The following is a 57,471-nucleotide window of genomic DNA, read 5'->3' as shown; positions in this document are numbered from 1 at the left end:
AAGCTATGGCGCAGTTGATGGCTCAGGCGGTGATGTATGTGGCGCCGGGCGGGGTGGCCCTGGCCTACGGCCTGGTCGCTTACGACACGGTGCGGTCGGGAGCAGGGCGCCGCTTGGCGGCGCGTTGACTGGCGCGTTCATACGGCTGAGGCCTAGCGACACGTAGGCCTATCCTCTTAGCCGCGGCACCGGCCCTCTACCGCGGCGCCAATTGATCGAGGCTTCCGAACGCATCTTGCTTCAGCAGCGCCTTCACCGCGCGGGTGCGGCGGGTCTGCAGCATGTTCGGGGTGCCACGCAGCATTTCCACTGCGCCGGCAATCTGCCTCGTGCGAGATCTCAGCCAGTTGGCGTCGGAGCTGATCGTGGCTCCGGCGTTGCCGGCCATTAGGGCCTGGACCTTGTCGTGTAGCTCATCTGTCATCACCACGCGTCCCAGGATGTGGAAATCGTCGTGCGTGAGCGTGCGACAGTCGGCTGCGGTCATTGCGGCAAGGTTGGACGGGATACCGGCGCAGAAGGCGTTGGTACCCAGAAGGCCGATCGCCTCCTGCAGCAGCTCGCCGGCTGATAGCGAGCCGGCCTGCAGGGGAATGATTACCCTGGCGCCGGCGTCTATCCAGCTCCGTATGTCCTGCGCATACCGGTGCCAAAGGAGCAGAGTCGCCTGCTGATCGCCCACTACGTCTGGCGCGACGATGCTCAGGTTCTCCGGCCGAATAGTCGTGGTGCACAAGGCGCGATAGCGCGTGAGAACCTTCTGCCAGTCCATGGCCAGCTGCCGACGGAAAGCCGTAAACGCACCCGAATCGACGAATACCTTGCCGCCCCTGTCCAGGTGATCAGGCAGGGAGCGCAGCTGCTGCCTGAGCGTCACTCGGTCGGCGACGACTCCAATGGCTATCCCGACATCGAGGGCGGCCTGCAGATCGCTATCGGCGGTGAAGCCGGAATGGAACGCGATGGTCCAGGTGAAAGGAGTGTGCATGGCAGGCGACTCGCTGGGGAAAATGCCTACCCTGTCAGTGTTTTGAAATACGCAAGTCACAAGCGCGCTAATCGACGCTCTAACGCCTCTAGCCCGGTATCTGGAGTGCGGACTTGCATTTTGAAAACTCGTGGGACCGTCGATCTACCCCAACAGAGGTAGTAGATATGACGAACCAGTGGTTTGAAGCGAAACGCCTAGAAAGGCGATGGGCTGTCATCCGCCGTGCCTTGACCCGACGCGGTACCAACTTGACTCAGTTAGCCGAAGCTAATCAGCTATCCAATTTGCGGACCGCCGCGAGAAAGCCTTTCCCAGCCGCGGAAAGCGCTATCGCGCTAGCACTTGAGGTGACCGTCGAGGCGCTCTTCCCGGAGCGCTACGGAGTCGTTTGGTCTGAGCGTGCCCAGAACTCCTTCGATGAGCTCCTCGATCATCTCGGTGGCGCCACTGCCGCACAAGCGGGAATGAAAGGGTTCGGGATACATGTAGCCCAGTGGGAGACGCGGCCGGTTGATTTGGCGGATTACCCAGGGTCCGAGCCGCAGCGCCTGCGCTGGATCAAGTCCAATTTGCGTCGACGTCAATTCGTGCTTGAACACCTCGCCCATCATGCAGGTGCAAGGCGTAGCGCGCTCGACGGCCTCGGGAAAACGTCCCATGCAGAGCTACAGCGAATGATTGCACGATGCCTGGGCGTCGCGCCTGGCGCTCTTTGGCCTGAGCGATACCGCCACGGCGGCGAGGCGATCATCAAAGGCAGGGATGTTGTCGAGCAGCCAGAACGTGCTATCGAAGAATACGACCGGCTTAGTCTTCGGACAGGCCTTTGGCTACCGCTACGCGACCTGGTAGGCCTACCTGGGCTCCAAGGACGCTTTACGGCAATCCGCCGGCACGCAATTGCTCGACGGTGGATCCTCCGCTCCCGATTCGAAGTTACTGAAGTGCTTTTCTCGTCGCTACCCGCTGAAACGAAAGTGCATCTGTTATCCCTCAGCTCCGATCCCGAAATTGAAAAGCGCCTGACCCTCGTGCATCCATCCGAGCAGGTGAGCCTGTCATGCGCTCACATGGCAGAGAGCCTGTTCGCGGAGGTGGAATCCGCCGATGGAGGGGTTCATCTCAACGTCAGCGATGGAGCTGGTGCGACCTACAACATTCGGATCTGCCGTACGGCGATCCCAGCGCTTGCAGTCGCGTTGCTCGGTCAGGCGAGCGATGGGACTGAAGTGCTGGATTCGCAAAGCTAGGTTCATCCCTCAAAGCGGTAGGAATTGAAACCGTCGCGCTCCTTGGCCTTGCCATGCTGTGCAGAGCCAAGGAGCTCAGTCCATGAACACAGATGCTGTATTCGCCGCGCTATCGCGCGCAGGTATCGACCCCTTTCCGTGGTGTCCGATTGAAAGCGAGCTATCCCCAAAGCAGATGCATCGCCGGCTGCTACGGCTCAGTACTGCGCCCTATGCAGATGGCTATCTTGCAATCAGCGAAGTTGCTGATTTGGATAAACTCGCCTGCTCGCTAACTCAGCTTGGGATACCTGACGCTGTGGCTCTGGTCCAGCGCATGGCGAGGGGCTCGCTACGGCTGGATGAAGAGGTGGATTTTCTTGCGGCACACATGGAGCGCGTTCGATCCAAAGCGGAAGGTCTTTATCGCGTTGGCCATCTACGCTACGCCCATGTCAAAGGCCTCATCGCTGGCGAGTCGGACAGTCACGCCTACCAGGTACTCGAGCTCATCAATGAGACGCTGGACAAGTCGAATCTGCGGCAGACCACGCCGAAGTGCGTCCGGACGCTGGCGGCTCTGGAAGTGGCGCACCGCGATAGCTTGGGCTGGAAGCGACATTTGCCCAGCCCGGCAACGCTCGCTCTGCTAGGAGCAATTTTTCTCGTCGATGCCGTTACCTCTTTCTGGACAGGGCGTCTTACCTACGGTCTACCGGTGGGCGCGGTGAGCCTGGTACTCCTCGGGCTCGCCGCTGGCCAGAGAAAAAGTGCTGCGAAGGATAATGCCCTTCGCGCGGCTGCGCGTCAGGATCTAATGCGGACATCACAGCCGGTTGCTGGCGGAGAAGCACGACCAAACCGCGGTGACAAGGCGTCCTGATGCAGATCATCTTCGGTATCGACGCGGCTGAGCAAAAGAAGAATCGCCAGGTCCCGGTCATGTGGGATAGCGAGAAACTGGTGAACGGCCACACCCTCTTGGTGGGGATGTCCGGCTCCGGCAAGACCTACACCTTGCGCAAGATGATCAGCCACATGCTGCAGTCATGCGGCGGGCACATTCCGCGGATCCACATCTTCGACGTGCACGGCGATCTGTTGATTCCTGGGGCATCGGAGGTCCGTTTTTCCGAGCGCACCAACTACGGCCTCAATCCACTTCGCGTGAATCCCGATCCGCACTTCGGCGGCGTGCGAAAGCGCGTACAGTCCTTCCTCACCACCATGAATCGCAGCATGCGCCAAATGGGGCCCAAGCAGGAGGCTTGCCTGCGCAACGTGCTCAACGATGTCTACGCCCAGTACGGGTTCCGGCAGGAGGATCCGAGTACCTGGGTTGTGGAGGAGGGCGCTGCGGTGGTCATGACCGACGGCAATGACGATCGGCTGTTCCTCGACGTGCTGAAGGGCGAGAAAGACGAGGCAAAAGCGTTGGGCGCGCGCTGGTCAGGGGCGCCCCTCTACAGCTGGTGGATACCGCAAAACGAGTACCACGGGGCAATCACTCGCTGGCCACCCAAGCTGATGGCACGCACCCATCCCAGTATCCGCGACGCGCTGCGCATGGCGCAGAACATCCTGCAGCAGTCATTTCTGGGCTCCGGCGCCGAGGCCGTCACGTACCTCGAGGTGGCCAACCGTGCCGCCCAGGGGCACCGCAAGAAGGTGATCCAGGCGCTGCGCAAAGGCCAAAGCCAGTTCGACGAGGAAGCGGAGAAGTCGGAGCTCGACAAGAGCAAGCGCAAGGCCATCGACAGCTATACCGCCTACATCGATGCGATCACCACCGGCAAGGAGCTCGACAGCCTGATGCGCTACGACAGCACTGACGTGCTGAAGTCGGTGGTCGATCGGCTGCAGAACCTCGAGGCGATCGGCATCTTCAAGTCAGGGATTCCGCCGTTCGACCCCACCAACCCGGTTTGGCGCTACAACATCCACGCCCTGTCGATGGAGGAGCGCAAGCTGATCGTGCTCTTCCGGCTGGAGGAACTGTTCCTCGCGGCTGTCGAGCGCGGTGAGCAAGACCACATCGTCGACGTCGTGATCCTTGATGAGGCCCATATCTACGCCGACGACGACCCGGAGAGCCCGATCAACCGCATCGCCAAGGAGGCTCGCAAGTTCGGCCTGATGCTCGTGGCCGCTTCGCAAAGCCCAACTCATTTTCCGGAGGACTTCGTCGCATCTGTTGCGACCAAGATCGTCCTTGGCATCGATGAAATGTACTGGCGCCAGAGCGCCACCAAGCTTCGTTTGCGCGAGGATGCCCTGGCCTGGGTGACCCCGACGAAGACCATGTTGGTTCAACTGAAGATGAAAGGGGAGACCCAGAATGACTGGTTCTGGTGCACGATTGCTTAAGGGGCTGCTGCTTGCTGTTATTGCTGGCTTGCCGCCGGCCTACGCCGCTGCGGCCGAGACGTCCGACGAATTGCCACTGATCGACCGCCTGGAGGCGGTGGCCATCCCGATCGGCCGCGGCGCCGTGCTGCAGGACGCCCGGGGCTGTCTGTGGGGCGTACGGCCAGGCCCAAAGGTCCCGCAGCTCGTTGCCATCTCAGATGAGGCCGGACACCCGTTGTGCCGCAGTGCTGCGCCAGATGCTGCGCCGGGGGCTGAGCCGGAGCCGCAGGTGCGCCGCACGCCGCTGGTGAATTAAGCGCGCGATAAGCGATAAGGCCGTCTACTCCGCACTATTGGCGATGCAGTTTGGATTAGCTATCCCTTCATCGGATTAGCCGAACGAACGCCGCGCTGTCCGCATCTGGTGATGCAAGCGTTCCTTGATCGGTGGCCGCAATGTGCCTGGTAGTGATTGCTGAAGATGAGCCGCTTCTCGTGGAGATGCTGACGGAGATATTCGAATCCGAAGGCCTGGACGTCACTGCCTTCGCGACGGCGGACGATGCCTGGAGGTACCTCCAGACAGCGGGGCAAGCACCGGATCTCCTGTTCACCGATGTGCGAATGCCTGGGGCCATGGATGGGTTGGCCCTGGCCAAGCAGGTGATGGCGCGCTGGCCAACCGCTTCGATCGTTGTATCGTCGGGTCATGTGCCAGTCGCACCGGGGCTTCCGAGCGCCTCGTTTCTTCCTAAGCCCTGGTCGTTTGGTCAGCTGACCACGCTGTGTCGCAACGTCCAGGCTCGCCAGCAGCGCGCGGATTAAGCGGATCGCTAACCGGCGAACTCAGGGCTGTGGATGGTCGACAGCAGCTGCTTCACCGTCTGGCCTGGCTGTCGTGTCGCGCTAATCGCCGCGCGCCAACGCTGAAGAGGGTGACCCAGGCTCTGACAGGCGCTCCACGCCCACGCCTGCTGCTGCAAATCATCAAGCTCAGGCCAGCCGACAACGTGCCCGTCGGCCGATTCGGCAAGCAGCCGCTTCGCCTGAACGGTAACGGCAAGCAGAAATTGGACGTGCTGCTCTGGTGAATACGTCATGCCGGCGTGCCTTCGTTTTGCGGTGATGACGCCTACTACCGGGCTGGCGGCCGAACCTGAACGGTCTACAGTAGTACGATGACCTTAAGGAGGCGTTATGGCAGACCTTGAGTTTCTTCCTCACCAAGCGCGGCTGCGCTGGGTCGCGCTGATCGAGCAGATGGCCGTCATGGGCCTTGGCCACCTAGTTCGCCTCTACGGGCAGCTGGAGGGATACATCTTGGCCCTGCTCGATGTCGGTTCGATTACTGTGTCGCAGCACCGTCACCTCGCACGCGTGGCGGGCGAGTGGTTCGCCGAGTGCCGGGCCGAATTCCTCAAGCGAAAGCAAAAGCCGCGGCGCCGCATAGCGGGAGCGGTACAGGCCAGGATCGTAGAAAGCCGAAGTCGGCCTGAGCACGCCTGAGCTGAGCTACTTGGCGTGGCAGTAAAGGGCCGCCAGGGAGTGATCGAGCCAGTCAGGCGAGGCCGGGCGCTCGGTGCGAAGGTTTATGGGGTGGGAGGCCGAGCTGGTAGCGCCGAGCTCTAGTGAGCTGGCGGCCCGATCCGCTGCCAAGGGGCAGCCGTCGACGGAGTTGCCACCGGACAGCGATCGGCTCAGCGGCCCGGCGGAAAACGCAATGCTGATGGCGCCGCAAAAGCCTACGGCGAGGAGGGTCCCGCTCGTGGTGCCTTGGGTGATTCGCTGAAGAAGGTGCATGCTGCCGAGCTCCGGTCTGATCGACAGCAGCAGGGTAGCCAGGGCCGGTCTTCAAAAAACCTGAGTTCGCCCCGGAGGCGGGCATTCAAAGTCGCGATGTAGGCTGAAGTGCAGGGTTGAGCCAGAGCCCGTCGAACCCGCGAAAGAGCGCCGCTGCGCCCATCACATGCTCAAGGATGTTCTCGACGCAGATCCAGCGTCGCCCGGCTTCTTCCGCCGCGCGCCCCACCATCATGCGGCCGGCGAAGAGATCCACCACCAGGTCGTCCGCCTCGGTCAGCCACCGTATGAGGAAGTCTGCCAAGGCGAAGGGGAAGGGCGCGCTGTGCGCCGGTAGCCCGGCTTCGACCAACGCCTTCCGGTGTTCACGGCTGCGTCTGCAGCTGTGACCAATCTGCAGGACATTTTTCGGAATGGCGCCTTCTGTGGGCGCGGCAAAACTACCCGGGCGCAGGCGGTAGGCACCGTCGCCATAGGAGGTCTGGCGCGTCTCGCCCCCGGCGGCGATGAGCCTGGCTTGCCGATCAGAATGCGGTACCAGCACACGGCGGTTGTTCGCCTTGCATCGAAGCGGATCAGGCGAGAACCAGTAGCAAGGCTCCCAGGCAACATTGAGCTGTTGCCGACTGAGGCTCGCCCACTGGAGGGGACCAGGTGCCTTGCTGCGGTTCTCCCACACCAGGCGATCCATCAGGTGCAGGCCAAGGCGATCTTCTAAGGCAATGACGAGGCGCTCCAGGTACGTCGAACGCGCCGGCGACCGGTGAAGGAAGATGTCATTGGACAGGTTTAGGACCAGGCTTCCGGTGCTGGCAAGGTTGCCCAGCAAGGGCTCGATCGTGCGACAGATGAAGTCGGTAAATTCGCTCGCCTTCGGATTACCGTATCCCCGTGGTTGCTGCAGGGGATAGGGTGGAGAGGTCAGCACCAGGTCGATACGCTCTTCCAGTCCCTGCAGCGCCTGGGGCGAATGGCCGAACAGCGCCAGCCCCAGCGACGTGCTGAACCCCAGCAAGGTGACCTGCGGCGCCGCTCGATGCATCCCGCGCTTTGCCTTTTCGGTCAGCTGCCACACGCCCCGCTCATGCGGAACGCGCTCGAGGATGCCGCAGGCCTTGAGGGTCTGCTGATGCCATCGAATCTCGCGAGTGACGGGGCTGCGGGGCTGACCGGCCGCGCCGATTGGCAGCTTGGCGTGAACCTCGCGGTCCTGGAGCCCTGCGGCGGCGCCGACGAGGCGATAGAGCTCGGCGTTGGCCAGCGGCCGATCCGGGGAGTTTCGGAAGGCCGCTTCGACGAGAGGGAAGAGGTCGAGCTGTGGCGATTGGACCATGGTGAGGACTGCTCAAGGTGGGGATACGCCTCATCTTTCCAGGCGTACCGGAAATGCAAGCGCGTGTCCTAATCCAGGAGTCGCTCAAGGGCCGGCTGGTAGGCGAACGGTGCGAGCGATCCGCAGAGGCGAACCTCCTCACCGGTCAGCGGACGATGGTGCGGCGCCGTCGGGGTCGCAGCGAACGTCAGATCGGCCCTCAGGACCTCCAGCAATCCGTAGTAGAGGTAATGGAGCCGAGAGTGGTCATCGTGGTCGTTGCGGCTGTGCGCGACGGTGATCAGCTGCGACAGTGCCAGTAGCGAGCACAGGTAGCTGGCGGCCTCGAGTGAAATGGATTCTTCGACGTGGCCCAGGGTCGCGTTCACAAGAACGTCCTCGACGGGCAGCACCAGGGCGAAAGCGCCGTTGAAGTAGCGGCGAATCTGATAGGCGCCATTGCGGTACCCGGATCCCAGCACCTGGCGCATGTTGGTCAGCACCAGGTCCTCGAACGGTAGGCAATAGCGACCGAGGAGATTGTAGAGCTCCTGGGTAGTGGGCTCGCTGGTGATGACGAGCTGCAGCGCGCGGTCATTTCTGTGCATAGCAGATTCCTCAAGTTGAACCTGCTCAGCATCCACGACCCGCGGTAAATGCAAACGGCCATTCATGCCGCTTGCGGGACCGGTTCGAGGGGGCCTGTTGACCCTGGGCGCCGGCTTGACTAGGTTGCCTTCCCTTTGGCCAGTTGCGGCGGAGCGCCGAAGGAACCGGAGGCGCGATCGGCGCTCTGACGAGACAGGTTGCAATTGGCTGCGGATCGATAAGCTACCCATGAGCCCGCGCGAGAAGCGCAGCACCTGGGTGGAAGAGAGGATATGGAAGCAGCAACGATGGAAGAGAGCGTGGCGTCCCATACGCCGCGATGGTCGGACTGGCCGCGATGGATCAAGCAGGCTGTCCCGTTATTCATGCAGGTGCTACCCGCCTTCATCGCAATGACGCTGCTGGCAGCGTTCACGACGGTGAGCATTCTGCTCATCTTGGGGAAAGCGGCGTTCCACCTGGCCAGTCTGTGCTCGCCGTTGATTTTCCTGGTGCTGGCGCTCGCGCTCCGGCGCGCAGGGATGCTCGGGGACCGTCCCGTCTTGCGCACGGCCGTGGGCACTGGGTCACCGTGGCGAAACTTCTTCCGGGTCGCGGCGCCGCTCGCCCTGGTCATCGGCATTGCGCTCAACGCGCTGGCGGTCCTGGCGATGCTTGGCTCCGATATCGGCGCCTGGAAGCGCGGCGCGCTGCCCCTCACCACCTTGCCGCTGGACCTTTTCAGCGCAGAGAAGCGCCCGCTGCTCGTGATGCTCTACACCACCGCGGTGGAACAGCAGCTGAGCCTGATGCCGCTCTTCGTCATCATGGGCGGCCGGCTCGAGCCATACCTGGTGGCTGCGGTCATGGCCGGCCGAGAGACATGGTCTTCCGCGCGGGCCGTTCAGGCGCAGCTCCACAAATCGCAGAAGCTGGTGCTCGGCCCAATGCGGCTGCTCACGCTGTGTGGCGTGACCCTGCAGGCAACGGCAAGAGCGCTCGATGCCACCAGCAACTGGGTTGGCGTCGCGCTGCTCCTGGTGAGCATAGGCGGCTGGCTGTTCTACTGCTGCCTGATCGCCGTAGCTGCGCGGGACATCACCGACCCTCAACCGTGATAGCGCCTTTCTGCGCACGAAAAAAAACCCGGCCATGAGCCGGGTTTTTGCTGCTCCGCTTTCGCGAACCAGTGTTGGAGCCTGATGCGCCAGTCGCCTGGGCCCTGCAGTGCAGGGTGGAGGCGGGTTCGCCCGTTCCGACAGGAGATCCTGACCGGATGTAGCGAACCCTCGCACCATCTCTGCAACTGCAGCTGTTTTGTAGGTAAAGATCACCCGGGGCACCGTCTGCTGGCCCCACCGTCGCATAGCGAAAGATTCTTTCGCTATGCGACAGGACCTCTACCGAAGTAGAGCTCCCAGCACTTATGGCAGTGGCCGCCTTCTGGACGTATGAAACCGGGGCGCGTGGCAATTGATGCGCACGCGACAATTCGGCCGAGGATCAGCTGAGTGATCGGCAACCGAGTTGAGTGTAAGAATCTTACAGAGGAGCAGTGGGCCTGAAAGAGCCTGCTGCGGAGAGAGTGCTGCGAAGCAGCTGGTGGAGCATCCAAAGCACAGGCGTTGGATCAAGAGCGCCGATGATGACAGCGCCGGCGGTGCCGCACAAGGCCCGCCGGCGTCGGTCGGCGTGATTATTCGGCCTGGAGCCAGCCTTCGACCGTGTCAGCACCGTGCTCGGACTTCCAGGCCTTCAGCACCTTGTGGTTGCCGCCCTTGGTCTCGATGACTTCACCGGTTTCGGGGTGCTTATAGCGCTTGAGCGTGCGCGGCCGGCGCTGTTGCGGGGCTGCACCTGAGTTGCTCTTGGATTTGCTGCCAGAGGAAGAACCGGCGTTGGGGTCCAAGATCGCGATGACGTCGCGCAGCGACTTATTATGTTCGCCCAGCAGAGCTCGCAGTTTCTTTTCGAAATCGAGTTCTTTCTGCAGACGTTCGTCGGTATTCAGCTGTTCAAGACGCTGCTGCAATTCGGCAATAGCGGCTTCGGTCTGACGGTATTCTTGGATCAGGGACATCGTGATCTCCTCAAGATTAGGCGGTGGCTGCCGTTATAGCCTTTTCACCTATTTATGACTAGAGCAAATCATAATTAATTTTTGTTTTAAGGCGCTGAAGCCAATGTCACTGCCTAAGACGGGCGAAGATTAGGGGTTGCGTTCCTAAAAAAGCGTGGTTTCATGCTTAACACCAACACAGGAGTATCAGTATGAAGACTGTTCGGCTGGCCGCAATTGCGGTCGTAGTAGCCTCTGCAACCGGCTGTGCGACTCAAGGCCAAGATTTGAAGCCTGTAGCGGCCTCGGAGCTTACTGCTCCGGCATTCAGACCTTGGAAAACAGAAAACCCTACGCTCAAAATTGCGAATGAAAAGCCCTTGCAGTTCGCCCCGAACGCGACTGCCGCGGATAAGCTCTTTGCCGTGCTTGGGATGCCGAGCTTTGCTCAAATTGGGCCGGGTGGAGTACGCAATGCTTATCTGCAGCAAGCATCGCCTGATCAGGTCAAGCAAGCCATCAGCGCTACGGCAAGGCCCAGTGCAGGTTACAACAACGATGGTTCCATGATCGCGTTCAATGCCATCGGTGGTGGAGTGGGTGCTGCTGGCCTGGCTCTAACAGTCCTGGGCGATAGCGGCTTCGATCCGCGAACCAAAATGGGCTATATGTTTTGCTTTGAGAAAAAGAGCGAAACGCGCAGCCTCGAGGATGCAGGGGCCCGCTGTGCTTCTAAGTTGAATGACGTGGTCAACGCTACGCTGCAACCTACGGTCCGCTTGCAGAAGCTTGACTTCGGCCAGGTGCGGAATGGTTATGTTGATACTCCGACTGGCAAGAAGCTCGGTGAGATTTTCATTGGAACGAAAGGAGGCTATGCCGTAGATGGCTATGCGCCGGTGGACCGCGGCGGATATCCAGCACGCCTGGTGGCGATCCCCTTTTACTCCGAAGTGGGTAGTGGCGTAAGTAAGATGGTCGGCGCGACGATAGGGGAGGTAAGCGCGGCAGACTTTGCAGCCGCCCTGCGCGTGCATTTGCCCAAGGATATGGCGTTTTATCTGCCTGACGGGACGAACCCTGCCGCCGTTTATTAAGAGAGGCAGGCGGCTTCTTATTTCTAGAAGCCGCTGACCGCATCTCCGATAACAAAAAGTGAACAGGGCTTTTGCTATGCAACGGCAGACAGCTACAAGCAGCGCGTTGGTTCCTCGCCAACATCTCAATACTTTTTTCCTGTTGAAAAAAGAAGTCCGCGCCCTAGTTAGCAGGCGCCAGTCAGTGTGCCAGACCTTGCGCCAGATTGAGCGGGAGCTCAACAGACTTGATGCCCAGGGGCGCGGTAAGGGGCTGCCACAGCTCCAGGTCCTTCGGTACCGGGAGTTACAGGTTTGCCAGTGGCGCGAGGCCGAGCGACTCTCCAATATGACTGCGACGCTGGCCACCTTCGGCCAGCAGATCGTCCGTCTGTTTGCGGTGCTTGATCGCCAGCTGCCGTGCTCTGAGCGGCTAGCCGTACTCGGGGGAAGAGCTCAAGCCTTCGACACCCAGTCATGGTCTGAGGCACCCCTGGAGGCGATGGTGCTTCGATTCCATGCCGAGTCAGCATCGGGGTACGTGGGATGCGGTCCGCTAGCCATTGCCCTGCAAGCTTTCCGCTGCTCGCTAGGCCATCAGGAGCGGCGCACCAGCTTGATCCAACCACGAGCGCTACGCATGTCTCCTCCTGCTCGGTGCAGTGAGTGGGCGCGTCGACGGGACCGTCGTTGAACTGGATTCCAGGGGTTCGCCCCTGTTGATGGGTGGAATGGAGCGCACCGACCGAGGTGCATTTCCTAGGGTAGATGGCAAATCACTCAGCCAGGTTGCCCATGAAACCCACCCTCAGAAATCACCTCGTCACATTTGCGTCAGCTGTCGCTGTTTCCCAGCTCATAACGCTCGGGTTGTTTTGGACCAGCGGGCAAGCCTACCTCGATAGCAAAATCGCGGCCGGCATCGAGACCGGTGTTTTCGCCAAAGAGCGCGCAGAGAAGCAGGCCTGGGTTGACGCCCAGTTCGCTCGCTTCGGACGCGCGGCAGACCAGGTACCGAATGATGCGCGGGTCTATGGCGACTTGAAGGCGCGCTTCACCCTGGCCGAATTTTCCGATCTGGAGTGCCCTTTCTGCAAACGCCTCCACCCAAGCCTCAAAGAGATCGTGGACAAGTCCAACGGTGCTGTTAACTGGCAGTGGCGCCATATGCCGCTGGGCTTCCACAACCCTGCCGCCACCGATGAGGCTATCGCGACTGAGTGCTATGCGGAGCAGAAAGGCAACCGGGGCTTCTGGGTGATCCTCGATCAGATCTTCGAAGAGTCGGCCGGTAACGGTGCCGGCGTGAAAGATCTGCCTGGTTTGGTATCCAGACTCGGCGGCGATCTGAAGGCATTCAACGAATGCATCAGCAGTGGCGAGGTGAAGGACCGGATAGCGGAGCATGTCCGCATGGGCGAGAAGATCGGAGCGACAGGTACGCCGGCGACGGTAGTAATCGACAACCTAACCGGCGAGAAAGAGTTCGTTTCGGGCGCCCAGCCAATCAGCGCGTTTGTCACGATCATGAAGCGGATGATGGCCGCCGAGCAGGCTGCGGCGAAGGCTGAGGCGGACAAGGCGCAAGGGAAGCACCAAGACCAGGGCGATGAGGTTTCGCGAAAGATCCTTGGCTTTGGTTCCAAAGCGGACCAAGCACAGTAGGAAACGGTATCCGGTCTGCTGGCCAGCTGCGGGTGTCGGGGTAATCAACGAGTGTGATTGCCCCCGCTCCCAGCCGCGCACTCACCTTTAGCGCCTGCCGCGCACCAACTCCATCGTCCGCTCACTCACCCGCGGGCAACGCTACTCAGCAATGGCCACCTTCACTGCTTGCACACGCCCCCGCCGAATTGGGCAATGACAAGCATTTTTCCCACCCGCCCCTTTTGATCGTGCTTGGGTAGCAATGCTAGTCAGCTGCCTCTGCGACCTCGATCGATCGCCTCCGTTTTCGCTCGAAATCCCGCATGATTCCTAGGATCACGGAATTGATAGCCAACTGGTGCTTTGCTCGCGTCGCTGCGACGTAGAGCAGGTTGAGCTCATCACGGCGTGCGTCCGGCGCGAGCTCAGGATCCAGGGGATCGGGATAATCCTCGCCCAGGTATACATGCGTCCACTCGAGTCCCTTCGAGCGGTGCGCGGTCGAGAGGATGACGTCGGCGTCCTTTTCATTCTTCTGGGTTAGCGCCCGCAGGCGCGCCAGTCGCTTCTCGATGTCCGGGAAGAGACCCACCACCTTGATGAGCCTCGCCATCTCGCGATCCTTACTCTCTTTGGCCATGGCCAGATAGGAGGTCCAGTCGGCGAAGTCCTTCAGCAGACGCTTGGACCTGACCTTGTCGGTCTTTCCCTGGCTGAACCAGACCAGGTCCTCCAAGTCGCCAATCTGGTACGCCTCGATGCCACCGACCCAGTAGAGGGTCCTGCCCTGCGGGGCGAACTCCAGGGCCGTCATGATGACTCCGGAGACCGTCCGACAGAGATGCGCGGCCCCTCGAACGCCCTCGTCGAGCTGGGTTTTGATCTGCGTCGGCTGGCCAGCACCGACGATCTTCAGCTCCTCGCCCTTGTAGCTCAGGATGATGTTGGCCACGGTGGCCACCGCCGGCCCGAAGCGGAAGGATTTAGTGAGGTAGAGATCGACGGAGTCATCGAGATCCGGATCGGACAAGGCGTTGTCGGCGCCGCGGAACGCATAGAGCGACTGGTGAGGATCCCCGACGAATATCACCCGGCACGACTGATTTTTGATGAGCCCCAGAGTGATGCCGTTCAGATCCTGGGCCTCGTCCGCAAGGATGACATCGAAGCGGTCCCCCAGGTCCGGTTTGCTCAGGTAGTAGAGCTTGAGATACGCGTCGTGAAGGTGGGGTACGGTCGTGTCCTGGGGATCGATCATGCGCCGCCAAACCTCTTTGGCCTGGAGAAAGACTTCCGCAATGAACGCCGGAGGCATTTCGGCCATGGGGCGTCCGTTGTACAGCGGCAGGTGATCCTCGTGGAACTCCTCCAGGTCACTGCAAAGGTACCCGTTGACCGTCGCAATGACCGCGTTGATCAATGCCCAGTCATTCGTTCCCAAGACGGCGCGCATGTCTGCCGGCCGCAACGACGCGCCAAGCTTGTGCTGGAATTGCCGGCCTACTGCTTTGAAGGCCAGCTGGTGGGAAGTCATGCATTTCACGTTGGACGGGAAACGCGCCTTTCCCTCGTCGGCAATGCTTCGGTTGTAGGCGACGTAGAGAAATCTCAACCTCGGGTACCGCTTGGTATAGCCCTCCAGCGAAGTGGTCTTGGAGGCTCCAGCGAAAGCCTTGACGCGGATCCGCGGCGCCTTGCATTCGTGGAACGCTAACTGCTCCGCTGTCCATTGAAATTCCACGCAGCATCCTCCTCTGGCAATGTCCTGATGCTATCGAACGCGGAGGGCGAAAGGCCGGCGGTTCGGGCCGGTAGAGGGCACGAACTCACGGTACCGCTGCGGTGTTGTTGAGTACGCTGGACCCCAATGAGGCCATTCCGAACGTCGCCGTGATGAGAAGCAGATGTGTGATAGCTGAGGTAGCGTTGATGCTTGTCCTTGGCGGCTGGCTGACATCTGCTATAGCTGCGAATGCCCTACCCACCGAGCCTGCGGAGCACACGGATACCACTTCCGGCGAATGGGTTGATCCCATCGCTCTGAACGTCGCGGACCTTCGCACCCGCGCGTGTGCAGGGGACGTTTCCGCCTCTGCCGCCATAGGGCGCCTCTACCTCTTTGGCAACGGCATCTTTGAAAGAGACCTGAGCCGAGCGATGCCTTTCCTGCGGTACTCCGGTGAGAGAGGAAATAATCAGGCCGCCGCCGATTATGCGATCTCTTTGGTCACAACCAGTCGTGAGCCCGAAATCCTGTTGCGAGCGGCCGAGTGGGCTAAATTTTCGGTTTATAGAAATCCTACATATCAATCAATGCAGGCGCTGCAGCTTGTAAAATTAGCGGCGAAAGGCACTGACCTTTCTGCTGGCATACAAGCGGGCGCTCGCAGGGCAATACTTGCTAACTTAGGAACTGTGCCAGATGGTGAAGTTGGTCCTTGCAGAAGCCTATAGCGCTGCGAAACCCTGGGTCTCGTTATTACTTCATGCCGTAGCAGCATTGCTATGGCTCAATGTTGTTCCTTGGGCAGATCCACTATTGTTGTTTTTTGCATTGCCCGGTCTGGCATTCGGCGTTGCGATAGTAGCCTATACTCTTGTCCTTTCGACACTGCGCCATTTGGATACCAAGAAAAACCGGGCTGGCTACATAAGGCTATGTCGACTAGCTTGGGAAACGCCGGTGGTCGTATCCGAAGAGTTTTCAGAGCCAAAATTGACCCCTCTTCGAAAAACGGTGCTTCCACCAATTCATAGGAACCGATGCTGGTGCTTTGAGGTAATCAGTAACAAGTATCCTCGTTATGTCGCTAGGGGGTATTTGCTGCCAGACGAAGATCGGCTGCACCTGGCCCTGGTGATTGGTCTTCCTGGGCGATGGCACGAGGCGTGCTATTGCACCGCGTCGTGTGAGGTAGAGGGATCGGTGTATCGTGTCAACCAGCTTTACGGGCCGTTGAAGGGTTGGATAGGACAGGGTTCCCAAATTGGGCTTGATTTAAACTCGGATAGTCCATCCATCTATGGCCAGTCGTTCGGACACTTGAAGGTATCAGTATCGAATGTGCCTCCGGTATTACGACGATTCGCTAATATGCGATAAATCGACAGGAGAAGCTTCAGGCGTTCGTATAGGCCGGTCTGCGGTACAACCGACCCTATCGGGGTTTCTGCGGCACGCTATCATTCAATCTCTCGAACTCTTCCGTCGTGCCCATGTTGAGTACAGCTCGTAAGTGGAAGCGATCATGTTCTGCGTTACCAAGAGCTGCTTCCTTCTGATTGCGAATAGGATCATCAGCGAGCCTAAGCGCTATCATTACCTCACAGTGCCCTAACTTTGAAAGCTCGGTAGCAGAAACGGAAAGCTTTTCTCGACGCTTACCTTTCATATTTCCCACCTCCAATGGTTTGCCTGTCTTTACCTTAATCGCACCAAGCAAAAACGCAAGACAGCGTAGCGAGAGTGAGCGCTTGCGTTTTCAATAACAGAGGTATGCTGACTTTAATAGCGAACCAAGGACTTAGGATATGCGCCAGAACTGGAGTGAACCGATACCCCCACTTCTTCGAGGAGGACAGGTCGTGCTGTCTGAGCGGGATATCGAAACCGATGTGCCGGTGCCGATGCACGGGCGGGTAGATCAGGTATTTCTCGCCGGCGGCTGGCTGGTCGTCGTTGACACAAAGCGGAGGGCGGCCGCGCGCGTTTACCTCAAGGACGTGATTCAGCTGAGCGTGTACGCAGCGATTCTTTCCCGCCAGAGCAAAACAGTTCTGGGCTCTAACTGGCCCGTGGCGTCGGAGGGCTACGTGCGATTGGTAACCCCGCAGGGCGTCACCTATACGGCTGTGCGGCTTCTGCCCAGCAGCGTGATCATTAGCCTGTGGAACCGCTACTGGATATTGAAAGGGCAAGGTGCGAAGGCCCGTCCCAAGATACCGGCGGCGGGGGTGTGCAAGGCTTGCGTGAAGCGCACGGGCTGCCCGGTAGGACAGCGCCTGTGATTGGATGCAACGCGCCCAGCCGAGCTGCTGGGCGTGTCACTCAATGGCGTGTGGCGGAGGGGGCGGCGGTGCGTACGTCGATCTGATGGCCGGCGCCGATCTCGACCTTCTCTTCGACTTTCGCAATGTGCGCCGCGGCTTCGTCTGACAGTTTGAGAAAGGCCTCGTAATCGGCCTGGGGAATCTCTACTGCAACAGTGCCCTGGGCCACGTTCGGGACAGCTGTAGCTCGTAACCGCTCAGAAAAGCCGGTGATAGTCGAGGCCATCTGAGAAACAAACCGTTTGCCGATGCGACGTGTCGGTCTACCGATGTCACGCTCGGTGAGACGTACTGGCCTGTTCGGAGCCGGCGTTCCGGGTGCCTGCCCGCCGCCTTCAATGCCGCCGTTGGCGACAGCTTCCTTGGCCAGGAGGGCTACCTGGTTGTGGTAGGCCTCGAGGATGAGCCTTTCGGCATCGGACGGGTGTGCGCGGGCAACATCCAGTGCGGTGAAGGCTTTGATGACCCCCTGGTCGATCAGCTGCTGGATCGACTCCGGCAGTCGAAGCAGACGCAGGCTTTCCCTGACATGGGCGCCGCTGAGCTTGATTGCTTTACCGATTGCTTCCGTCGTCCAGCCTTCGTCGACCAGCTTCTGATACCCGTGCGCACGTTCGATTTGCGTCAGGGGAAGTCGCTGGTCAGCCGTGAGCGCCCGGACTATGGGCGACGTGAGACCGCGGGCTTCGTAGACTTCCACACGCTTGATCATCGCGCCGCGCTCACGCGCGATCATCGCAGCGCGGATACGGCATACCCCTTTGCGGATGTAGCAGCGGCCGTCGACGACTTGCACCTCGACCATCGGGATATGGTCGTTGTCCATCCAGGCCTCGACCAGGCTTTCGATATGCGCTTGCACCTTGGGCGAGTCGTAAATGCGCATGGCGCAGCGTGGATCCTCCTCCAGAATCGCAGGGTCGAGCCAGGTTTGTGTAGCGGAGCCGACGACCTCCGGATTGGTCGCCCCGATCGCCTTGCAGAAGGCAGTCAGGCTATTGATCGAGCGTTTTACTGGTTCGATAGGTGCTTGGCTGTCGGTCATCTCGGTTTCGCTCCGCGCTACGTACGTCGTTCTCTGATCTTTCGATGGACGAACTGCGCAATGAAACCCGCCGCGAATTCGGCCGCGACTACCAGCGCGACCTTCGCTCCGTTCTCCCCATAGCTCAAGCTGAGTAGGTACCAGCTACCTGGTACCGCTGCCGCTATGAAGCCGAGGAGGAAGGCGATGCTGTCGGATCGATTGGCTGTCGATTTCATTGGAGAAGTCCTGTTGAGATGCTCAATGTACTCAAGGCCGCAATAACGCAAGCCGCGAGTTCATGCCCTGGCCAGGGGTGAACCTGGGCCAAGCTTCGAGTAAGTCGCGGTACCGTCCCTGCAACGTTAAGGGGGATCCCATGCAAAAATTCTTCGTCGCATTGGTAGCAGGGAGCTTGCTTGTTGCTTGCTCCAGCCACAACGAGGACACCGTACCGCAGCCGCAAACAACCTACGTTCCAACCCGCCTGGCCCACGAGTTTTACAGTAGCTGGGGGCATGACGGCCGCGGCGGCGCAGCTCTACGGAAACCGGCGTATCAGCACGTGATGGGAAGCGAGGACGTTGTAATGACGACCCATGGTAATTACCACGATCTGCAGGTGGCGCCGGACGGCCGAAGCCCGAAGGACAGCGTGGCGGTCACCGCGGTTACCTATGGTATGGGGCGTGCGATCGACCAGGCCCTGGCATTCTCGTCGCCGGCGCCTTCAGCTCCGATCAGCAAGCCGGTGGTTGCCGGCAGCGAGGCCGAATATCTCGTCGCGTACCGAAAGTTTTGCAAGGGTGCCGGTATGGCCCTGACGGAGCGCGAGTGGGAACTGGTGGCAAAGGGCGGTCCTAAAGGTGTGCCGCCTTCCCTCCGCGGGAAGTGCCTGCAAGCGAAGTGATAGGGATGCGCCGGTCGTTCGCCGGCGCGCCATCGCAGCAGTTCTACTGGCCTGCAATGTACCGGTACAGCGCAGAGCCATAACTCACCCAACCTACCAGCACGCCAGCGGCTATTCCGCTCGCAAGCAGCGCGAGAAATAGGATAGGTAGCTTGAGACCAAGCATCCGCTGGTTCGTCCATGGCAAGGACGTAGCGTCGTCGCGGTGCCGCTCTGGATTACGGTCAACAGCGATATCGGGATAGTCGTCCGCCTGACGCGACTTTGCGTCGAAGATCACCATGTCTGCTATGGCACCCAATGTCTGCTCGTTTCGGGCAATGCTCGCCTGCGCTTTCCGTAACGACGCCTGCTCCAGTTCGCCCCTTTTCTGTGTTCTGCCACTTCGTGTCATCAAGGTGCTCCGGTCTTAGGAGCAGCGAGTGTATGGCGCCGTCCACAGCCGTTAGCGGCTAATCCTGGCCAATTTCGGGCTGTAACTCAGCAACCCTTCCCCGCTTGACCTGAAAAAATGACATCAACTTTGGAGGCCTTGATGCGTTTTTTTAAAAGATGGTTCGCGCCGAAAAAAACCGCGGCGAAGCCTCTCGCCAGCGTGCGTGATATTCAACTGCTCGACATGAGCGCGCCTGAGATCCAGCAGTACATCCAGGCTGGCGATGAAGCGCTGCTCCGGTACCCGCCGTTTCAACGAGGATGGCCAGCCCGTGTCCCGGGGACAGTGTTGCTGCAGCCTCACAAAGTGACCCTTCAGAAGCTCTCGAGTGGCGTACGCATGCCCAATCGAGGCTTCGATCGCTTACTGCTTCCGGTTTTCGAGGGAGTAGCTGAGTTCGTGCACCTGCTCCCGGCTTCCCAGTCACATCATCACCGGGGCCCCGGTGGGTTACTTGCGCACTCGCTGGAAGTGGCGATGTTCGCGTTCAACAGCTGCAAATGCACTTCTTTCGACTACGCCTTGTATCCGGCGCAGCGATTGGTGAGGGAAAACCGTTGGTACGTCGCCGCGGTGTTGGCCGCTCTCATGCACGACCTGGGCAAGGTGCTCAGCGACGTCGTCGTAGCGGACGAAATGGGCGATCGCCATTGGGACCCCATGGGCCCATCCATCCCGGTCTGGGCTGCTGAACACGATATCGACCGCTATTACCTGAGCTGGACGCCCAATCGCCACGGCATTCACCGGGACCTCGCGGCCACGCTCATAGCGCGCTTCCTGCCTCAGGAGCTGTTGATATGGCTTCGGGCTGAAGGCGCGGACATCTACACGGAGATGGTGAATGCCATGTCCGGACGCGAGGGCGACAAAGCCCTCGCGTCGATCGTTGCGAAGTGCGACTCGAAGTCTGTCGAGCTCGACATGCAGAAGCACGGCGGGGACGCATCCCGTCAATTTGGCATGGGCAGCGGCGTGCCGATACCGGCGCTGGTGCTCGATACGATGATTCATTTCCTCGCTACGAAAACGTGGCGGATCAATGAGCCTGGCCAGCGGGTATGGATCATCGGCGGGGAAGTCTATGTCGTATGGTCCCAGTCAGCGGCGGAGGTCGCGCAATACCTTCATTCGCAGGGAGTGAAGGCAATTCCCCGGAGTGCGGACGTCCTCGGCGGCATACTGCTAGATCACGGTGTCGTCGCCAAAGCCGACGATGGCTCGATGTATTGGCACACGACCATCGACATGATCAACGTCGGGCGGGAGAAGCCGATCACCCTCAAGTGCCTGAAACTGGTCAATCCGGAGGCACTCTTCAAGTTCGAAACGCCGCCGGCATCGGTGGCCGCTACTGTGGGGTTACCGCCGCACGAATTGCGCTTCGACTTACCCCACGCGCGCGGTACTGCAGCTGCGTCAGTAGAGGTATTGCCGGATGCACCGCATGAGGAAGGTGTTGATGCCACGCTACCAGCCCCTGCCCCTGCCCCAGCACCAGCCCAAGCGCCTACCGCTTCCAAGGATAATGGGAAGGACGCTAAGCACCCTGGTGGATCCAAAGCGCCCAAAGCGCCTGGTAGGCCGCAAACGGTAGAAAAGGTCGGCCTTGTACCCCGTACGGCGACGCATAGCGGCGGTGGGCTACTGATACAAGGTGCGGCGCCTGGCGACGACCTAGCGTCTGGATCTGTTACGAAAGAGCCCCACGTTGTGTCGCTGTCGTCCACGCTCGAAAAGCGGTCGTCATCGAAGGGCGGGTCTACCGGTTCGTCTAAGGAAAACGCAGGGAGCCGCGCCGGTGGCGCTGCGCTCGTCGAGCAGCCTGATGTCCCCCAACCGGCCTCCACAGGGTCGCCGGCGTATCCCCAGCATCCGCAGTCATCCGCAGAACAGGCGACCGAACATTCAGGGGTAGTCATACCAATTTCATCTGGTCCAACCGTTCGGCACGCTGATGCGGTCTACGCCCACGATCACTTCGATATTGATGACGAGGTGCTGGAACTTGTTGGCATGGATCTTCCGGATCGGGCCCTGGTTGCGCTGGCGGCAACACCCTCTGATCCAGCCATGCCGGCCTTGATGCTATCCACGCCGCCGACAGAGAATTTACCGCCGAAACAGGGCAGTGCGGACACCCCTGTATCGTCGATGGTCATACCCGCGGCGCTCATTGGCTCGGGCGAGTTTAGCTTCGGTCAATTGCGTGCTGTCGGCAGCGCGGAGGGCATCTCGCTACCAGGACACTCGCCCCTAGCGGTTGAGCCGCCTGCCGAAATGGAGCGGAAACGCTACCCGGTTCAGGATGGACAATCGCCTGACACACCGAAGGCGTCCAGGCCGACGATGCAAGCGGCGGGCGGCGAAATTGACGTCGTGAAAGATTCTTACACGGCCTCCCCAGCCTCTCGCCCAACGCAGGGAGTACCTGCCCCCAACCGAGCCGTGAACAGCGATCCGGAAGCGAGAACAGCACCAGGAAGGCCGCTGAAAGAATCTTACAGAGGTGAGGACGCTGGACGTAAATCAGCCCCTCCGCCGCCGCCGACGGCTTGTCCAGGTGATTCCCGCAATGGGGCTGATGCCCACGCGGCGGCGCCGGTTACGGACGATCGTGTTGACGACAACGGTGATAACGCGCTCGCCAATCAGCCACCGCCCGCTGGAAAGGTCGGTAGTAAAGCGGAGCGCGCGCCTACTACGCGATCGGCCGGTAACCCAGGGGATGGCAAACGTCCGGCCGCCGGAGGCCAAAATCCAGCCGGTTCAGGACCGGCATCGTCAAAGGCTAAGCAACCGAGTACTCCGCGCGAGCAGCCGCGCCCTGGGCTCATGATCAGTGGCGCGGTTCCTGGACCGGCGCCGATGATCATCGGGCAGCCGCGAAAGCCACGACCTGTTGGCCAGGACGTCCTGAGCCCACCTCCGCCCGAATCACCTTCGAAGCCGCCGGAGCGAAAGGCTGTACCCGAGGTTGTCCCTTCGGAGGTCACTGCTTATCTCGCCCTGTGGCCAGACCTTGCAGCGAAGCTCCTGTGGTACACCGAACCGGAAAACAAAGGCCTGTTGCTGCAGCGAGACGGCAAGCCGTACTGCCTTCATAGCGAGCCGGGGTTTACGCTGGATGACCGCGATACGCTCATGGCGGCGAACTGGCTATTTGACGACTTCACCGGCGCCTATACCGGCCTGCATCGCAAAGGCTTTCTGCTATCGCGGTATCTGGGGACGCTTCTCGAGCAGATTACGAGTGGCGCCTATGACCACTCTTCTACCGTGGCACGTGACGCTCACGAGGCGAATCAGCTGCAGGCGACCGCCGACGCTGTCCTCTCGAGGTGTCCGCCGAAAAAGACCGACGGACGAACCCTGGTCTCCATATCGGAGCGAAGGATGCTCCAGCTCGCGTACGAGCTAAAAACCAGCGAACTTACCCTCAGGAGGGCGCTAATCGCGCACTACCCATACCTCAAGGTCGGAAACAATCATGTCATTGACCTCACTGAGTTTCCCCCATGAGCGAATGGACTTACGAAATGCCCTGGCGGCCGAATTTCGAGGCGATCGAAATTGCGGGCTGGGTCTTGGGTATGGCTGGGACCTGCGCTGTCCATTTCAGCACGAACCTACCTGCTCAGCCGTTCTACCTGTCCCTGGGTGTGATGGGTGGTTTTGCGCTTCGGCGCGTGCCTGCTGCCCTGCACCTGTACCGGGTAAGGCAAGGGCTGCGTGCGAAGAATGCCGCGATGATGGGTCAGGACGAGCTTATCGAGCAGATGCTCGCCGATCGCGACAAGATGTACATCGGCGTGGGCTTCAAATGGACGCAGCGTGAAGGTCAGCAGGTATTCGAGCTGCTCAAGCGGGATATCACGAAGCTCATGCCCCCGGTTCCCGAGGGCTTCATGGGCTCACCCTGGATCCACGGGATCTCACTGCAACCGGACAAGCCGATTGGGTATAAGCACACGCTCGCTTCGCTCCATACGCTGATCGTAGGTACCACGGGTAGCGGGAAGACCCGCCTGTTCGACCTGCTGATCAGCCAGGCCATTTTGCGTGGCGAATCGGTGGTCATACTCGATCCGAAGGGCGATAAGGAAATGTCGGAAAACGCGCGCCGGGCGTGCGAGCTTGCCGGTGATGTCAGCCGCTACAAGCACTTCCATCCTGCATTCCCCGACAGCTGCGTGCGGATTTCTCCAACGCAGAATTTCGGCCGCGCCACAGAGCTGGCCTCACGCATCGCCGCGCTGACTGATGGCGAAGGACCGTTCCAGGCATTCGCCCAGATGGCCGTGAACAACGTCATCCAGGCCATGCTGTTCTGCGACATCTTCCCGACTCTGGTGCAGATTCGCCGCGCGCTCGAGGGTGGCCTCGCTCCTCTGGTCATTGAGGCGATTACGGCATACGGCAAGTCCGTTCACCCAGCCTTCGACGCGCTAGCAGCCGCGGCCGCGAGGCAGGCGAGGACCGAGGAGCTCAAGGCAAAGGCCATGATCTCTGTCTACCGCAGCGAGATCGTGCCGCTGAAGCCAAACTCCGACCTCGAGGGCATCCTGTCCATGTTCGAGCACGATCGCGATCACTTCGGAAAGATGATCGCGACGCTGCTTCCAATATTGAACATGCTGACCGCAGGTCACATGGGGCCCATTCTTTCGCCAATCGAAAACGACAGCGGCGATACCCGCGAAATCACCGATTCGAAAACGATCATCGAGAACAACCAGGTGCTTTACCTTGGCCTCGATTCGCTGTCCGATTCGATGGTGGGCTCCGCGATCGGCTCGATCTTCCTCGCCGACCTGGCGGCGGTCGCGGGCCAGCGCTACAACCTCGAAAGCAGCGAGAACCTCAAGCGTCGGCCGGTGAATGTTTTCTGCGATGAGGCCGCAGAAATCGTCAACGACCAGCTCGTTCAGCTACTCAACAAGGGGCGCGGCGCCGGAATGCGCATTTACGTCGCAACCCAAACCATCGCCGACTTCGAGGCTCGCATGGGATCGCCGGCGAAGGCGCGCCAGGTGCTGGGTAACACCAACCATGTCATCGCGCTCCGGATCACCGATCAGGACACGCAAAAGTACATCGCCGAGAAAATCCCGCCGACGTATTACAAGTACGTCATGCGCACCCAGGGCAACTCGACCAAGGACGATCCGCACATGCACTCCCTGAACGTCGGTGAGCGCCTGATGGACGAGGAGGGAGAGCTGTTCCCCGCCCAACTATTCGGGCAGCTGCCTGACCTTGAGTTTCTGGCCATCCTGGCCGGCGGCCAGGTCGAGAAGGGCCGGATCCCGGTCCTGACCAAACCCAAAAATTTCGACAAGGCTGTGGCTCGGGCCCGCCTGCTGGCTGAAGAGGCGGCTTGATCCATGCGTACCCGTTTTGAATCCTTATCTCGCCTGCTCAACGGCGACGCGAAAGCCAAGACCCTGTTGGGAGTTCTCGAGTGCGATTGGCCTACCGCGCTGCAGGTCGTCCCTGCCGCGTTTCGCGTCGAGCAAGAGATGACCAGTGACCCCGACTGTCGGGACGTTCTGACCCGATCGCTTCGCTCGTATCAGGCTGCGCTCGGCAAACCAGATCGAGACCGACTTGTGGCCTTCATGGGCACCTTCCTGGATGGGCTGGCAGAGCTGCTCGAGCAATCGCCTGCGCCCACGGCGGCACTCCTCGAGATGCATAAGCGCCTGCTAAGCGAAGTCGAGAAAACCAAAGGTGCGGCTGTACGGGATCGCCTGGAAGCGCTGCTGTTGCCGCCCGACACGTCGATCGGCGTCGTCTGGCGTAGCATCCAGGAGCACCGCAATGGCTGATATCGAAGAAAAGATGCCCGCCGGAATCTGGCTAACCCTGGCCTTCGTCTGCGTCGAAATCCTGTTGATCGTGTGCATCGTGCCGAACGCATTCATCGACCGGGCGATCTTGAAAGAGCAGGACTGGGGGGAGGCGATGATGGGCAAGGCCGCCAGTGACCAACTGATCGACGATACGGCCCGGATCTACAGCACCATCCATCTCGAAAGTGGGCTCAACGAGACCGTCCGTGACTTTTTCCTGGGAGGCAAGCAAACCCCGGGGTGGGAGTCACTCGAACGGCAGTGGGGAACGTTCATCGCGGGGCGAGGAGAGGCGGTGCTCAAGGTTTGCTACCACATCTACTACCGAAGCCTGCTCCTGCTGATGTGGATGCCCTACATGCTGGTGATCCTTGCACCGGCGGTGCTAGGCGGCTACATGGCCTGGAACATCAAGCGCTACAACTTCGATCACTCCTCGCCATTCTTGAACACCTACAGCTCAAAAATCATCTCCTGGGTGGTGATGGCACTCGCGCTATCGTTCATCGCGCCGTTGCCCATACCCCCGATGATCGTTCCGCTCGTGGTGATTTTTTTGATCCCCATAGCAGCAAGCCTCCTCATCGGTAACCTGCCGAAACGGCTCTAGCGTATCCGCAGGCGAGTCGGGCGCAACGCCTGGCGAGGTTTCTGCTCCCCCGGCCAGGTTTGAACCCTCGGTCGGGGTGGATTGACCGCAAAACGCGCTTGCGCCTGAGCACCATAGCTTCAACAGCTGAGGTGCATCATGAGCTCTAGAATCCCCATCACACTCGCCGGCGTTGCGATCGTCTTGAGTACCGCGTCAGCGCTCTACAGCGCTCACGCTCTACGCGAGCAGCAGCAGCTCGTCGACCACCTGAATGGCCAGGTCGCGAAGATTCAGCCGTACGCGTTTTCGCGCTCCGATCTCGACGCGCTCCTTTCCAGGCAAAGCCTATCTATGGCGCCCCCTGCGGCTCCGGAGGCACCACCAGCGCCGATGAAGCGTGAGAGCGCGCCGATCGCTGGCGAGCGGCGCTATGGCGATGCTACCGCCCAATTCAGCCTGATCGAGTACTCGGATTTTGAGTGCCCGTACTGCAAGCAGTACTTCGCGGTTCCTAAGGCGGTGGTCGACAGCTCGCGCGGTAACGCGTCGGTGGTGTTCAAGCATGTCCCGATCCACGGCGAGGCGTCCCGCCGGGAGGCCTTCGCCGCGGAGTGCGCAGCGGCCCAGGGCGGAAATGATGCGTTCTACCGTATGGCCGGCGCCATCTTCAGCTCGACCGCAGGTAACGGTACCGGAACCGAAAAGCCGCTCGCAGTGATCGCTTCCAGCATCGGCCTGGACGGCGCCGCTCTCTCGCGCTGCATCGACAGCCAGGAGCCGCTGCAGAAGGTGAAAGCCGACTTCCGTGAGGCGGTCGAGCTGGGCATCAAGGAAACACCGACCACCATCGTTCGCCATAACCCAAGCAATAGACAAGTCGTTCTTTCTGGTGCCAAGGGACCCGAAGACATTCTTCGCGCCATGGCGAAACTCGTTCAAGGCAATGGAGCCGCACAATAATGCAGCCAATCGATATCCCCCAATACGTTGATGATCCGCCTCACTTGTTGTTTTGGCAGGCAGATGAAGTTGCGCCCATTGGGATCGGCCTCGTATTTGGTATGTTCACTGGATATGCCGCGGTCTGCACTATTGCGGGATATTTGTTGACTCGTTGGTATCGCAAATACCGCGATGATCATCCGGATGGCTTCATGGTTCATATGCTGTATTGGGCGACCGGATATGCGGGCGCCAAAGCCAGAACTATCCCGAATCCCTTTATCCGCGAATTTAACTGAGGTCGCCATGCTGTCTGGCAAATTCAAGAACACCTATCGCGGGGCAATGTCCGAAAACGCATTCCTTCGCAAGGTGGTCGTGGCACTGATTCTTGTGGAGGTGTTGACCGTCATCGGCTGGCTGCGCAAAAGCACCGTCGTAGACATGCAACCTCCGACGCTTGCCGAGCGTGCCTGGGTCGATCAAGACCGCGCCTCGGATAGCTATGTCAGCGCTTGGGCGCTCTACATCGCTGATCGACTCGGCAATGTTAATCCGAAGTCTGCGGAGATTATCAAGGCGACGCTTGAGCCATTGCTCGCCAACGATATTTACCAGGACGTGCTCAATAAGATTGATAGCCAGGTTCACCAGATCCGCCAAGATCGGGTAACGCTGGAGTTTGAGCCTCGCCAGGTCCTTCAAGATAAGGAGGATACATCCAAGTACTTTATCGTGGGTAAGTCCAAAATGACCGGCCCGAGTGGCCAGCCGAAACAACTCGATATGACCTATGAAATTGAGTTGAAGATCAAAAACTATAAGCCGGTCATTGCCTTCCTCTCTGTATATGAAGGTGCCCCACGAACCCAAGAAGTTAGAAACCGCGAAGCCAAGTCCGCAGACACTCGCAAGCGTTTGGAGCAGCAGCGCAATGAAAACTAATATCCAAACCCTCACGCTGATCGGCGTCGCGCTGTTTTCGTCAGCATCGATCGCCAACGCTCGTGAGCTCAACATCCCGCAAACGCCGGTGGCCGAGTCACGCACGCAAGAGATTGCGGCAGTGCCCGGCCGTGATGTGGACCCCGCCGAGTACGGCCTGCAGGAAGCTGACGAACAGGTGGCGCGCCAGGCTCTGGCTGAGCAGCAGCAGAAAGCGCTACCGAGCGCTGCGTCCGCCCGGCCTGCCGCTGCGCCAAGTGCACCGGTATCGGCTCCGGCAGTGACTTCCATTACCGAGCAGAAGCAGGACCAGGTCAAGGCAGCGCCCGCGAAGGCGTCTACCGATCTGGTCCATGTGGCCGGTGGCGGCCGTGATCTTCCCGCCGTCCCGGCCTCGGTCGCCAAGACCTCTGGTGCGCCCGAGCCCGCTGCACCGCCGGTGAGCTCGCGCCAGGACGTGGTGGTTCAGCCGGGCGTCAACACGATCATCCCCGCCGCGCTGTATCACCTGAACCGCATCGTCACTCCGTTCGAGAATCCGATCGTCCAGACCACGTCTCAGGCCACCATCAAGCAAAAGGGCAACGTGATCTACGTGTCGACCGGTAGCGAGAGCCCGGTGACGATGTACATCACCCCCAAGGACGATGAGTCGGTGGCCATCAGCCTGACGCTGGCGCCTCGCAAGGTGCCGCCAATCGAGGCCAACCTGATCATCGGCCAGGTGCCTGGGAGCACCAACCCTTCCAGCGCCGGCGGCTTCGGTTACGGCGCGCGTTACAGCGGGCAGGCCAAGAAGTGGGAGGAGGGGCAGCCCTACATGGAAACCATCAAGGGCATCATGCGCGCCCTCGCCCTAGGCGGTATCCCCAAGGGCTATTCGATGGCCAAGCTGCAGAGCGGTGAGAAGCTCCCTGCCTGCTATCAGCAAGGGTTGAACTTCGACTTCAGCCGCGCCCAGGTGATCATGGGCCACAACTTCCGGGTGCTGGTGGGCGTCGCCCAGAACAACGGCCGCGCGCCGATCATGTTCGATGAAACCAGCTGCACACATCCCTCGCTGGCGGCCGCCGCTGCCTGGCCGCGCAACATGCTCGAGGCCGGTGAAAAGACCGAGGTTTACATCGTCACCCGTGTGGGCGAGGCGCCGGCGGAAGATTCGTCCCGCCCGAGCCTGCTGAACTGAGGAAGGCACCATGATCAAGCAAACATGGGCCAACCTGAGCCCGCAGAAGAAGAAGTGGACCGTCATCGGTGTGGCGCTTGGAGGCGTGCTGTTGTTCGTCTGGGGCCTGAGCAGCCTGGGTGGCGAGGTACAGCGCAAGACCAATGCCAAGCCGACGATCACCAACGTACTGACTGACGCGGATCCGCGTGGGGTCGGGTTGGATTCGCTCAACGCCGAGCAGCGCAAGCAGAGCAAGGAGCTGAGCGACCTCCAGCTCACGCTGAAGAACCTCATGAATGGCACTCAGGCCCAGCAGGCGACCGCCGCGGGGCTCAAGGAGATTCAGGGGCAGATTGCGGACCTGACGGCGCAGCTTCAGGCCACGCAGACCGCTCAGCAGAAGACCGAGCAGGACAACCGCGACCTCAGCAAGCAGCTGCAGGAAGCCCAGTCTAAGGCGCCGACCCCTGACAAGGCCGCGGAACTGGAGCGCAAAGCCGTGCAGCAACAGACGCAGGCGCAGGAGCGCCAGCGCTATGACCGCACGCTGATGGACCCGAACCGCAACCAGGGCAATTTCTTCGCTAACGCTCCGGCGCCGGAGAAGGAACCGGAGAAGCCTGGCGCTGCGCCCAAGAAGGAAGAGCCGCCGAAGATCATGTCCTACGGGGATGAGGCGCCCGCTGAAGATCCCGATGCCGACGCCAAGGAAGAGGACGTCTACCTGCCCGCCGGCGCCATCCTTTCCGGCGCGATCATCACCGGTATCGACGCGCCCACCGGTAACGGAGCACGGAAAGATCCTTTCCCTGTACTGCTGCGGGTGAAGAAGGAAGCCGTACTGCCGAACCGCTTCCGCGCAGATGTCCGCGAGTGTTTCCTCATCGCCAGCGCGTTCGGCGACCTGTCTTCCGAGCGCGCCTACATGCGTGCTGAGACGATCTCCTGCGTACGGGATGACGGCGGGATCATCGAAAGCGGTATGGACGCCTATGCCTCCGGCGAGGACGGCAAGGCCGGGGTGCGTGGTCGCCTGGTCTCCAAGCAGGGCGCGATCTTGGCTCGCTCGCTCATGGCCGGCTTCATGCAAGGCGTGTCGGACGCGTTCAGCGTTCGCCAGGTACCGAGCATCAGCATCGCCAGCAGTGGCAGCGGTACGAATGGCCGGACGGTATCGCCCGTCTATGAGCAGGCCTTCAACTCCCAAGCCATGCAGGGCGCCATGATCGGCGGCACCGGCAAGGCGCTGGAGCGCATCGCGGACTTCTACCTGGAGATGGCCGAGAACCTCTATCCGGTGATCGAGGTGGACGCTGCCCGGGAGATCGACTTCGTCGTCAAGAAGGGTGTGCAGCTCAAGCTGAAAACGCTGAGCAAAAACAAGACCTGAAGCCAGCGGGAGCGCCCAGCTCCCTTCTATTGAACGCCCTGGGAGGGGGTGAATTGCCCCCTTCCAACATCCCTCGCTACGGATACTCAACCTCATGAAAACGAACCTGCGTAAGGCCCTGGGCCTTGCCGCTGCGGCGGCGCTCACCTCGATGATCAGTGGCTGCTCCATGTTGCAGATCGGTTCGTCCGACTACGGCTGTAAGGGCATGCCCGACGGCGTGACCTGTATGTCCGCGCGAGACGTGTACCAGCTGACCGAAAACGAGAACTTCCGGCAGATCGTCGACGAGAAGAATGCACAGAAGGCCGAGGCTGAGAAGCACGGTGGCCACCCCGCGGCCCCGGCAGTGCAGCCGGAAGTTGCGGCCGGCGAGCGCTACGTCGTGCCCCGGCCGGCGCGCGACCCGGTGCCTATTCGCAGCCAGGCCACCGTCATGCGCGTCTGGGTTGCGCCCTGGGAGTCGCAAGCCGGCGACCTGAACGTACCAGGCTTCATTTACACCGAGATCGAACCACGCCGTTGGGAAGTCGGTACGCCGTCCCTGCGGCCGACGCCTTCGCTGCGTCCGCTTGAATCCCACAAAAAGGCGATCCCCGCCTCGTAACCCCCAGCCCTCGTAAGGAGACACAACATGCGCCTGAGCAATCCGGCTAAACCCTTGAGCAACCCGGCCCACCGCGCGCGTCGTCAACGCGACCTGGTGAAGTTCGGCGTCGCCCTGCTGCTCGTCGTAGGCGCATCCAGCGCCATGGCAGGCACCGGCGGTACCGACTTCGACGCCGTCTGGACCACGATCAGTGACTGGATGCAGGGCACCCTCGGCCGCGTGGTCGCCGGCGCCATGGTGCTGGTGGGCATCGTCGGCGGCGTCGTCCGCCAGTCGATCATGGCGTTCGCCACCGGTATCGGCGGTGGGGTCGGTCTGTACAACACCCCGAAGATCATCGAATCGATCATGTCGGCAACCCTGCCGGCCGCCAACGACATGGTGTACAGCGCAGCGCCGCTGCTGCAGATCAACTAGGGAGCCGCCCAGGGCTCACCCCTCTGATAGCCGGCGCCTGCCGGCTTTCAGGTATCTGAAACTTGCTCGGGAACCGGCCTGTGAACTGGAAGATTTCGAAGGGACTCGTCGCGCTGCTGTTCGCAGGCCTCGCGCACTACACCGGTCAGGTCCAGGCTGCCGAGTGCACCGAATCCAATGCAGTGCTGACCCCGGATTCCCGGGCAGTTTTTGCCGGCGCGCAGATCAAGCTCACCTACAGCGCCACGCGCAACAGCTGCACCTCGGCCGGTAGCTACAGCGTCCCGATCCTCATCGGCGCCGGCACCGGCCAGGAAGCAGGGAAGTGCGGCGGTACCCGTACCAAGGAGGCCGCCAGCTGCAGTGGTACCGTTACGGCGCCAGCGGGCTTCACCGGCCCCCTGGTGCTCACCGTCGGCGATACAGTCACCGAGGTGATCGTTCAGGCCGCGGTCGCGCAGCCGACTGCTCGCGACATCGAGATCTCGGTGGCCGAGGACCAGCCTGCGATCGTCCCGCTCACATTGGGCGGGGAGGGTGTAACCGCCGAGCGATTCGAAGTGCTCGATACGCCCGATAGCGCCATCGGCCAGGTCAAGGTTGAGGGCAGCACCCTGACCTTCACCCAGGTGCCCGGCTGGAGCGGCATTGTCGCCCTGCAGTACCGCGGTCGAGATCAGCACGGCACCTACTCCAACACGGCCACCATCCGCATCATCACTACTGGGCGAAATGATCCGCCGGTGGTGATCGCACAGCCCGTCATCATGACGGAAGACGCGCAGATGACGTTCGAGCCCACGGTGCAGGATCCTGACGCGGTGGACATCTACCGCCTGGTGATCGAGGCGCAGGGCAAAGGCGTCGCCGGCGAGGTGCTTGCTGATGGGCACCGCATCAAGCTGACCCCCAAGCCTGATTTCTACGGGCAGGATGTCTTGCGCATCAGCGCGGTGGACGCCGCCGGCGCCAAGAGCGCCGTCGTCGACATTCCGATCACGGTCCAGGGTGTCAATGACGCACCGGTTGCCCAGCCCATCAGCATCGTGACAGACGAGGATACGCCAGGCCGCGCGAAGATCGTCTTCACCGATCCGGATGGTGACGGGCCCTACCAATTCGTCGTGAGCGGTCAGCCGGGCGCGTCGATAGGCGGCTGCGGCCTGGACGGCGACTCCGTGGTCTTCACGCCTGCGCCTGACTGGAACGGCAAGACCACGTGCCAGGTGGCCGTCATCGACGCTGGCAGTGCGGCCTCAGCGCCCGTACCGGTGAGCATCACCGTCACGCCGGTAGCAGACAAGCCAGTGGTCGAGAGCAGGACGGTCACCCTCAATCAAGGCGCCACGGGCAGCTTCACCCTCCAGGTGTCCGATGTGGACGCCAACGACACGGCGACGCTGCGGACAGTCTCTGCGGCTGATCCCGCCTTCGGTAGCGTCAGCTTCACGGGAACGACGGCGAAGGTCTCGCTCAACACCACCTTCGTCGGTACCCGAGAGATTCGCTACGTGGCCAAGGACTCCTTTGGCCTGGACTCGGATGAAGGCGTGATCCTGGTGCGGGTATTACCGGTCGCCCAGGCGCCTGTGGTCGATGCCGCATCTGCCAAGACGGCCATGGAGACGCCGGTCACTGTCGAGCTCACCGCTACCGACCCGAACCATGACGCGCCGCTGACCTTTGCAATTCAGCAGCCCGTCGCTGCAGCAGCAGGATCAGTCAGTCTCGCCGGTAATCTTCTGACCTTCACTCCTGCGACTGGATACCTGGGCACCGCCAGCGCCAAGGTCACGGCGGCGGATCCAGGTGGCCTGGTGTCCGCCGCACAGACCATCGCCTTCGAGGTGGTCGGTGACCAGGTGATCGGGACCGATCCGGACAATCCGGATAGCCACACCGTGGTGATCGTCCAGCAGCCAGATCCGAGCGTCGGGAAAATCACCACCGAGGGCCTGCGCGTTCGCTTCGTGCCGGTCGACGGCTATGTCGGTACCGCCACCTTCAAATACAAGCTCCGCGATGCTGCCGGCGCCGAGTCGGCCATCAAGGATGGTGCCATCCAGGTCGACAAGACCAACTACGCCCCCAGCGCGGCGAACGCAGCGCTGGTTGCCAACGAGGGCCAGGCCTCCGCGCCCGTCACCCCTGAGGTGATCGACAAAAACCTCTACGACGCGGGCAAACACACCTTCGCGGTGCCCATCCAGGAGATGCGTGGTACCGCCGAGGTGGTGAACAACCAGCTCGTCTACCATGCCCCCTTTGGCTCGAAGGGCACCACCAGCTTCAAATTCATCGCCCGTGATCCCGCCGGCGCCGAGGTTGTGGGGACCGCAACGGTAAGCGTCCGCGGCCGAAACGTCGGCCCCACGCGAGTAGGCCTGAGCCTCGTGACTGAGGAGGGCGTCGAGGTATCCGGTACCCCGACGGTGGTCGATCCCAATCCAGGCGATACCTTCACCTTCGCCGTGCCGGCCACCTCCGCCGGCGGCACGGCGAAAGTGCTGAATGGCCAGGTGGTGTACATGCCCAAGCCCGGTTGGACCGGGACCGAGAGCTTCCCCATCACCGCGACGGATGCCGGCGGGGAGTCTGGCAAAGGCACAGTGACGGTCGTCGTCAAGCCGCGCAACCTGGCGCCTGAGAGCCTGTCGGGGAGCATCGTGGTGCGGGAGGGTACGGCGAGCGCGCCTTACTACCCGCGCATCGTCGACCGCAACGTGGCTGATGCCGGCCGGCATACGCTCCGGCTCGTGCAGCAGGCCGCCAACGGCGGCTTGGCCATCGTCGAGAACCGCCTCGTCTACACGCCGGCGGCCAGCTTCGTGGGTACGGATTCCGCCGTCATCGAGGCGACCGATTCTGGTGGCCTGACTGTACAGGGCACCATTGCTCTGCAGGTCGATCGCTTCAATCTGGCGCCGGTCGCGGCAACCCTGCGCATCAGGACGGTTGAAAACACCGCCTCAGCCGCAACCCTGCCGAAGGTCACCGATGGCAATGCCTGGGATTCCTTCACCTATGAGGTCGTGGAGCAACCGAAGTCGGGTACCGTGGTGGCCACCAATGCCGGCTACGTGTACACGCCCAACCCGCACTTCGTCGGTAACGACCTGTTCCGGTTCCGGGTGGTGGACAAAGGCGGGGAGTACGTCGAAGCGGTGGCCACCGTCGCCGTCGCTCAACTCAACACCGCGCCTACTGGCCTCACCCCCTCCGTCGTCTATTTCTACGAGGGCGTCGGCGGTAGCCAGCGCCTCGTTGCAATCGACGACAATACCTGGGGCTCCCACACCTTCACCGTTGCCACTCAGCCAGAGCACGGCTACGTGTGGTTCACGGGTGATGAGCTTCATTTCAGCACCGACGGCCGCACCGCGACCACCGTCTCCGTCACGGTGACCGATCAGGACGGCGCGGCGGCGACCTTCCCTGTGCGGCTGGCGCCGAGGTCCCTTGACGACCCCTTCGACAAGCTGCCGGTCAAGGAGCTCTCCCCAAGCGCATTCAGTACTCCGGCCATCACCAAGGAATTTACTCATCTGGATGGGCGCCCTGGGCTTGTGATCACCGATCAGCAGGCTCTCGCTGAGCTGGGTACCGACATCATCGCGATGGTCGAGCGCAAGTCCGAGGTTGGCCTGCGGGTCGGCCGCCGGCCGCTGGAGCGCGGCCAGGGTGCGCGCCTGGCCATGGACAGGGTCATGAACGGCTCGCTTGGCGCTGCCGTCGCTGCACTGCAAAGCGGAGCCGCTGGCCATGGCCGCATCCTGCTGGCCCGTGCGGACTTGACCGGTACCGTCTACGCCGTCCCCTTCGAGGTCTGGAAGCTGACCGGTGAGCTCAAGGCGACCCCGGCGACGATCGGCCTGGGACTCGAGTCGGCCCGGATCCAGTTCTCCGCCTCCAACTCGGTATGCACCAACACCGTCCGGGAAGCATCGGCGCGCGACAGCAACCCCTACGACAAGCCGGTGTGTCTGCTGCAGTTCACCAAGCCAATGCCCGAGGCGAAGGATCTGTCCAGTGACGGCTTGCTGCTGCAGCAGGGCTTCGCGGCGGAAGCAGGTACCTATCCCGTCGAGGCGGCTGCCTACATCGTCGATGAAAAGGGCGAGAAGAGCCTGCTGGCGACGTATCCCACCCAGGTGAACGTGGTGCCCATGGCCGGGGCCGTGAAGATGACGTCGAAGTACCCGATGGATACCGTCTATGCCCAGGTCCAGGACCTAGACATCGAGTTCGTCCAAAGCGCAGGGCCGACATGCGACCTGACGGTGATTGAGCGGCGAGCAATCACGTCCGCGGCCTCCTATTCGACCAGACCTACCTGCCTGGTCGAATGGACCGAAATCCCCCCAGGCCTCGCCATACGGGAGAACTGGGAAAAGCCAGTGCTGCGCGGCGCGGCGACGATGCTCGGAAGCAACCGGATCGCCTGGAAGCTTTCCTCATTCACGCCCAGCGGCAAGAAGATCGATCTCGGCACGGACCAGTTCATCTTCACCGCGAAACAGCCGACCGCTCCGGTGGTGACCTACAAAGGCGCGCAGCAGCTCGGAGATACCCTCCTGGCAGCGCCTATCAGTGGCGGCTATGCCGGTGATGCGACCGTCACAGCCGTCAGCGCGCGGCTGACGCTTAAGCACAACCTGAACCAGGGCGATTCGATCACCGAGGACATCAACCCGGTCAACGGTGACGTCAGTACCCAGCTGCGCAGGATCTACGCCGCGCCGTTCTCGACACTCTGGCAGCGCCGGCCGCTCGCCGTGGATGTGGCCTATACCGCTCTACCCAACATCGCTACCCACTCCGATCTCACGGTGCTGTCCGTTCCGGACGCGAACATCATGCCGGTGATCGACAACGAGAACGGCAAGATCCTGTCGACCGATGCGTTGGAAGTTGGCGTCACGATGGGCGATGCCTACAACAGCCAGGTCCCGTACGACAGCGCGACCATGGGCGAGTGGGAGATTCGCCTGGTGCAGCGGCCGGATTGGAACACCGTTGAGGAGATCGCCGGGTGGGTTCGCGCCGACGGCGCTGGCCATGCGGCCTTCGAGGTCCCGGTGGAGAAGCTCGCCGGCAAGAACCTGCGTGTGTACGCCGAAGCACGGGTGGTGTCGCCGGAGCCCGCCTACAAGGAGACCCGCACTTCGCCGCGTCCCTTGAGCATCGTCATCCTCAACGGTGCCGCGCTCGATGGCAGCGTCCGGGCGCTACGCCTCACCGGCGAGGCGCCCATGCGCGTCACGCTCTTCGCGGAGGTGAACAACCGGTCCTGGGCGCGCGACCTGGGCAACGTCCGCTGGGAGATGTCCACCAACGGTGGCGAGTGGCAGACCGTGAGCAACCCGAGCAACGCGCCGCAACGGCTGGCGACGACCCTGCAGAAGGGCAACTACATGATCAGGGCCGAGCTGACCAACAAGAACAGCGGCGCCAAGTCGATGACCCAGGCCATCGAGATCAACGCCTTCAACATCCCCAAGGGGTACCTCGCCGGCCCAGGCAACACCTTCGTCGACGCCCAGGCCACCTTCCAGCTCAAGCAGTCGGAGAAGGGCGACGTGATGGATCTGTCCAATATCGAGGCCCAGTGGAGCCTGGACAAGGGAGCGACTTGGTTCGCCGGCAATGACAGCTATTCGGTCACCCGTAGCGCGGAGGAGCGCGTGTACGTCTTCTCGCGGATCCGCTTCAAGGATGCGCCGGCCGACGACCCGCTGGCGTGGAAGCTGCTGCGCGGCGGCGTTGCGTTCCGCAAGGTGCGGCCGCCACGCGTGCAGCTGGTGGGTAACCGGCGGCCGGAGGTGGGCAAGGAGTCGACCTGGGTTGCCCGGCTCGTCATGCCGTATACCAACATGGATCTGAAGGCCTCCGGCGAATTCATCATGCCGGACGGGACGTCGATCGTTCCTGGTACCACCGCCGCGTTCACCCCAACAGAAGAGGACGTGACCGACAAGCCGACCTACATCACCTACAGGGCCTGGATCGAAGGCTATCGGGACAAGGGTGGCGAGGGGCTGACCCAGCAACGGCTGACCTACTGGGAGTACGAGTGGCCGAAGTGGGAGCTGCAGCCGAGCCTGAGCGCCGCCTATGTACCTGCCACGCTCACCCTGCGGATGAGGAACCTCGGGCAGTTCAAGGCGCTGGAAAACGTCAAATACGACTGGGAGCTACCGAAGGTCGACGGCTACACCGTGGCCAACGATACGAACGAGACGCTGCGCATCCTGGAGATGAGCAAGGCTGCGGCCTATCCGTTCAAGGTGCACGTCTCTGATGGCCGCGGAAACTACTCGACGGTCGAGCGCACTGTGACCTTGCTGGATCCGCCGCCGTGGACGGTGTCGCTCCGGTGGACGGGCGATAACAACGCGACCCGGGCTCCCCTGAAGGTCCTGGTCATGCCCTCGATCTCCGGCGGCCATCCCAAGGACAAGGTGCTGTCCATGCGCTACACCCTGGGCGGCAAGCAGCTCGATACCAACGGCTCCCGGTATGCGCGAGCAACATTGGAGAGTGAGGGCGAGTACCAGATCGCTCTGCAGATCGAGACCCAGATGCAGAAGACCGCGGAGAGCGAAGTCGTCATCGATGTGAAGGAAAACCAACCGCCCAAATGCGAGCTCGACGTGAAGGAAAGCTCGTCGTCCTGGCGCGCCAACGCGAACTGCAAGGACCCGGATGGCCGGATCTCTCGGCACCACTGGTTCGTAAACGACGAGAAGCAGGGGCTGAGCGGGTCGGTGATTACCATCTCGAAGCGCACCTATCCGCAGGCGCCGCACATCGTGCTGACCGCCACGGACGATGCCGGCGCCGATTCCGAGCCGGTAGAGTGGTGATTTCCCGCGGGCGCCGCTATGGCGTCCGCGGGTTCCAACCTCCAATCGGGGTGAACTCAAGACTCTCGGATTCAACGCCTCGGTAGCCTGACGGTAACTCAAGTAGAGGTGCCGTCATGCTGTGTAAGATTCTTACAAGCGCTGTGCTCGCCGCCAGCGCCTTATCCTTCCAACTGGCTTTCGCACAGAGCGCAACCGACACGGCACCACTACCGATCAACGGAATGATCGCCGCCGTGAAAAACGAAAAGCTGGCCTTTGTCAGTGATAACGGTCGTTTCGTGTTCCGCGGCTCCCTGTACGACACCTGGAGCCAGAAAGAGATCACGACCCTCGCCGAGGCCGAGCGAGCATCCAACTACATCGATCTGGCCAAGCTGCGCTTCCGGGTGGACGACCTGGCGCCATTCACCTTCGGCACCGGCCCGAAAGAAGTGGTCATCTTCACCGATCCGCTCTGCCCGTCCTGTCACCAACTCGTGCAGGACCTGAAGCAGGTGAAGGGCTACACCTTCAAGATCCTGGAGCTTTCCGCAATGGGTCCGGATAGCGGCAAGATCGTCAGAAGCCTGCACTGCGCCAAAGACAAGGCCGAGGCGCTCTCAGTCGCCCTGGGCGAAACCAAACCTCGTGTGGTCGACCAAGTAGGTGACGACTGCGATACCTCGGCGATCGGTAAACGAATCATCAGCGCCCAAATGTTCGGCGTGAAGGGCGTGCCGTTCATGATCCGGAATGACGGCCTTGTCCGGCACGGGTACGAGAAGGGCAGCCTGGCGCCTTGGCTGGCGGGTGCCGGCCAATGACTAGCTACGTCAAAGGTAACTTTCCTATCGGAGACTTGTTGAGCGTCGCGGCGTTCGACGAGGAGAACATGGTTTTCCTCCTCGATGACAACCAGATCGGTTTTTCTTTCTTATGCCAGCCACTGCCGGGCAGTGATGGGAAGGAAGGCGAGCAGCTGAAGTCCGTCCTCAAACAAGCATGGCCAGCTAACGCCAGTGTTAACTTTTGCTTGTTTGCTTCGCAAAACATTAACAACCCGATCAATGCGATGCTTCGCTTGAGAAGTAATACTCAAGAAGGAGTGATCAAGACTGCGTTGAAAAACCGATCGGAATATCTATTCAAGGGCACCTTGGACCCGATCGACGATTATTCGGGTATTAAAGTTCGCGATATCCATGTTGTCATCACAGTCACGATGCCTATCGCAAATGTCGAGCCGACCGATCGTGAAACGCAGATGGCGAGTGAAATCCGATCTCAATTTGACTCCGTCTTCAAATCGGTCGGATTGGCTCCGATTGGGATGGGGCGCAATCTCTATCTAGAGATCATGTCCTCTATCTTAAATCAGGGGGCGGAAGCCTCGTGGCGTGATAGAAACGAAATTGAAGCGGATGATGATAAGCCGCTAAAAGTTCAGCTCTTGGATTATGATCGCACTTTGATTCCGCACAAGGATCATCTCCAGATTGGAGACACCCTTGTTAAATGCCTTTCGGTTAAGAAGTTCCCGCGGCGCACGCTGCAGGGAGCGGCTGGATGGTATCTCGGAGATCTGCTTACTGGAGCAACGGGGATCCGCGAAAACTGCTTGATCAGCTTCACGATCTATTTCCCGGAGCAGCAGGGCTTCAAAGACAAGTTGGGCGCGAAGCGTCAGTGGGTTAATAACCAAGCATACGGTCCCTTGCTGAAATTCGTGCCAAAGCTAGGCGCGAAGAAGCATGGTATGGATGCGCTGTTCAAAGAGCTAGACGAGGGTGAATCTGCGGTCCGCTGCAACATGACGATGGTTGTCTTCGCTCCAAACCGTGACCGCCTAATCCGCGCTGCGGCCGAGGCGCGAAACTATATGAGCATCCGCCAATTCACCTTCATGGAGGACCGATTCTTCGTCCTCCCAATATTCCTCAATGCGCTTCCCTTTGGAGCTGACCCTAAGGCCATTGAGGAGCTCTACCGCTACAAGTCCATGGCCATTACCCAGGCCCTTCCCCTGGTTCCTATCTATGCGGACTGGAAGGGGACCGGCACGCCGACTATGCAGTTCGTTTCGAGAAACGGACAGTTAATGTCCTACTGTCTATTCGATTCGGATACCAATTATAACGCTACGATCGCGGCGCAGTCTGGTAGCGGTAAATCGTTCCTGACCAACTACTTAATCACCTCGTACCGTTCAATAGGCGCTCAGGTTTGGGTGATCGACGTTGGCCGCTCGTACTTGAAGCTGGCAAAAGCATTCGACGGCGACTTCGTGGAATTCACGCAGGAATCGCAAATTTGCCTTAATCCTTTCGAACTCGTTCAGGATTATTCTGAAGAAGAAGATGTACTGATTGGCCTCCTGAGCGCGATGGCCGCGCCCACCGCTCCGCTTTTGGATCTGCAAATCGCAGGGCTTCGTAAACACACCCATGACGTCTTCGAAGCTTTGGGCGGTGAAATGGTGGTGGACGATGTTGAAAAGTCGCTGCTTAGTGATGAAGATCCGCGTGTTCAAGACATCGGGAAGCAGCTGTATCCGTTCACTCGAGCAGGCATGTATGGCAAGTTCTTCAATGGAAAGAACAACGTTGACTTTAAAAACCCCTTTACCGTTCTCGAACTTGAAGAACTGAAAGGGCGTAAACATCTGCAGCAAGTGGTATTGCTACAGCTGATCTATCAAATCCAGCAAGCGATGTATCTGGGTAGTCGTGACCAGAAGAAGATCGTGATTATCGATGAAGCCTGGTCGTTGCTCACCGAGGGCGACGTTGCCAAGTTCATCGAACACGGTTACCGCCGGTTCCGTAAGTACAACGGCTCGGCGATCACGATTACCCAGTCCGTAAACGACCTGTACGCGAACTCCACCGGCCGGGCGATCGTAGAAAACTCCGCGCATCAGTTCCTGCTCGGGCAGAAGGCCTCGGCGATCGATCTGATCCAGAAGGAAAAGCGACTCTCGCTCACCGAAGGAGGTTTCAAACTCCTCAAGTCGGTGCACACCGTGCGAGGCCAGTATTCCGAAATTTTCTTCTCGACCGAACATGGTTCCGGTATCGGCCGGTTGACGGTCGACAAGTATTCCAACCTTCTCTACAGCACCTTCGCAAAAGACGTCGAAGACATTGGGCGTTATACCGACCAGGGCATTCCGACTGCAGAAGCCATCACGCGGGTAATGGCTGACCGGGGGGTGGCGGCATGAACCAGACGCTCTCAACGGTCGTGCTCTCTGCACTCGTCTCCATTGCGGTGGTCACCGGCTACGCCTGGCTCTTCAAAACCGATGAGTTCGGCACGCAGATCGCGATCGTCGACTATGACGCTGCTACGCGAGGCGTCGACGTACGTGATCCCCAAGCCGTGGACTCGGCCATGGCCGCGCTACGCGCGTCGGCGAACAAGCTTGCCGCCAATGGCTTCGTCACCATCGATAAGAGGGCGGTGGTCAGCTACCCCGCGGAGCTCGAGGTTCCAGCGAGTGCGCCGGCAGCTGCGAAGGAAGCTGAGGGGGCCCAGTGAATCGCCACCTCAGGTTCCTGCTGAAGGCGCTCCCGTTCAGCTTGCTCGCCGCCGGCGCTGCCTGGTACGCGACGTCGCGCTACGAGATTGGGATCGATCCGCAGAAGAACACGTGCCTGGACTGGCGGGTGTTCCTGATCGACCGTTATGACCAGGACGTTGAGCGTGATGCCATCTATGCGTTTCGCTCAACCCAGATGGAGCCGTTCTTCCGCAATGGCACCAAAGTCATCAAGTACGTCCGTGGCGTGCCGGGTGACCGAGTCATCGTGACCCCCGAACGGGTAACCATCAACGGCGAGGCCCAGGGCCAAGGCGTGCTGCTGGCCAAAGGGCTCGGAAAGCCCGCGAGTCGTTACCGTCGTGACGAGATCGTGCCAGCGGACCAGCTCTGGTTCATGGGCACCTCCCTGGATAGCTTTGACTCGCGCTACTGGGGCTACGTCAGCAAGGTCGACGTGCTCGGCCGGGCGTACCCGATATGGTGAGCCTGCGCGCGGTAATCGGTGTGGTTACGCTACTGTTCGCCACGCTCTCGGCCGCCGACAGCGCCGTTGAGCAAGAGCAGGCGGCGCTGGAGCATTTCGCCGCCGATCTCAAGGAGATGCAGGTCAGCACGAAGCAGCAGGTCGACTTCACGCTGCGTAACGAGGACTTCAGCTACCTGAAGCAAAGCCAGCCTCTGGCGAGCCCTCTCGAAGCGCCCAAACCGCCGGTAGATACCCGGAAGGTCGTCTACCAGATCCTGGTGTCGTGGTCCCTAGGCGAGGCAGAAATCAAGCAGCTGCTGCAGAGCTATGACGGTGACGAGTCGGTAGAGCTCGTATTCCGCGGTGTGCCCGAAGACATGCCGTTTGCCCTGGCACTCGCCAAGCTGCAGCGCCTGTCGCTTGAGACCAAGACCAAAACGTCGGTGCTGATCAATCCGGTGGTGTTCGAAGAGGCGGGCGTCGACCAGGTGCCGGCGATTCGCAAATTTGTGGATCAGAAGATGGTTTACCTGGCGAAAGGAACCACCTCCACCGCGAGCGCGGACGAGGCCTTTGCCCGTCGCAAAGAGCCAGTGCTGTCGCTGGGTCCTCTGGCCGAGATTGCAGAGCGTGACCTCATCGAGGTGATGAAAGAGCGGCTGGCCAAAGTCGACATGGAAAAGATGAAAGCGCGCGCCCTGAACACCTTCTGGGACAAGCAGACGTTCGCAGAGCTGCCGCGCGCGACCCGACATCGAGTGCGCGCCCTGGATCCTACGGTGCTGGTGCCGGCGGACATGACCGCGGCGGATGGCACCGTGATCCACAGGGCGGGGGACCGGATCAATCCACTCGACATGCGTCCCTTCACCCAACGCCTGGTGATCATCGATCCGCTCGACCCGCAGCAGGTCGCCCTGGCCAAGAAGCAGGTTGCGGATTACGGCGCCAAGCAAAACGTCATGGTGATCGTCTCGCGTGTGGCGCGCGAGGAAGGCTGGGACGGCTTCGCCGCCCTGCAGAACGAGATTGACCACGCCGCCTATGTCCTGCGCGACGACGTGCGCAGCCGCTTCGCCATCGACTTCGTGCCGTCCGTTGTGACGGCTGATCGCCATAGCTTCTACATCGAGGAGTTTGCGCCGTGATCGAGCTTGCCTTGCAGAAAATCCATCATCCAAACGGCGCGGTTCTCGGGCACGAGGTCCTGGCACGTCACGTGACGACCCAGGGCGTGTCCGGACCAGGTGTCTTCATGGCCGACGCGACCGATGAGGACTGGGAACGCCTGGACGCGGAGGTGATCGGCCTGGTCGTGGAACGGGCGCATGAGCTGCCTGCCAGAGGCATCCTGTTCATCAATCTGAGCCCCGCATCGTTGCTCAACCTGCTGCACCTGAACCGCCTCTGCCTGTTGGTCAGCAGCCTTTCGCTTTCCGTGTGCTTCGAGATCCCCGAGCTTTCTCCTCTCCAGGGCGTCGACCTGGAGGAGCGTCTGCTGATGATCCGTCGGCATGGTATCGCCGTGGCGATCGACGACTATGGCCAGGACAGTGCCGACTCGACCCGCCTGAAACGGCACGCCTGGGACTTTTGCAAGATCGATCTGCCAGCGCTGGCCCGCAGTATCAATCTGGACTGGGTGATTGACGCGCGTGACCACTGCACCCGCTGTGGCACCGGCCTGATTCTCGAGAAAGTCGAGCAGGAGCACCTCCTGTGCGAGGTGCTGCTACCGCTCACCGGCGCCGCCCGCCAGGGCTACGGGCTGTCGATGCCCTTCCTCCTTCCTGCTGCTGCGCTCGCCGCGTCCTGACCCAAGGCCTTTGAACCTATGTTGATTCGCTATGCAGCGGCTCTGATCCTGCTACTGGCCGTATTCGGCTCCAACGGTGCGCGAGCGGCCGACGCGGCCACGCCGACGGCGTCCTGCCCAAACGCTGAGCTATTCAGCGGCAAGCTGTTTACCGACATCTGCTGGGCTTGCCTCTTCCCGATCCGTATCGCCGGCATCTCCATCACGCCCGGTGATGCACCGCGCGGGGCGTCGAAGAAAAGCCTGTGCATGTGCGAGGACAACCTGGGGATCTGGAAGCCCGGAATCGTCAATTCCATGTGGGAACCGGCGCGTTTGATCGAGGTAGTGCGTAAGCCAGGCTGCCTGCCGGCGCTTGGCGGCGTGACGCTTGCGATCGGCGACAAACGACTGTGGGGTACCCACGCTGACGCTACAACCGGCAACCAGGTGAGCCACGAGCGGATGTCGTTCTACAACGTCCACTACTACGCTTTTCCGCTGCTCTCGATCCTCGAGATGTACATGCCTAAGCGCTGCTCGCCAGATGGCTACGCCGACTTCGACATCATTCAGCTGTCCGAACTCGATCCGACCTGGACCAATGACGAGCTGGCGTTCTTCGTCAATCCAGAGGCCGCCGCTGTGGCCAACCCGATTGCGCAGGCGGCGTGCACGGCAGATGCCGCGCTGGGTGTGATCGGTAAGGAGCCGCTGACCTCCTTGTGGTGGTGCGCAGGGACCTGGGGTGAGATCTACCCCATGGCCGGCACCACGCTGCCGAACGACTTTGGCCGCACCACCTCGTTGCTTGCCGCTCGGACCTTGGCCACCCAGCACCGGCGCGGCCTGGCGCACCTGACGATGGGCGATGACACCCTGTGCCGGGGATCCATCTTCCCGACCATTCCCAAGTCGCAATACAAGATGTCGATGTTCTTCCCGCGCGCAGAGACCAAGAAGGGGCACTACATCGGCGCAAGCCCCCTGACGTGGCAAGGCGGCGAAGGGCGAGCCATTCCCCAGGTCGGCGAAGACGCGCTCTACATGATGTTCCGCTGGAACGACTGCTGTAACACCCTGTGAGGCACCCGATGCGCAATCCAATCTTTGCCCGGGTGGTCGCTGCTATCACCCTGTTCTTCTACGCCTATGCGTGCCCTGTCATGGCCTGGGCCGACAGCGTGACTGCCTCAGCCGCGACCGGTACTGCGACTGCCAAAGAGGCGCTGAACGCCTGGTCGCCACCGTCCGCCAGTTCGACCGAGATCACCTTCGGCTCAGACGCGGCGAAGCAATCGATCAGCATCTCGGAGCTGTTTCCCGGGGTGACCGACTCTTCCAACACCAGCGCGCTCAGCAACATCTACGGCGACGACAAGGCGACGATGGCCGCCGGCAGCGATGCCAACCTCCGGCTGACCTCGGAGGAGTCCTCCAGCGGTGAGGCCTATCGCCTGCTGCGCGGCAACGTCTCTCAGACGAGGCCCGATCTGACCAATGATCCGTTGTGGAATAACACTGACAAGATCATCGACAACCAGGCGCTCTTCAACAAGGAGTTCTCGGACTGCAAGCAGAACACCGAGTACACCAAGGGCACGACCACGAAGCACGTGAGCGAGCTCAAGCAATGCGAGCGGGTAACCGACAAGTCGGGTAGCTACACGCTCAAGCACGAGTACCTGGCAGGGGTCGTCCGGTACTACGACGGTCCGGCGAACGTTCAATCCTGCGGTGAAGGCTGCGTCGATATCTGGCTGGGCCAGGTCGGCAACGACTATTGGCGCGGCAACTGCTCTATCTTCGAAAACGAGATGAAGTTCGAGGTCATTAAGCCCGAAGCGATCCAGAGCGCGCAGCTGGTCTACGCGAAGTGGGACGACTACATGCAGGTGCTGGTCGGCGGCACCAAGGTATGGTCCGGGCCGAACGAGAACTTCCCGCCGGAGACCGACGGGGCATGCGAGCTCGATACGTCTTGGGAGACCAACCCTGACGTAAACATGACCTCGATCGTCAAAAAGGGTGGCGTCATCCCCTTCAAGATCCGCGCGTCAGTTACCGGCCGCGGTGAGGCCTACGCCAAACTGCGCATCCTCTATGACCCGCAGGAGGTCATCAGCAACGACAACTGGTATCCGCCGGAGGCTGCCGAGGCGGTGACTGCGGTGAACGACGGCGCCTGCCAAGGCAAGTTCGTTTGCAACAAGATGCCTGAGGTGGACGAGAACGGCTGCGCGGTCATCAACGGCACCCGCGTGTGTGAAAGCAGCTTCAAGAACAAATCGCCGGCCTCCGGCATATCGCCCCTGTGCCAAGAGGTATCGGTTGACGCGCAGTGCAACTTCTACAAGGGAGACATGCAGTGCTACACCGACGCCCAGGGCAACGAGCAGTGTCCCACCAATAGCGATAAGACCTGCGCCGTCTCTCACGACATGCGCGTGGTCGAGGTGCCTATATCCGCTCGCTTTGCCGTAGAGGACGCCCCAGGCGCCGGTGAGACCAACCGAGTCGAGGTCGACTTCTTGGCTGGTACCTACCGCAACACCTCCAGCAACCTGCGCAGCGACGGCTACGTGGATCAGGCCTCGCTGGATGTGATGTGCAAGAAAGGCGCTGACGGCAAACGGCTTCCGCAACGCTTTGCCGTGTCGAGCACCTCGATCTGGACGGGGCACAAGTTCGCCCCCAGCACCCTGACCGAGGATTCCCTGAACATCGTGCAGATGCCGACGTGCGACAACGGCCTGAAGATGGTTGTCGACGTGAAGGACACCGGCAAAGGCACCCCGGGGGCGTTCTATTCGCATGAGCTCAAGCTGAAGAACGTCCGCATCGACGGTGAGTCGTTCGGTCCCCAGTACTGCATCGACTCAGCGAACAAGATCCAGAATGGTCAGTGCTCAGAAGGCGGCAGCGTCACGGTCACCCGGGGGGTGGCCAGCGGCTGCTTGAACCTGAAAGGGGTCACGGTTTGCCCTGGCGATGACATGTACAACGCCATGAAGCCTTCCCCGATCAAGGGCGTCGATAAGCTCTTTCAAAACGTCAAGGTTCAGGGCTGCGTCACCGGCGGGCTAAACCTGGACACCTGCACTAAATTCGAGGCGGACAAGCAATGCGGCTTCATCTCTCGCCAGTGCGTGGACGGCGCCGAGGGTGAGTCGGGCAAATGCTACGTCACGGAGGAGACCTGGGACTGTGGCCACGAGGTTGAGGTACCGACGTCGACCTCGAATACCAGCTACCAATGCGATGGACCTGTTCGTTGCCTGGGCACCGAGTGCTTCAGCCCAACAGACGAGAAATCCACTGACTTCGGTTACGCCGCAGCGGCGCTGCAGATCGCCCAGTTCGCTGAGCATGACCTGGACTGCGGTGAGAACCCGACCGACACCTCGACCGATCACAACTGCAAGGTCTGGAAAGGGGAGCCCATGGAGTGCAAAAAGGCAGTCGGCGGATGGGTCGATTGCTGTGAGGCGCCGGATGGCATCTCTCTCATGGATTACGTGTCGCTGACCATGAATACCATCAGCCTGACCGAGAAGATCGGGATCATCGATAAGGCACCGACTGCTGAGGCGGCATGGACCTTCGGTAAAGAGTTAGCAAGCGGAAGCAACTGGACCTCAGCGTGGAGTTCAGCCGTCAAAACCAACGAAGGCGCCACGACCGTCAGCCAAATGATCGGTTTGGACGTGCTCAAACAGAAGATGATGAACTATGCCGCTGAATGGACGGCGAACACGTTCGGTACCGCGGCAGCGAACACGATCTTCGCGAGCGGATCAGCGTCGGCGGGATCCAGCACTACGCCTTACGCGACAACCAATGCCACTACCGGCGCGGTCAGTACGGCGCCCAACGCGACGTTTGCCGCGGGCTTCGCCAGTGCGCTGTCGGTGATCATGATCGCCTATACGATCTACACGATCGCGAACATCATGGTGCAAATCATCTGGGAGTGTGAGCAAAAGGAATTTGAGCTTGCCGCCAAAAAGGAGACTAAGGTTTGCCACTTCCTGGGTAGCTACTGCGCTTCCAAATCCCCCATGGGTTGCATCGAAAAGCGCGAGTCTTATTGCTGCTTCAACTCGCCTCTGGGACGAATCATCCAGGAGCAAGCACGGCCTCAACTCGGACGCACTTGGGGCGACGCTGAGAACCCATCCTGCGAGGGTATTTCAGTCGGAGACCTGGCAAAGCTCGATTGGAGCAAGATCGACATCTCGGAGTGGATAGGCATCCTGCAGATTACGAATAACTATCCCACCGCCGACAAGATCAACCTCGATAAGCTCACCGGTAGTGGTTCTACGCTCAACTACCCAGGGGCGAATCGGAAGGACGTTCTTACAAGGAACAACGAGATTATGGATGGTATGGAAGTTACGTTTCCGGATTCGCGGAATGCTACAGAGAAAAATCTGCGAGGAACGTTCAAGGACCAATAGCCACAAAAAAGTGCCGGTGTCAAGTCTTGCGTGCAAAGCACGTAAGGCTTGAAACCATATATGGGACAGTAGGTTAGCTCTTTTCGCGGCCGCTTTGCAGAACCACGGCTTCGTCGGCTAGGAGCCACATAAGAGCGTCGGGGGAGAAAGCCGCATCGCACTGTGTCGTGCTGGATTGCCGAGGAACGGCGGGCCTGTCGCGTCATCATAGCCCAAGAGACATAGCGGCATCCAGAATGAAGAACGCGCAGCCTGGGGCTGCGCGTTCGATGGATGCCGTTGGTATGCGACGCCATCATGTCGGCTTCGATGGCGCGCTCCGGGTCGCCGTGTCCTTCCTGAATCCCCGATCCCCCGCCATGAACGCCTCCAGCATGTGCGGGATCAGCGTCATGGCATCAACCGCCTCGCCGTAGGTCTGCGCGTGCAGCGCGGCGTAGCGGTCGAGGTCGGCTTTCAAGCTGGCTGGGCAGGCAAAGGTCAGTTTGACGCTTTCGGTCTTGGGCAGCGGCCCGAGCCGCAGCTTCTTGGTCGTGCTCATTGCGAAGCTCCCCGATTGAAGAACAGCGGCTGGTACGGCCGCAGCACCAGATCCCGGTTGACGATGATTCGCACGGGCAGGCCCGGCCGCTCGGTCAGCGTCGGCTGGATATTCATGTTGCGCCGGGTGATTTCCTGGCCGACCTGATTGATGCTGTCCTGTGCGCCATCGCGCCCGGCGATGACGATGCGGTTGCCATCCTGGCGGTTCTCCGGCGCGGCCAGCTCGGCACCTACGCCCAGCAACGTCGTCAGCACCGCGCCGGCAACGATGCGATTCCAATGCCAGTCCACGTCGTCTTCCAGGCCGGAGTAGCCGGCCGGATCGGTGCCGACAAGGTTGTCCAGCGTCAGCGAGGATGTGTCGGGCAGAATGACGCGATTCCACACCACCTGCACGCGGCTTTGTCCGTAGCTGACCTGGCTGTTGTATTTGCCAAGGATGCGCGAGCCCTGCGGGATCAGCAGAAACTTGCCCGTGGCCGTGTCATAGACCGGCTCCGTCACCGTGGCGATCACGTCGCCCGGCAAATCCGACTGGATGCCCGTCACCAGCGCACCCGCGATCACCGTTCCGGCCATCACCTGATAGGGCGATGCGGGCAGCGCCAGATGGCCGGAATTGCGGGTTTCCGTAGAACCGGCTTTCAGGAATGCCTCTTTCTGGTCTTGCCGGTTCTGCACGGCGGTCGGGTCGGCGGGCTGGGCCGCTGTCGAGGCAGGCCCGGCAGCGAGAGGATCGAAGGCCGCGAGTGTGTTTGCAACACCAGGCGCACCCGGCGCAGCTTGCGCGACCGTGGCGGCGGCCTGGCCCTGACCCTGGCCGCCCGAGCGGAAGAACACCGACGAGGCCGCCGCCGCGTCCGCCTCCTTGCGCAAGGCATCTTCGGGATCATGGCCTGGCGGCGAATAGCCCGGCGTCACCGGCTGCTGCGAAGCGACGATGGCCGGACCAAGGTCGCCGGGCAACGGCGGCCCCAGTTCGGGCACATCGGGCGGCAAGGCTGGCGGCAGCTTCGAGTAGTCCGTCGGCAGCGCATCCAGCCCTTCGGACTTCGAGACGCGATCGACGTTGTAAAGCTCGGTCTGCTCGTTGGCTCCGCGCCGCTGCGGTTGCAGCGACCAGATGGTGGCCCCAAGCACGGCGACCGACAGGCCGCCGGCGAGGATGGCCAGCGTGCGCCGATTCAGGCGCGTGACCGGGCGTGGCTGGGCGCGCAGCGCCACCGCCTCCGGCGCAACCTTGCCCGCCTGCGGCGTGGCGAGGTCGGGGGTGTCGTCCTGGCTCATGGTCAGTTCCTCCGCGCAACGCCGTCCGTGCGTTCAATTCGCACCACGTCGCTCTTGTCTCCGCCCAGGCGGAGTTCGGCGGCGCCGAACAGCCGATCCACGATGTAGTACGGCGAGCGGAAGCGATAGTTGACCAGTTGCCCGTCGCCTTCCGGCCCGATCACGAACAGCGGCGGCAGCTCGCCTTGCGCGATGCCGGCGGGGAACTGGATATAGACCTTCTGCCCGTCGTCGAACGCGCGCAGCGGCTTCCACGGCGGGTTGCTACCGCTGACCGCGTAGCGGAAGCGCAGGTTTTCCAGCGACAAGCCGGAGTCCACCGGCGCGGCGGCGCTGGCCGCCTGCGCTTGGCGCTGCAAAGCCAGCATCCGGTCGCGCGGGTACTCCCAGGACACCGACGCCATCCACGTCTTTTCCGTAGAAGCCAGCTCCAGAAGGTACGTCCTGCGGCTGGTGGTGATGACGAGATTGGTCTTTAGGGCCGAACGGATTGGCTTGACCAGCACGTTCACGCGCAGGTCGGCGCCGCTACCGCTGGACGTATCACCCACGATCCAGCGCACGGTATCGCCGGCGGCCACCGTCACCAGTTCCTCGCCCGGCTGGAGCGCGATCACGGTCACGCGGCCCACGGCCGCATAGACCTGATACAGCGCACCGTCAGTGAAGGGCCAGACCTGAATCGCATTGACGTAGCCCTCGCGCGTGGGCGCGACGCGCGCCTCCGTATTGGCCCGCGAGACGCGCACCTTCTCGTCGGCCGGTTCCGGCGCGGCCTTGGCGTCCTCTGCCTCGGGCAATGGCTTCAACTGCGCCGGCAGCGCCAGCGGCTCGGGCACCTTGACCACTTCCACCGGCGCGGGCGGCTCCGGCAGCGGCTGGGCCTGCACTGGCTCATCGAGCGAGATGGTCGGCGGCGGTTTGCCCTGCGTGGCGCAGCCCGCGAGGGAAAGCAGGATCAACGGCAACGCGTATTTGCGGAAAAGATCATTCATGGCTTGGCTCCTTCGGAAGAATCCAGTTCACGGCTCCACGACAGGCCGTTGACGTAGATGCCCAGGGGGTTCTTGCGCAGGCGTTCTTCGGTGCGTGGCGGCTGGAGCACGATGGACACCACGGCCGTCCACCGCTCCAAGCCCGCCGCGGCACCGTTGACGTATCGGCGTTCCGTCCAGCGCACGTTGAAAGACGTGTCGCTGGCGCGCACGACGCTGGTGATCTGCACCGTCACCGACTCCTTGCCGATGCGCGCGAACGGGTCGTTGACCCGTGCGTAGTCGTTGAGCACGGCCGCGCCCTTGTCGGTCGTGTAGTCGTAGGCGTCGAGCCAGTTCTGGCGGACGACGATGGGGTCGATGGACAGCGAGCGCACCAGCGTCACGAAACGCGCGATGTGATGCGCCGTCTGCGCATCGTTGGGCCGGTACGGCGTGGCGGCTTCGCCGACCGCGCGTACCTGGCCCGCGTTGTCCACTTCCACGACGTAGGGCGTCACGATGGACTGCGCCGAGCGCCACACCAAGCCGCCGGCCATCAGCAGCGCGAGCGTCAGGCAGCCGAAGGCCATCAGGCGCCAGTTCTTCGCCTGCACGCGCGGCGAGCCGATACGGTCGTCCCACACCTGGCCGGCAGCTTGGTACGGCGTGGCAGGCTGCGGCGTGCCGGCATAGCGCACCTGCGGTTTTCTGAATCGCATGGTCAGTTCTCCTTGTGAATCGCTTTAGTCGTCGGAGCCGCGCAGGCTCGGGCCTTGCCCCGAGCCGCCACCGTCGCCGCCGCGCAGCGTGTGCGCGGCGGTGGTCGCGGCGTGGGTGAGTTGCTGGCGGCGATGCAGCCGCTTGGCCCAGGCGGGTTGTTCCGGCTTCTGTGCAGCGGCGCCGCCTGCGGGGGCTTCTCCTGCGGAGGCTTGACCGGTTGACGCGCCAGCGTCGGCCGTCGAGCCATTCCAGCCAGCACGGAACGGAGCGGCCATCCGCTGCCCGGCAGCGGAAGCACGGGATGCTGCGGCGCGTCCGGCGGACTGCGCGCCGGTCTTGGCGACGTTGCCTAGGCCCGCCATCGCGCCCTTTGCGCCGCCGCCAGCGGCGGCGGAACCGGCCTGGAACGCCGACTTCGCACTGCTGGCCGCCGACGTGGCGGCGCGCGCACCGCTACCGGCCAGCTTGGCGGCAGCCGGGGCCATGCGCGCGCCAGCAGCCACGGCGCCACCCACGCCCGTCGCGGCGGCGCCGATGGCGACGGCCGTGCCGGCAGCGCCGACAGCAGCACCGGCCATTGCGCCAGCGCCGAGCTGCGGCGCACCGGACACGAGGCCCGTGGCGATGCCGGGGCCGAAGATCCCGAGCGCCAGCAAGGTGAGCGAGGCCAGCATGATGACCAGCGCGTGGTCGATAGACGGCTCGGCGGGATGGACTTGGAACTGAGCGAACAAGCCCGAGCCGATACCGACGATCACGGCCAGCACCAGAACCTTGACGCCGGAGGCCACCACGTTGCCCAAGACCTTTTCCGCGAGGAACGCGGTCTTGTTCCAGAGCGCGAATGGCACCAGCACGAATCCGGCGAGCGTGGTCAGCTTGAACTCGATCAGCGTGATGAACAGTTGGATCGCCAGCACGAAAAAGCACAAGACCACGACCAGCCACGCGAGGAACATCACCACGATGGGGTCGAGGTTTACGAATACTTCGGGAAAGCCCGCCATCTCACCGATCTGCTCCAGAATCGGCGCCCCGGCGTCGATGCCGGTTTTCGCCAGCCGGCCCGGCTGCAAGAAGTTTTCCATCGTGATGGCCGAGCCGGTGGCGGTTATGCCTAATCCCGCAAACGAGCGGAATACGATGCTGGCCAGCCAGTTGAAGTTATTGATGATGTAGGCGAAGGCGCCGACGTACAGCACCTTGCGCAGAAGCTTGGCGATCACGTCCTCGCCCTGACCGGTGGCATGGCTCATGGCCCAATACAGGCCGGCGATCGTCATGTCGATGACGATCAGCGTGGCCGTGAGGAACGCCACTTCGCCCCGCAGCAGCCCGAAACCCGAGTCGATATACGCGGCAAAGGTGTTGAGGAACTGGTCGATGATGGTCACGTCATTCATGGCGTGTTCTCCGGCTCGGCGGGAACGGCCGGCGCCATGCCATCGGCCGGTTCATCGAAGCTCGGCGGGATCGGCGGCAGGTCGGCCAGCGTCTGGTATTCATCCGGCCCGGCCTTGCCGGAGAAGAAGCGCCGCCGGAAGGCTTCGGCGGCGGCACGGCAAGCGTCCTCGCCCGTGGCCTGCCGGTCGGCCGCGCATTGCGCGCGCAATGCCTTGAGCCGCACGGGATCGACGGCCAGGGCATCGGCAAGGTTGTCGGCCGGCTGCTTGCCGCAAGCGGCCAGCAGCACGACAAGCACCACAACAGACGGGGCGAGGACGCATCGCATGGCGGCCTCCCGTCAGTTGCCGTAGAAGTTCACGGACTGCGGCGTGTACGGCGTCCCTTCGCCCAGGAAGCGCCGCCGCACTTCGCGGGCGCGCTCCGTGGCCGCCGCCTGCCGCGCCAGCTCCAGCGACGCCGCCCGGTCTTGCGTGATCTGGAGCCGCTGCGACTGGATCGACTGCTTGGCCTGCAAGGCCAGCAACTGATTCATGGCCTGCATCGCCTGCAACGCACCTTCGGCCGACTGGCTCTTGCCAACGAGATCGGCCAGCACGCTCTCGTCTTCACCCAGGTTCTGCGACACCTGAGCTTGCATCTGCATCGTGGTCTGCAAGCCGTTGAGCGTGTTCCGCCAACGCTCCTGTGCGTCGCGGTACATCTGGTCGCCGCTGACGGTGGCGGCGTACTGCTCGGGATACAGGCGTGCGAACTCCCGATCCAGATTCGTCACGTCATAGGCCAAGCCTCGGGCCTGGGCGATCAGCCGCTCGGTCGTTGCCAGATTGGCGCGCAACTGGCCGACCACGCTGGACGGCAGGCTGGCGAGGTTGCGCGCCTGGTTCATCAACATCTGTGCTTCGTTCTGGAGCTGCTGGATCTGGTTGTTGATCTGCTCCAGCGTGCGGATCGCGGTCAGCGTGTTCTGCACGAGGTTCGTGGGATCGACCACGACCCATTGCGCATGAGCGGTGGCGGTGCAAAGCATGGCCGCGACGGCGGCGGCGATAAGGCGCTTCTTCATGACAGGCTCTCCTGTGGGTGGTCGGTGGTACGGAGGGAACCCGGCGCCAGGCCGGGGAACGAGGGCAGCAGGTCGGCCGCCCAATCGAGGCCGCGATGGCGCAGCCAAGCGCCCGCGAAGCCGGGTGCGCCGGCGTCCAGCAGCAGGCGGTCTATGTCGCGCTGGTCTTGCGGCGTGGACGCGCCCGCGAAGGCCAGCGCCGCCGGCCCCAGGTCGAGGTCGAACAGGCGGTTGCCGAGACGGGATTGGTAGTAGTAGTCGCGCTTGGGCTGCGCGGTGGCGACGATTTCGATCTGCCGCCTGTTGAGGCCGAAGCCCTCGTAGATCGTGCGAATCTGCGGCTCGGTGGCCTGCGGGTTGGGCAGGAAAATCCGACTCGCGCAGCTCTCGATGATCGCGGGCGCGATGCTCGAATCCTTGATGTCGGCGAGGCTCTGCGTGGCGAAGATGACGCTGACGTTCTTCTTGCGCAGCGTCTTGAGCCACTGGCGGATACGCTCGGCAAACACCGGGTCATCGAGGAATAGCCACGCTTCATCGAGGATCAGCAGCGTGGGCGCGCCGTCGAAGCGTTCATCGAAACGCGCAAAGAGGTAATGCAGCACGGCCATGACGGCGGCCTTGCTGTGCATCAGCTCCTCCATCTCGAAGCACTGCACGTCGGCCATGCCGAGCCGGTCGTGATCGGCGTCCAGCAGCTTGCCGTGCGCGCCGCCCAGCACATAGGGCGCGAGCGCTTGGCGCAGCGCGTTCGATTGCAGCAGCACGGAAAGCCCCGTCATCGTGCGCTGCTCCACCGGCGCACCGGCGAGGCTGCCGAGCGCCGACCAGATGGCCGCTTTCTCGTCGGGGCCAACCGCCACGCCTTCGTGCAGCAAGCGGCCTTCGATCCATTCGGCGGCCCAGGTGCGGTAGCCCTCACGGTCGATGCGCGCGAGTGGCTGGAAGGCGATTTCGCCATCCGTGCCCAGGTCGTAGTGCTCGCCGTCCAGCCCGAGGATCGTGGCTCGCATGGAGCGGCCCATGTCGAACGCGAAGATGCGCGAGCCGCGATAGCGGCGGAACTGCATTGCCAGCGTGGCGAGCAGAACCGACTTGCCCATGCCAGTCGGCCCCGCGACCAGCGTGTGGCCCACGTCGCCGATGTGCGTCACCAGCCGGAACGGCGTGGCGCCATCGGTGCGCGTGACGATCAGCGGCGGGCCGTCGAGGTGGTCGTTCTTCTCCGGCCCGGCCCATACCGCCGACACCGGCATCATGTGAGCCAGGTTCAGTGTCGAGACGATGGGCTGGCGCACGTTGGCGTAGGCGTTGCCCGGAATGGACGACAGCCACGCATCCACGGCGTTGAGCGTTTCGGGGATAGTCACGAAGCCCCGCCCCTGGATGACGCGCTCCACCATGCGCAGCTTCTCGTCTGCGACGGCGGCGTCCTCGTCCATGACGGTGACGGTCGCCGTCAGATAGCCGAAGGCGACTTGATCGCTTCCCAGCTCCTGCAGGGCGGCGTCCGCGTCGGCGGCCTTGTTGTTGGCGTCGGTATCGACCAGCGGGCTTTCCTGCTGGAAGATCGTTTCGCGCAGCAGCGCGATGACGTTCTTGCGCTTGGCGAACCACTGGCGGCGCAGACGGGAAAGTTCTTTTTCCGCCTCGGCTTTGTCCAGGCAGAGGAAGCGCGTACTCCAGCGGTAGGCAAAACCGAGGCGGTTGAGGTCGTCCAGAATCCCCGGCCAGGTCGAGGTCGGAAAGCCCCGCACCGACACCACGCGCAGGTGCTGGTCGCCCAGCATGGGTGCCAGGCCACCGACCAGCGCGGAGTCGGTCAGCAGCGCGTCGATGTGGAACGGCACTTCGGGCACGCCGACGCGGTAGCGCCGCGTCGAGATGGTGGCGTGCAGGTAGCTCAGCGTCTGGCTGTCATCGAGCCAGGCGATTTCCGGCATCACGCCATCGAGCAGGTCGAACACGCGATCTGTTTCCGCCACGAAGGCCGTCAGGCGCTCGCGCCAGTCCACGCCATCGGTGGGCCGGTTCTCGTACAGCATCCCCGCCGCGCGGGCGCGCGATTCCTCGGGCGGCAGGTACACCAGCGTCAGGTGATAGCCACTCTCGAAGTGATTGCCAGAGTCCTCGAAGGTGGCGCGGCGTTCCTCGTCCACCAGCCACGACAGCGGCTCAGGAAACTCCGAGTGCGGATGGTCGGCAGCGGGACGGCGCTCGGCTTCAATGAACAGCGCCCAGCCCGATCCCATACGGCGCAGCGCGTTGTTCAACCGCGCCGATGTGGCGATCAGCTCGCCTTGCGTCGCGCTGTCGAGGTCAGGCCCGCGAAACCGGGCCGTGCGCTGGAAACTGCCGTCCTTGTTCAAGACGACGCCCGGCGCGACCAGCCCGGCCCAGGGCAGCCAGTCGGCAAGTAAGGCCGGGCGCTGGCGGTATTCGGCGAGGTTCAGCATCGCGGCGTCCTCCCCTCACACGTCCAGCAGCGGGCGATGCTTGATGTGCCGGGCGAAGACTTGCATGAACTGCGGATCGACGCGCGCACCCCACACCGCCAAAGAATGGCCGACGATCCAGAGCACCACGCCGGGAATCCACAGTTGCAGGCCCAGCCCGACAGCGGCGGCCAGCGTGCCGTTGGCGATCGCCACGGTGCGCGGCGCACCGCCCAGCAGAATCGGCTCGGTCAGCGAGCGATGCAGCGGCACCTCGAAACCGTCCGCGAAGGTGTCTGGGGCACTCATACGACCGCCCCGCCGGAGAAGCTGAAGAACGACAGGAAGAAGCTCGAAGCGGCGAAGGCGATGGATAGACCGAAGACAATCTGGATCAGCTTGCGGAATCCGCCGGATGTGTCGCCGAAAGCCAGCGCGAGGCCCGTGGCGATGATGATGATGACCGCGACGATTCGCGCCACCGGCCCCTGGATGGATTCGAGGATGGATTGCAGCGGGCCTTCCCACGGCAT

The 57,471-nt window shown here is 61.8% G+C and carries 50 protein-coding genes (2 of these 50 running past the window's edge); 32 read left to right on the top strand and 18 right to left on the bottom strand.

Annotated features, from left to right (window positions below; translation table 11 throughout):
• On the top strand, positions 1–128 hold the final stretch of the coding sequence (locus tag LRS53_RS21990; protein WP_231357316.1) for a hypothetical protein. 313 nt of this gene lie to the left of the window's left edge; 128 of the gene's 441 nt are visible here — the last part of the coding sequence; its start codon lies beyond the left edge, outside the window; it ends in the stop codon at positions 126–128.
• A 68-nt stretch (positions 129–196) separates the two neighbouring features.
• Here LRS53_RS21990 and LRS53_RS21985 read toward each other — a convergent pair whose 3' ends face one another.
• Positions 197–988, bottom strand: coding sequence for a hypothetical protein (locus LRS53_RS21985; protein WP_231357315.1), 792 nt, complete (start codon positions 986–988; stop codon positions 197–199).
• Positions 989–1,155: 167 nt separating this feature from the next.
• Between LRS53_RS21985 and LRS53_RS21980 the strand changes: the two genes are divergently transcribed.
• From LRS53_RS21980 to LRS53_RS21960, 5 genes are all read left to right on the top strand, one after another.
• Positions 1,156–2,241, top strand: a complete 1,086-nt coding sequence (locus LRS53_RS21980; protein WP_231357314.1) for a helix-turn-helix domain-containing protein — start codon at positions 1,156–1,158, stop codon at positions 2,239–2,241.
• An 82-nt stretch (positions 2,242–2,323) separates the two neighbouring features.
• The gene (locus LRS53_RS21975) at positions 2,324–3,103 is read left to right on the top strand and encodes a hypothetical protein (RefSeq protein WP_231357313.1); all 780 of its coding nucleotides are present in this window, start codon (positions 2,324–2,326) and stop codon (positions 3,101–3,103) included.
• On the top strand, positions 3,103–4,587 hold the full coding sequence (locus LRS53_RS21970) for a helicase HerA domain-containing protein (RefSeq protein ID WP_231357312.1): 1,485 nt from the start codon (positions 3,103–3,105) through the stop codon (positions 4,585–4,587). The genes LRS53_RS21975 and LRS53_RS21970 overlap by 1 nt, the downstream gene beginning before the upstream one ends.
• Entirely contained in the window at positions 4,559–4,885 is a 327-nt protein-coding gene (locus LRS53_RS21965) for a hypothetical protein (RefSeq protein ID WP_231357311.1), read from the top strand. Before LRS53_RS21970 ends, LRS53_RS21965 begins: the two co-directional genes overlap by 29 nt.
• A 140-nt stretch (positions 4,886–5,025) precedes the next feature.
• On the top strand, positions 5,026–5,394 hold the full coding sequence (locus tag LRS53_RS21960; protein ID WP_231357310.1) for a response regulator: 369 nt from the start codon (positions 5,026–5,028) through the stop codon (positions 5,392–5,394).
• An 8-nt stretch (positions 5,395–5,402) separates the two neighbouring features.
• Here the strand turns inward: LRS53_RS21960 and LRS53_RS21955 are convergent, their stop codons facing one another.
• A complete protein-coding gene (locus LRS53_RS21955) occupies positions 5,403–5,669 on the bottom strand; it encodes a hypothetical protein (RefSeq protein ID WP_231357309.1) in 267 nt (88 codons plus the stop codon).
• 97 nt (positions 5,670–5,766) lie between these two features.
• Here LRS53_RS21955 and LRS53_RS21950 point away from each other — a divergent pair, with 97 nt between their 5' ends.
• On the top strand, positions 5,767–6,075 hold the full coding sequence (locus LRS53_RS21950) for a hypothetical protein (RefSeq protein WP_231357308.1): 309 nt from the start codon (positions 5,767–5,769) through the stop codon (positions 6,073–6,075).
• A 379-nt stretch (positions 6,076–6,454) separates the two neighbouring features.
• On the opposite strand, the gene LRS53_RS21945 is transcribed toward LRS53_RS21950, so the two are convergent.
• Complete coding sequence (locus LRS53_RS21945) at positions 6,455–7,702, bottom strand: site-specific DNA-methyltransferase (protein ID WP_231357307.1); 1,248 nt, start codon at positions 7,700–7,702, stop codon at positions 6,455–6,457.
• Between the two features lie 68 nt (positions 7,703–7,770).
• Positions 7,771–8,289 carry a hypothetical protein gene (locus LRS53_RS21940; RefSeq protein WP_231357306.1) on the bottom strand — a complete coding sequence of 173 codons (519 nt, stop codon included), beginning with the start codon at positions 8,287–8,289 and terminating at the stop codon, positions 7,771–7,773.
• Positions 8,290–8,562: 273 nt separating this feature from the next.
• Between LRS53_RS21940 and LRS53_RS21935 the strand changes: the two genes are divergently transcribed.
• Positions 8,563–9,387: a hypothetical protein gene (locus LRS53_RS21935; protein ID WP_231357305.1), complete on the top strand. Its 825-nt coding sequence runs from the start codon at positions 8,563–8,565 to the stop codon at positions 9,385–9,387.
• Positions 9,388–9,965: 578 nt separating this feature from the next.
• On the opposite strand, the gene LRS53_RS21930 is transcribed toward LRS53_RS21935, so the two are convergent.
• Complete coding sequence (locus tag LRS53_RS21930; protein ID WP_231357304.1) at positions 9,966–10,349, bottom strand: histone-like nucleoid-structuring protein, MvaT/MvaU family; 384 nt, start codon at positions 10,347–10,349, stop codon at positions 9,966–9,968.
• Between the two features lie 191 nt (positions 10,350–10,540).
• Here LRS53_RS21930 and LRS53_RS21925 point away from each other — a divergent pair, with 191 nt between their 5' ends.
• Entirely contained in the window at positions 10,541–11,425 is an 885-nt protein-coding gene (locus tag LRS53_RS21925) for a hypothetical protein (RefSeq protein WP_231357303.1), read from the top strand.
• A 774-nt stretch (positions 11,426–12,199) separates the two neighbouring features.
• On the top strand, positions 12,200–13,069 hold the full coding sequence (locus tag LRS53_RS21920; protein WP_231357302.1) for a DsbA family protein: 870 nt from the start codon (positions 12,200–12,202) through the stop codon (positions 13,067–13,069).
• Positions 13,070–13,316: 247 nt separating this feature from the next.
• On the opposite strand, the gene LRS53_RS23730 is transcribed toward LRS53_RS21920, so the two are convergent.
• Entirely contained in the window at positions 13,317–14,792 is a 1,476-nt protein-coding gene (locus LRS53_RS23730; RefSeq protein WP_231357301.1) for an ATP-binding domain-containing protein, read from the bottom strand.
• Between the two features lie 1,790 nt (positions 14,793–16,582).
• Here LRS53_RS23730 and LRS53_RS21910 point away from each other — a divergent pair.
• The gene (locus LRS53_RS21910) at positions 16,583–17,059 is read left to right on the top strand and encodes a PD-(D/E)XK nuclease family protein (RefSeq protein ID WP_231357300.1); all 477 of its coding nucleotides are present in this window, start codon (positions 16,583–16,585) and stop codon (positions 17,057–17,059) included.
• Positions 17,060–17,099: 40 nt separating this feature from the next.
• Here LRS53_RS21910 and LRS53_RS21905 read toward each other — a convergent pair whose 3' ends face one another.
• Complete coding sequence (locus tag LRS53_RS21905; RefSeq protein WP_231357299.1) at positions 17,100–18,146, bottom strand: ParB/RepB/Spo0J family partition protein; 1,047 nt, start codon at positions 18,144–18,146, stop codon at positions 17,100–17,102.
• 358 nt (positions 18,147–18,504) lie between these two features.
• Here LRS53_RS21905 and LRS53_RS21900 point away from each other — a divergent pair, with 358 nt between their 5' ends.
• Positions 18,505–19,035 carry a hypothetical protein gene (locus tag LRS53_RS21900; protein ID WP_231357298.1) on the top strand — a complete coding sequence of 177 codons (531 nt, stop codon included), beginning with the start codon at positions 18,505–18,507 and terminating at the stop codon, positions 19,033–19,035.
• Between the two features lie 43 nt (positions 19,036–19,078).
• On the opposite strand, the gene LRS53_RS21895 is transcribed toward LRS53_RS21900, so the two are convergent.
• Positions 19,079–19,429: a hypothetical protein gene (locus tag LRS53_RS21895; protein ID WP_231357297.1), complete on the bottom strand. Its 351-nt coding sequence runs from the start codon at positions 19,427–19,429 to the stop codon at positions 19,079–19,081.
• A gap of 141 nt (positions 19,430–19,570) precedes the next feature.
• Between LRS53_RS21895 and mobH the strand changes: the two genes are divergently transcribed.
• The 20 genes from mobH (at position 19,571) to traN (ending at position 48,506) form a co-directional block, all read left to right on the top strand.
• Positions 19,571–22,993 (top strand): MobH family relaxase, encoded by a 3,423-nt coding sequence (gene mobH, locus LRS53_RS21890; protein ID WP_231357296.1) that lies wholly within the window; start codon positions 19,571–19,573, stop codon positions 22,991–22,993.
• Positions 22,990–24,855: a conjugative transfer system coupling protein TraD gene (gene traD, locus LRS53_RS21885; protein ID WP_231357295.1), complete on the top strand. Its 1,866-nt coding sequence runs from the start codon at positions 22,990–22,992 to the stop codon at positions 24,853–24,855. Before mobH ends, traD begins: the two co-directional genes overlap by 4 nt.
• 3 nt (positions 24,856–24,858) lie before the next feature.
• A complete protein-coding gene (locus LRS53_RS21880; RefSeq protein ID WP_074585277.1) occupies positions 24,859–25,302 on the top strand; it encodes a hypothetical protein in 444 nt (147 codons plus the stop codon).
• Positions 25,295–25,936: a DUF4400 domain-containing protein gene (locus LRS53_RS21875; RefSeq protein ID WP_231357294.1), complete on the top strand. Its 642-nt coding sequence runs from the start codon at positions 25,295–25,297 to the stop codon at positions 25,934–25,936. The genes LRS53_RS21880 and LRS53_RS21875 overlap by 8 nt, the downstream gene beginning before the upstream one ends.
• 138 nt (positions 25,937–26,074) lie before the next feature.
• Entirely contained in the window at positions 26,075–26,878 is an 804-nt protein-coding gene (locus LRS53_RS21870; RefSeq protein WP_231357293.1) for a DsbA family protein, read from the top strand.
• Positions 26,878–27,159, top strand: coding sequence for a type IV conjugative transfer system protein TraL (gene traL, locus LRS53_RS21865; protein WP_074585280.1), 282 nt, complete (start codon positions 26,878–26,880; stop codon positions 27,157–27,159). Before LRS53_RS21870 ends, traL begins: the two co-directional genes overlap by 1 nt.
• Positions 27,160–27,166: 7 nt before the next feature.
• Complete coding sequence (locus LRS53_RS21860) at positions 27,167–27,805, top strand: type IV conjugative transfer system protein TraE (protein WP_231357292.1); 639 nt, start codon at positions 27,167–27,169, stop codon at positions 27,803–27,805.
• The gene (locus LRS53_RS21855) at positions 27,795–28,991 is read left to right on the top strand and encodes a TraK domain-containing protein (protein ID WP_231357291.1); all 1,197 of its coding nucleotides are present in this window, start codon (positions 27,795–27,797) and stop codon (positions 28,989–28,991) included. Before LRS53_RS21860 ends, LRS53_RS21855 begins: the two co-directional genes overlap by 11 nt.
• 10 nt (positions 28,992–29,001) lie before the next feature.
• Positions 29,002–30,363, top strand: a complete 1,362-nt coding sequence (locus LRS53_RS21850; protein ID WP_231357290.1) for a TraB/VirB10 family protein — start codon at positions 29,002–29,004, stop codon at positions 30,361–30,363.
• A gap of 94 nt (positions 30,364–30,457) precedes the next feature.
• Positions 30,458–30,970 carry a type IV conjugative transfer system lipoprotein TraV gene (gene traV / locus LRS53_RS21845; protein ID WP_231357289.1) on the top strand — a complete coding sequence of 171 codons (513 nt, stop codon included), beginning with the start codon at positions 30,458–30,460 and terminating at the stop codon, positions 30,968–30,970.
• 27 nt (positions 30,971–30,997) lie between these two features.
• Complete coding sequence (gene traA, locus LRS53_RS21840; RefSeq protein WP_231357288.1) at positions 30,998–31,390, top strand: TraA family conjugative transfer protein; 393 nt, start codon at positions 30,998–31,000, stop codon at positions 31,388–31,390.
• 80 nt (positions 31,391–31,470) lie between these two features.
• Positions 31,471–38,256: an Ig-like domain-containing protein gene (locus LRS53_RS21835; RefSeq protein ID WP_231357287.1), complete on the top strand. Its 6,786-nt coding sequence runs from the start codon at positions 31,471–31,473 to the stop codon at positions 38,254–38,256.
• Positions 38,257–38,372: 116 nt separating this feature from the next.
• On the top strand, positions 38,373–39,062 hold the full coding sequence (locus tag LRS53_RS21830) for a DsbC family protein (RefSeq protein WP_231357286.1): 690 nt from the start codon (positions 38,373–38,375) through the stop codon (positions 39,060–39,062).
• A complete protein-coding gene (gene traC / locus LRS53_RS21825) occupies positions 39,059–41,461 on the top strand; it encodes a type IV secretion system protein TraC (RefSeq protein ID WP_231357285.1) in 2,403 nt (800 codons plus the stop codon). Before LRS53_RS21830 ends, traC begins: the two co-directional genes overlap by 4 nt.
• On the top strand, positions 41,458–41,778 hold the full coding sequence (locus tag LRS53_RS21820; RefSeq protein WP_231357284.1) for a hypothetical protein: 321 nt from the start codon (positions 41,458–41,460) through the stop codon (positions 41,776–41,778). Before traC ends, LRS53_RS21820 begins: the two co-directional genes overlap by 4 nt.
• The gene (lepB, locus tag LRS53_RS21815; RefSeq protein WP_231357283.1) at positions 41,775–42,266 is read left to right on the top strand and encodes a signal peptidase I; all 492 of its coding nucleotides are present in this window, start codon (positions 41,775–41,777) and stop codon (positions 42,264–42,266) included. Before LRS53_RS21820 ends, lepB begins: the two co-directional genes overlap by 4 nt.
• Positions 42,260–43,396 carry a TrbC family F-type conjugative pilus assembly protein gene (locus LRS53_RS21810; RefSeq protein ID WP_231357282.1) on the top strand — a complete coding sequence of 379 codons (1,137 nt, stop codon included), beginning with the start codon at positions 42,260–42,262 and terminating at the stop codon, positions 43,394–43,396. Before lepB ends, LRS53_RS21810 begins: the two co-directional genes overlap by 7 nt.
• Positions 43,393–44,064 carry an EAL domain-containing protein gene (locus LRS53_RS21805; RefSeq protein ID WP_231357281.1) on the top strand — a complete coding sequence of 224 codons (672 nt, stop codon included), beginning with the start codon at positions 43,393–43,395 and terminating at the stop codon, positions 44,062–44,064. The genes LRS53_RS21810 and LRS53_RS21805 overlap by 4 nt, the downstream gene beginning before the upstream one ends.
• A gap of 18 nt (positions 44,065–44,082) precedes the next feature.
• A complete protein-coding gene (locus LRS53_RS21800; protein WP_331275310.1) occupies positions 44,083–45,129 on the top strand; it encodes a TraU family protein in 1,047 nt (348 codons plus the stop codon).
• Between the two features lie 8 nt (positions 45,130–45,137).
• Entirely contained in the window at positions 45,138–48,506 is a 3,369-nt protein-coding gene (gene traN, locus LRS53_RS21795) for a conjugal transfer protein TraN (protein ID WP_231357280.1), read from the top strand.
• A 295-nt stretch (positions 48,507–48,801) separates the two neighbouring features.
• Here traN and LRS53_RS21790 read toward each other — a convergent pair whose 3' ends face one another.
• The 10 genes in view from LRS53_RS21790 to LRS53_RS21745 are tightly spaced (at most 24 nt apart) and all read right to left on the bottom strand, a layout consistent with a single transcriptional unit that may run on beyond the window.
• Positions 48,802–49,047, bottom strand: coding sequence for a DUF2274 domain-containing protein (locus LRS53_RS21790; RefSeq protein ID WP_003097776.1), 246 nt, complete (start codon positions 49,045–49,047; stop codon positions 48,802–48,804).
• Entirely contained in the window at positions 49,044–50,336 is a 1,293-nt protein-coding gene (locus LRS53_RS21785; RefSeq protein WP_003097773.1) for a TrbI/VirB10 family protein, read from the bottom strand. The genes LRS53_RS21790 and LRS53_RS21785 overlap by 4 nt, the downstream gene beginning before the upstream one ends.
• Positions 50,337–50,338: 2 nt before the next feature.
• Entirely contained in the window at positions 50,339–51,331 is a 993-nt protein-coding gene (gene trbG, locus LRS53_RS21780; protein WP_010791833.1) for a P-type conjugative transfer protein TrbG, read from the bottom strand.
• Positions 51,328–52,032 carry a conjugal transfer protein TrbF gene (gene trbF / locus LRS53_RS21775; RefSeq protein WP_003097768.1) on the bottom strand — a complete coding sequence of 235 codons (705 nt, stop codon included), beginning with the start codon at positions 52,030–52,032 and terminating at the stop codon, positions 51,328–51,330. The genes trbG and trbF overlap by 4 nt, the downstream gene beginning before the upstream one ends.
• Positions 52,033–52,056: 24 nt before the next feature.
• A complete protein-coding gene (gene trbL / locus LRS53_RS21770) occupies positions 52,057–53,436 on the bottom strand; it encodes a P-type conjugative transfer protein TrbL (RefSeq protein ID WP_010791834.1) in 1,380 nt (459 codons plus the stop codon).
• Positions 53,433–53,765 (bottom strand): hypothetical protein, encoded by a 333-nt coding sequence (locus LRS53_RS21765; RefSeq protein ID WP_010791835.1) that lies wholly within the window; start codon positions 53,763–53,765, stop codon positions 53,433–53,435. Before LRS53_RS21765 ends, trbL begins: the two co-directional genes overlap by 4 nt.
• Before the next feature lie 12 nt (positions 53,766–53,777).
• Positions 53,778–54,503 carry a P-type conjugative transfer protein TrbJ gene (gene trbJ / locus LRS53_RS21760; protein WP_003103988.1) on the bottom strand — a complete coding sequence of 242 codons (726 nt, stop codon included), beginning with the start codon at positions 54,501–54,503 and terminating at the stop codon, positions 53,778–53,780.
• Complete coding sequence (trbE, locus tag LRS53_RS21755; RefSeq protein ID WP_010791836.1) at positions 54,500–56,959, bottom strand: conjugal transfer protein TrbE; 2,460 nt, start codon at positions 56,957–56,959, stop codon at positions 54,500–54,502. The genes trbJ and trbE overlap by 4 nt, the downstream gene beginning before the upstream one ends.
• A gap of 15 nt (positions 56,960–56,974) precedes the next feature.
• Positions 56,975–57,247, bottom strand: a complete 273-nt coding sequence (locus LRS53_RS21750; RefSeq protein ID WP_003103993.1) for a VirB3 family type IV secretion system protein — start codon at positions 57,245–57,247, stop codon at positions 56,975–56,977.
• On the bottom strand, positions 57,244–57,471 hold the 3' portion of the coding sequence (locus LRS53_RS21745) for a TrbC/VirB2 family protein (protein ID WP_003103996.1). 156 nt of this gene lie beyond the right edge of the window; the window shows 228 of its 384 coding nt (coding positions 157–384); the start codon falls outside the window, past its right edge; it ends in the stop codon at positions 57,244–57,246. Before LRS53_RS21745 ends, LRS53_RS21750 begins: the two co-directional genes overlap by 4 nt.

The sequence above is a fragment of the Pseudomonas sp. PLB05 genome, assembly GCF_021106615.1.
GTDB classification, from domain to species: domain Bacteria; phylum Pseudomonadota; class Gammaproteobacteria; order Pseudomonadales; family Pseudomonadaceae; genus Chryseomonas; species Chryseomonas benzopyrenica.
The sequence above is the reverse complement of the archived record's forward strand: the minus strand, read 5'-3'. Positions and strand labels throughout refer to the sequence as shown.

Excerpts from the sequence above, each read along its gene's own strand:
- LRS53_RS21985 (WP_231357315.1), bottom strand. The coding sequence starts at position 988 with ATGCACACTCCTTTCACCTGGACCATCGCGTTCCATTCCGGCTTCACC.
- LRS53_RS21980 (WP_231357314.1), top strand. The coding sequence starts at position 1,156 with ATGACGAACCAGTGGTTTGAAGCGAAACGCCTAGAAAGGCGATGGGCT.
- LRS53_RS21975 (WP_231357313.1), top strand. The coding sequence starts at position 2,324 with ATGAACACAGATGCTGTATTCGCCGCGCTATCGCGCGCAGGTATCGAC.
- LRS53_RS21970 (WP_231357312.1), top strand. The coding sequence starts at position 3,103 with ATGCAGATCATCTTCGGTATCGACGCGGCTGAGCAAAAGAAGAATCGC.
- LRS53_RS21965 (WP_231357311.1), top strand. The coding sequence starts at position 4,559 with ATGACTGGTTCTGGTGCACGATTGCTTAAGGGGCTGCTGCTTGCTGTT.
- LRS53_RS21960 (WP_231357310.1), top strand. The coding sequence starts at position 5,026 with ATGTGCCTGGTAGTGATTGCTGAAGATGAGCCGCTTCTCGTGGAGATG.
- LRS53_RS21955 (WP_231357309.1), bottom strand. The coding sequence starts at position 5,669 with ATGACGTATTCACCAGAGCAGCACGTCCAATTTCTGCTTGCCGTTACC.
- LRS53_RS21950 (WP_231357308.1), top strand. The coding sequence starts at position 5,767 with ATGGCAGACCTTGAGTTTCTTCCTCACCAAGCGCGGCTGCGCTGGGTC.
- LRS53_RS21945 (WP_231357307.1), bottom strand. The coding sequence starts at position 7,702 with ATGGTCCAATCGCCACAGCTCGACCTCTTCCCTCTCGTCGAAGCGGCC.
- LRS53_RS21940 (WP_231357306.1), bottom strand. The coding sequence starts at position 8,289 with ATGCACAGAAATGACCGCGCGCTGCAGCTCGTCATCACCAGCGAGCCC.
- LRS53_RS21935 (WP_231357305.1), top strand. The coding sequence starts at position 8,563 with ATGGAAGCAGCAACGATGGAAGAGAGCGTGGCGTCCCATACGCCGCGA.
- LRS53_RS21930 (WP_231357304.1), bottom strand. The coding sequence starts at position 10,349 with ATGTCCCTGATCCAAGAATACCGTCAGACCGAAGCCGCTATTGCCGAA.
- LRS53_RS21925 (WP_231357303.1), top strand. The coding sequence starts at position 10,541 with ATGAAGACTGTTCGGCTGGCCGCAATTGCGGTCGTAGTAGCCTCTGCA.
- LRS53_RS21920 (WP_231357302.1), top strand. The coding sequence starts at position 12,200 with ATGAAACCCACCCTCAGAAATCACCTCGTCACATTTGCGTCAGCTGTC.
- LRS53_RS21910 (WP_231357300.1), top strand. The coding sequence starts at position 16,583 with ATGCGCCAGAACTGGAGTGAACCGATACCCCCACTTCTTCGAGGAGGA.
- LRS53_RS21905 (WP_231357299.1), bottom strand. The coding sequence starts at position 18,146 with ATGACCGACAGCCAAGCACCTATCGAACCAGTAAAACGCTCGATCAAT.
- LRS53_RS21900 (WP_231357298.1), top strand. The coding sequence starts at position 18,505 with ATGCAAAAATTCTTCGTCGCATTGGTAGCAGGGAGCTTGCTTGTTGCT.
- LRS53_RS21895 (WP_231357297.1), bottom strand. The coding sequence starts at position 19,429 with ATGACACGAAGTGGCAGAACACAGAAAAGGGGCGAACTGGAGCAGGCG.
- mobH (WP_231357296.1), top strand. The coding sequence starts at position 19,571 with ATGCGTTTTTTTAAAAGATGGTTCGCGCCGAAAAAAACCGCGGCGAAG.
- traD (WP_231357295.1), top strand. The coding sequence starts at position 22,990 with ATGAGCGAATGGACTTACGAAATGCCCTGGCGGCCGAATTTCGAGGCG.
- LRS53_RS21880 (WP_074585277.1), top strand. The coding sequence starts at position 24,859 with ATGCGTACCCGTTTTGAATCCTTATCTCGCCTGCTCAACGGCGACGCG.
- LRS53_RS21875 (WP_231357294.1), top strand. The coding sequence starts at position 25,295 with ATGGCTGATATCGAAGAAAAGATGCCCGCCGGAATCTGGCTAACCCTG.
- LRS53_RS21870 (WP_231357293.1), top strand. The coding sequence starts at position 26,075 with ATGAGCTCTAGAATCCCCATCACACTCGCCGGCGTTGCGATCGTCTTG.
- traL (WP_074585280.1), top strand. The coding sequence starts at position 26,878 with ATGCAGCCAATCGATATCCCCCAATACGTTGATGATCCGCCTCACTTG.
- LRS53_RS21860 (WP_231357292.1), top strand. The coding sequence starts at position 27,167 with ATGCTGTCTGGCAAATTCAAGAACACCTATCGCGGGGCAATGTCCGAA.
- LRS53_RS21855 (WP_231357291.1), top strand. The coding sequence starts at position 27,795 with ATGAAAACTAATATCCAAACCCTCACGCTGATCGGCGTCGCGCTGTTT.
- LRS53_RS21850 (WP_231357290.1), top strand. The coding sequence starts at position 29,002 with ATGATCAAGCAAACATGGGCCAACCTGAGCCCGCAGAAGAAGAAGTGG.
- traV (WP_231357289.1), top strand. The coding sequence starts at position 30,458 with ATGAAAACGAACCTGCGTAAGGCCCTGGGCCTTGCCGCTGCGGCGGCG.
- traA (WP_231357288.1), top strand. The coding sequence starts at position 30,998 with ATGCGCCTGAGCAATCCGGCTAAACCCTTGAGCAACCCGGCCCACCGC.
- LRS53_RS21830 (WP_231357286.1), top strand. The coding sequence starts at position 38,373 with ATGCTGTGTAAGATTCTTACAAGCGCTGTGCTCGCCGCCAGCGCCTTA.
- traC (WP_231357285.1), top strand. The coding sequence starts at position 39,059 with ATGACTAGCTACGTCAAAGGTAACTTTCCTATCGGAGACTTGTTGAGC.
- LRS53_RS21820 (WP_231357284.1), top strand. The coding sequence starts at position 41,458 with ATGAACCAGACGCTCTCAACGGTCGTGCTCTCTGCACTCGTCTCCATT.
- LRS53_RS21810 (WP_231357282.1), top strand. The coding sequence starts at position 42,260 with ATGGTGAGCCTGCGCGCGGTAATCGGTGTGGTTACGCTACTGTTCGCC.
- LRS53_RS21800 (WP_331275310.1), top strand. The coding sequence starts at position 44,083 with ATGTTGATTCGCTATGCAGCGGCTCTGATCCTGCTACTGGCCGTATTC.
- traN (WP_231357280.1), top strand. The coding sequence starts at position 45,138 with ATGCGCAATCCAATCTTTGCCCGGGTGGTCGCTGCTATCACCCTGTTC.
- LRS53_RS21790 (WP_003097776.1), bottom strand. The coding sequence starts at position 49,047 with ATGAGCACGACCAAGAAGCTGCGGCTCGGGCCGCTGCCCAAGACCGAA.
- LRS53_RS21785 (WP_003097773.1), bottom strand. The coding sequence starts at position 50,336 with ATGAGCCAGGACGACACCCCCGACCTCGCCACGCCGCAGGCGGGCAAG.
- trbG (WP_010791833.1), bottom strand. The coding sequence starts at position 51,331 with ATGAATGATCTTTTCCGCAAATACGCGTTGCCGTTGATCCTGCTTTCC.
- trbF (WP_003097768.1), bottom strand. The coding sequence starts at position 52,032 with ATGCGATTCAGAAAACCGCAGGTGCGCTATGCCGGCACGCCGCAGCCT.
- trbL (WP_010791834.1), bottom strand. The coding sequence starts at position 53,436 with ATGAATGACGTGACCATCATCGACCAGTTCCTCAACACCTTTGCCGCG.
- LRS53_RS21765 (WP_010791835.1), bottom strand. The coding sequence starts at position 53,765 with ATGCGATGCGTCCTCGCCCCGTCTGTTGTGGTGCTTGTCGTGCTGCTG.
- trbJ (WP_003103988.1), bottom strand. The coding sequence starts at position 54,503 with ATGAAGAAGCGCCTTATCGCCGCCGCCGTCGCGGCCATGCTTTGCACC.
- trbE (WP_010791836.1), bottom strand. The coding sequence starts at position 56,959 with ATGCTGAACCTCGCCGAATACCGCCAGCGCCCGGCCTTACTTGCCGAC.
- LRS53_RS21750 (WP_003103993.1), bottom strand. The coding sequence starts at position 57,247 with ATGAGTGCCCCAGACACCTTCGCGGACGGTTTCGAGGTGCCGCTGCAT.